General features: G+C 64.0%; 47 protein-coding genes (1 of these 47 running past the window's edge). 17 read left to right on the top strand and 30 right to left on the bottom strand.

Annotation, left to right across the window (positions count from 1 at the left end):
* Positions 1 to 22: 22 nt before the first annotated feature.
* From AC5P7A_RS16885 to AC5P7A_RS16875, 3 genes are read left to right on the top strand one after another with little or no spacing between them, the layout of a single operon-like run.
* Entirely contained in the window at positions 23 to 478 is a 456-nt protein-coding gene (locus tag AC5P7A_RS16885) for an SRPBCC family protein (RefSeq protein ID WP_111205497.1), read from the top strand.
* A 10-nt stretch (positions 479 to 488) separates the two neighbouring features.
* Positions 489 to 821, top strand: coding sequence for an ArsR/SmtB family transcription factor (locus AC5P7A_RS16880; RefSeq protein WP_014646883.1), 333 nt, complete (start codon positions 489 to 491; stop codon positions 819 to 821).
* Between the two features lie 2 nt (positions 822 to 823).
* Complete coding sequence (locus AC5P7A_RS16875) at positions 824 to 1,282, top strand: SRPBCC family protein (protein ID WP_049440748.1); 459 nt, start codon at positions 824 to 826, stop codon at positions 1,280 to 1,282.
* A 54-nt stretch (positions 1,283 to 1,336) separates the two neighbouring features.
* On the opposite strand, the gene AC5P7A_RS16870 is transcribed toward AC5P7A_RS16875, so the two are convergent.
* Positions 1,337 to 2,587, bottom strand: coding sequence for an alpha/beta hydrolase family protein (locus AC5P7A_RS16870; protein WP_495220406.1), 1,251 nt, complete (start codon positions 2,585 to 2,587; stop codon positions 1,337 to 1,339).
* A gap of 181 nt (positions 2,588 to 2,768) precedes the next feature.
* Between AC5P7A_RS16870 and AC5P7A_RS16865 the strand changes: the two genes are divergently transcribed.
* Both AC5P7A_RS16865 and AC5P7A_RS16860 read left to right on the top strand, forming a co-directional pair.
* Positions 2,769 to 3,146, top strand: a complete 378-nt coding sequence (locus AC5P7A_RS16865; protein ID WP_164110226.1) for a DUF4180 domain-containing protein — start codon at positions 2,769 to 2,771, stop codon at positions 3,144 to 3,146.
* Between the two features lie 97 nt (positions 3,147 to 3,243).
* A complete protein-coding gene (locus AC5P7A_RS16860; RefSeq protein ID WP_495220363.1) occupies positions 3,244 to 4,008 on the top strand; it encodes a COG4705 family protein in 765 nt (254 codons plus the stop codon).
* On the opposite strand, the gene AC5P7A_RS16855 is transcribed toward AC5P7A_RS16860, so the two are convergent.
* The 4 genes from AC5P7A_RS16855 to AC5P7A_RS16840 all read right to left on the bottom strand — a co-directional run bounded on the left by AC5P7A_RS16855 (position 4,005) and on the right by AC5P7A_RS16840 (position 7,435).
* Positions 4,005 to 4,787, bottom strand: a complete 783-nt coding sequence (locus tag AC5P7A_RS16855) for a 3-hydroxybutyrate dehydrogenase (RefSeq protein WP_478409577.1) — start codon at positions 4,785 to 4,787, stop codon at positions 4,005 to 4,007. The genes AC5P7A_RS16860 and AC5P7A_RS16855 overlap by 4 nt on opposite strands.
* 501 nt (positions 4,788 to 5,288) lie before the next feature.
* Complete coding sequence (locus AC5P7A_RS16850; protein WP_049440740.1) at positions 5,289 to 5,834, bottom strand: hypothetical protein; 546 nt, start codon at positions 5,832 to 5,834, stop codon at positions 5,289 to 5,291.
* A gap of 310 nt (positions 5,835 to 6,144) precedes the next feature.
* Positions 6,145 to 6,624: a hypothetical protein gene (locus AC5P7A_RS16845; RefSeq protein WP_495220362.1), complete on the bottom strand. Its 480-nt coding sequence runs from the start codon at positions 6,622 to 6,624 to the stop codon at positions 6,145 to 6,147.
* A gap of 79 nt (positions 6,625 to 6,703) precedes the next feature.
* Positions 6,704 to 7,435, bottom strand: a complete 732-nt coding sequence (locus AC5P7A_RS16840) for a hypothetical protein (RefSeq protein WP_495220405.1) — start codon at positions 7,433 to 7,435, stop codon at positions 6,704 to 6,706.
* Positions 7,436 to 8,135: 700 nt separating this feature from the next.
* Between AC5P7A_RS16840 and AC5P7A_RS16835 the strand changes: the two genes are divergently transcribed.
* A complete protein-coding gene (locus AC5P7A_RS16835) occupies positions 8,136 to 8,711 on the top strand; it encodes a 5' nucleotidase, NT5C type (RefSeq protein ID WP_495220361.1) in 576 nt (191 codons plus the stop codon).
* A 96-nt stretch (positions 8,712 to 8,807) separates the two neighbouring features.
* Here the strand turns inward: AC5P7A_RS16835 and AC5P7A_RS16830 are convergent, their stop codons facing one another.
* Positions 8,808 to 9,647: a type 1 glutamine amidotransferase domain-containing protein gene (locus AC5P7A_RS16830; RefSeq protein ID WP_495220359.1), complete on the bottom strand. Its 840-nt coding sequence runs from the start codon at positions 9,645 to 9,647 to the stop codon at positions 8,808 to 8,810.
* Between the two features lie 97 nt (positions 9,648 to 9,744).
* Between AC5P7A_RS16830 and AC5P7A_RS16825 the strand changes: the two genes are divergently transcribed.
* Both AC5P7A_RS16825 and AC5P7A_RS16820 read left to right on the top strand, forming a co-directional pair.
* Positions 9,745 to 10,662 (top strand): LysR family transcriptional regulator, encoded by a 918-nt coding sequence (locus tag AC5P7A_RS16825; RefSeq protein ID WP_495220358.1) that lies wholly within the window; start codon positions 9,745 to 9,747, stop codon positions 10,660 to 10,662.
* A 544-nt stretch (positions 10,663 to 11,206) separates the two neighbouring features.
* Positions 11,207 to 11,563 carry a hypothetical protein gene (locus AC5P7A_RS16820; RefSeq protein ID WP_414496951.1) on the top strand — a complete coding sequence of 119 codons (357 nt, stop codon included), beginning with the start codon at positions 11,207 to 11,209 and terminating at the stop codon, positions 11,561 to 11,563.
* A gap of 333 nt (positions 11,564 to 11,896) precedes the next feature.
* Here the strand turns inward: AC5P7A_RS16820 and AC5P7A_RS16815 are convergent, their stop codons facing one another.
* From AC5P7A_RS16815 to ndk, 14 genes are all read right to left on the bottom strand, one after another.
* The gene (locus AC5P7A_RS16815; protein WP_495220357.1) at positions 11,897 to 18,286 is read right to left on the bottom strand and encodes a tetratricopeptide repeat protein; all 6,390 of its coding nucleotides are present in this window, start codon (positions 18,284 to 18,286) and stop codon (positions 11,897 to 11,899) included.
* 411 nt (positions 18,287 to 18,697) lie between these two features.
* Complete coding sequence (gene guaA / locus AC5P7A_RS16810) at positions 18,698 to 20,263, bottom strand: glutamine-hydrolyzing GMP synthase (RefSeq protein WP_495220356.1); 1,566 nt, start codon at positions 20,261 to 20,263, stop codon at positions 18,698 to 18,700.
* Positions 20,260 to 20,739, bottom strand: a complete 480-nt coding sequence (locus tag AC5P7A_RS16805; RefSeq protein ID WP_346601391.1) for a hypothetical protein — start codon at positions 20,737 to 20,739, stop codon at positions 20,260 to 20,262. The genes guaA and AC5P7A_RS16805 overlap by 4 nt, the downstream gene beginning before the upstream one ends.
* A gap of 107 nt (positions 20,740 to 20,846) precedes the next feature.
* Positions 20,847 to 22,304, bottom strand: a complete 1,458-nt coding sequence (guaB, locus tag AC5P7A_RS16800; RefSeq protein WP_032958143.1) for an IMP dehydrogenase — start codon at positions 22,302 to 22,304, stop codon at positions 20,847 to 20,849.
* A 292-nt stretch (positions 22,305 to 22,596) separates the two neighbouring features.
* On the bottom strand, positions 22,597 to 23,475 hold the full coding sequence (folD, locus tag AC5P7A_RS16795) for a bifunctional methylenetetrahydrofolate dehydrogenase/methenyltetrahydrofolate cyclohydrolase FolD (protein WP_069117134.1): 879 nt from the start codon (positions 23,473 to 23,475) through the stop codon (positions 22,597 to 22,599).
* Between the two features lie 177 nt (positions 23,476 to 23,652).
* Positions 23,653 to 25,485, bottom strand: a complete 1,833-nt coding sequence (locus tag AC5P7A_RS16790; RefSeq protein ID WP_069117135.1) for a monovalent cation:proton antiporter-2 (CPA2) family protein — start codon at positions 25,483 to 25,485, stop codon at positions 23,653 to 23,655.
* A 296-nt stretch (positions 25,486 to 25,781) separates the two neighbouring features.
* Complete coding sequence (gene moeB / locus AC5P7A_RS16785) at positions 25,782 to 26,918, bottom strand: molybdopterin-synthase adenylyltransferase MoeB (RefSeq protein ID WP_495220355.1); 1,137 nt, start codon at positions 26,916 to 26,918, stop codon at positions 25,782 to 25,784.
* A 202-nt stretch (positions 26,919 to 27,120) separates the two neighbouring features.
* Positions 27,121 to 28,518: a ribosome biogenesis GTPase Der gene (gene der, locus AC5P7A_RS16780; RefSeq protein ID WP_014646861.1), complete on the bottom strand. Its 1,398-nt coding sequence runs from the start codon at positions 28,516 to 28,518 to the stop codon at positions 27,121 to 27,123.
* A 17-nt stretch (positions 28,519 to 28,535) separates the two neighbouring features.
* Positions 28,536 to 29,744, bottom strand: coding sequence for an outer membrane protein assembly factor BamB (gene bamB / locus AC5P7A_RS16775; protein WP_014036904.1), 1,209 nt, complete (start codon positions 29,742 to 29,744; stop codon positions 28,536 to 28,538).
* On the bottom strand, positions 29,744 to 30,382 hold the full coding sequence (locus AC5P7A_RS16770) for a YfgM family protein (protein ID WP_014646859.1): 639 nt from the start codon (positions 30,380 to 30,382) through the stop codon (positions 29,744 to 29,746). The genes bamB and AC5P7A_RS16770 overlap by 1 nt, the downstream gene beginning before the upstream one ends.
* Before the next feature lie 64 nt (positions 30,383 to 30,446).
* Positions 30,447 to 31,319, bottom strand: coding sequence for a RodZ domain-containing protein (locus AC5P7A_RS16765; RefSeq protein ID WP_495220354.1), 873 nt, complete (start codon positions 31,317 to 31,319; stop codon positions 30,447 to 30,449).
* An 18-nt stretch (positions 31,320 to 31,337) separates the two neighbouring features.
* Complete coding sequence (gene pilW, locus AC5P7A_RS16760) at positions 31,338 to 32,123, bottom strand: type IV pilus biogenesis/stability protein PilW (protein WP_041863329.1); 786 nt, start codon at positions 32,121 to 32,123, stop codon at positions 31,338 to 31,340.
* Positions 32,110 to 33,315 carry a dual-specificity RNA methyltransferase RlmN gene (gene rlmN / locus AC5P7A_RS16755; RefSeq protein WP_005409296.1) on the bottom strand — a complete coding sequence of 402 codons (1,206 nt, stop codon included), beginning with the start codon at positions 33,313 to 33,315 and terminating at the stop codon, positions 32,110 to 32,112. The genes pilW and rlmN overlap by 14 nt, the downstream gene beginning before the upstream one ends.
* Positions 33,316 to 33,325: 10 nt before the next feature.
* On the bottom strand, positions 33,326 to 33,751 hold the full coding sequence (gene ndk, locus AC5P7A_RS16750) for a nucleoside-diphosphate kinase (protein WP_005409295.1): 426 nt from the start codon (positions 33,749 to 33,751) through the stop codon (positions 33,326 to 33,328).
* A 361-nt stretch (positions 33,752 to 34,112) separates the two neighbouring features.
* On the opposite strand from ndk, the gene AC5P7A_RS16745 reads away from it, so the two are divergent.
* The 3 genes from AC5P7A_RS16745 (at position 34,113) to AC5P7A_RS16735 (ending at position 38,461) form a co-directional block, all read left to right on the top strand.
* A complete protein-coding gene (locus AC5P7A_RS16745; RefSeq protein WP_014646856.1) occupies positions 34,113 to 34,766 on the top strand; it encodes a TetR/AcrR family transcriptional regulator in 654 nt (217 codons plus the stop codon).
* 39 nt (positions 34,767 to 34,805) lie between these two features.
* Positions 34,806 to 37,178, top strand: a complete 2,373-nt coding sequence (locus AC5P7A_RS16740; RefSeq protein WP_049440713.1) for a 3-hydroxyacyl-CoA dehydrogenase/enoyl-CoA hydratase family protein — start codon at positions 34,806 to 34,808, stop codon at positions 37,176 to 37,178.
* A gap of 74 nt (positions 37,179 to 37,252) precedes the next feature.
* Positions 37,253 to 38,461 carry an acetyl-CoA C-acyltransferase gene (locus tag AC5P7A_RS16735; RefSeq protein ID WP_019661304.1) on the top strand — a complete coding sequence of 403 codons (1,209 nt, stop codon included), beginning with the start codon at positions 37,253 to 37,255 and terminating at the stop codon, positions 38,459 to 38,461.
* 475 nt (positions 38,462 to 38,936) lie between these two features.
* Here AC5P7A_RS16735 and galU read toward each other — a convergent pair whose 3' ends face one another.
* The 8 genes from galU to cmk form a co-directional block, all read right to left on the bottom strand.
* Complete coding sequence (gene galU / locus AC5P7A_RS16730) at positions 38,937 to 39,815, bottom strand: UTP--glucose-1-phosphate uridylyltransferase GalU (RefSeq protein ID WP_032960751.1); 879 nt, start codon at positions 39,813 to 39,815, stop codon at positions 38,937 to 38,939.
* Positions 39,812 to 41,725, bottom strand: coding sequence for a polysaccharide biosynthesis protein (locus AC5P7A_RS16725; RefSeq protein WP_014646852.1), 1,914 nt, complete (start codon positions 41,723 to 41,725; stop codon positions 39,812 to 39,814). The genes galU and AC5P7A_RS16725 overlap by 4 nt, the downstream gene beginning before the upstream one ends.
* A gap of 3 nt (positions 41,726 to 41,728) precedes the next feature.
* Positions 41,729 to 42,718: an MraY family glycosyltransferase gene (locus AC5P7A_RS16720; protein ID WP_046430191.1), complete on the bottom strand. Its 990-nt coding sequence runs from the start codon at positions 42,716 to 42,718 to the stop codon at positions 41,729 to 41,731.
* A gap of 3 nt (positions 42,719 to 42,721) precedes the next feature.
* Positions 42,722 to 43,900 (bottom strand): lipopolysaccharide assembly protein LapB, encoded by a 1,179-nt coding sequence (lapB, locus tag AC5P7A_RS16715; RefSeq protein ID WP_014646850.1) that lies wholly within the window; start codon positions 43,898 to 43,900, stop codon positions 42,722 to 42,724.
* A gap of 6 nt (positions 43,901 to 43,906) precedes the next feature.
* Positions 43,907 to 44,191 (bottom strand): LapA family protein, encoded by a 285-nt coding sequence (locus AC5P7A_RS16710; protein ID WP_014646849.1) that lies wholly within the window; start codon positions 44,189 to 44,191, stop codon positions 43,907 to 43,909.
* Positions 44,192 to 44,268: 77 nt separating this feature from the next.
* Positions 44,269 to 44,574 carry an integration host factor subunit beta gene (locus AC5P7A_RS16705; protein ID WP_005409286.1) on the bottom strand — a complete coding sequence of 102 codons (306 nt, stop codon included), beginning with the start codon at positions 44,572 to 44,574 and terminating at the stop codon, positions 44,269 to 44,271.
* Between the two features lie 87 nt (positions 44,575 to 44,661).
* Positions 44,662 to 46,347 (bottom strand): 30S ribosomal protein S1, encoded by a 1,686-nt coding sequence (gene rpsA / locus AC5P7A_RS16700; protein ID WP_005416230.1) that lies wholly within the window; start codon positions 46,345 to 46,347, stop codon positions 44,662 to 44,664.
* Between the two features lie 198 nt (positions 46,348 to 46,545).
* Complete coding sequence (cmk, locus tag AC5P7A_RS16695) at positions 46,546 to 47,223, bottom strand: (d)CMP kinase (RefSeq protein ID WP_014036894.1); 678 nt, start codon at positions 47,221 to 47,223, stop codon at positions 46,546 to 46,548.
* A gap of 197 nt (positions 47,224 to 47,420) precedes the next feature.
* On the opposite strand from cmk, the gene ykgO reads away from it, so the two are divergent.
* The 6 genes from ykgO (at position 47,421) to AC5P7A_RS16665 (ending at position 51,916) form a co-directional block, all read left to right on the top strand.
* Positions 47,421 to 47,546: a type B 50S ribosomal protein L36 gene (gene ykgO / locus AC5P7A_RS16690; protein ID WP_005409283.1), complete on the top strand. Its 126-nt coding sequence runs from the start codon at positions 47,421 to 47,423 to the stop codon at positions 47,544 to 47,546.
* Between the two features lie 175 nt (positions 47,547 to 47,721).
* Positions 47,722 to 48,021: a hypothetical protein gene (locus tag AC5P7A_RS16685; RefSeq protein ID WP_227837998.1), complete on the top strand. Its 300-nt coding sequence runs from the start codon at positions 47,722 to 47,724 to the stop codon at positions 48,019 to 48,021.
* A gap of 39 nt (positions 48,022 to 48,060) precedes the next feature.
* Positions 48,061 to 49,098 carry an agmatine deiminase family protein gene (locus AC5P7A_RS16680; RefSeq protein ID WP_014646848.1) on the top strand — a complete coding sequence of 346 codons (1,038 nt, stop codon included), beginning with the start codon at positions 48,061 to 48,063 and terminating at the stop codon, positions 49,096 to 49,098.
* A 160-nt stretch (positions 49,099 to 49,258) separates the two neighbouring features.
* Positions 49,259 to 50,146 carry a carbon-nitrogen hydrolase gene (locus tag AC5P7A_RS16675; protein ID WP_495220353.1) on the top strand — a complete coding sequence of 296 codons (888 nt, stop codon included), beginning with the start codon at positions 49,259 to 49,261 and terminating at the stop codon, positions 50,144 to 50,146.
* 14 nt (positions 50,147 to 50,160) lie between these two features.
* A complete protein-coding gene (locus AC5P7A_RS16670) occupies positions 50,161 to 50,691 on the top strand; it encodes a GNAT family N-acetyltransferase (RefSeq protein WP_069117148.1) in 531 nt (176 codons plus the stop codon).
* Between the two features lie 4 nt (positions 50,692 to 50,695).
* Positions 50,696 to 51,916, top strand: a complete 1,221-nt coding sequence (locus AC5P7A_RS16665; RefSeq protein WP_014646845.1) for a TraB/GumN family protein — start codon at positions 50,696 to 50,698, stop codon at positions 51,914 to 51,916.
* A gap of 135 nt (positions 51,917 to 52,051) precedes the next feature.
* Here AC5P7A_RS16665 and AC5P7A_RS16660 read toward each other — a convergent pair whose 3' ends face one another.
* Positions 52,052 to 55,138: an efflux RND transporter permease subunit gene (locus tag AC5P7A_RS16660; protein ID WP_495220352.1), complete on the bottom strand. Its 3,087-nt coding sequence runs from the start codon at positions 55,136 to 55,138 to the stop codon at positions 52,052 to 52,054.
* A protein-coding gene (locus AC5P7A_RS16655; protein WP_169412063.1) for an efflux RND transporter permease subunit crosses the window boundary here: on the bottom strand, positions 55,135 to 57,671 show its 3' portion. The gene runs 985 nt beyond the window's last position; 2,537 of the gene's 3,522 nt are visible here — the last part of the coding sequence; its start codon lies off the right edge, out of view; its stop codon occupies positions 55,135 to 55,137. Before AC5P7A_RS16655 ends, AC5P7A_RS16660 begins: the two co-directional genes overlap by 4 nt.

The raw sequence follows: 57,671 nt of genomic DNA, 5'->3' as shown, positions 1-57,671 counted from the left end.
GGCCCATCGCGAGGAACCTGCAATGGTGGATATCGCACACAGGGTCGGCATCAAGGCCCCCGCAAGCCAGGTGTACCAGGCGCTGGCCACCCCCGAAGGCGTGGCCGCCTGGTGGGCCGAAGACGCGCACGGCGACCGCGAAGCCGGCGGCACGGTCAAGGTCCGTTTCACCAACAACGGCCAGGAAATCGGCGCCATGGAGATGAAGCTTGAGCAGCTTGTTCGAGGCGAGCTCGTGCTGTGGCGGTTCCTCGCCGGCCCCGCCGAATGGATCGGCACCTACGCGCGCTTCGCGCTGAAGCAGGAAGGCGACTACTGCATCGTGCTGTTCACGCACGAAGGCTGGAAGGAGCGTGTCGAGTTCACCTCCCACTGCAGCACCAAGTGGGCGGTGTTCCTGATGAGCCTGAAGGCACTGCTGGAAACCGGCAAGGGCCAGCCCAACCCACACGACGTCAGGATCGACAACTGGAATTGAAGACCTCCCCATGGCGGTAGACCACCTGCGCGACGCAGACAAGGTGTTCAAGGCACTGGCCGATCCCACGCGCCGGACGCTGCTGGATCTGCTCTGCAAGGACAACGGGCAGACGCTGGGCCAGCTGTGCGAACACCTGGACATGGCCCGGCAATCGGTCACCCAGCACCTGGGCCTGCTGGAAGACGCCAACCTGATCAGCACCGTGCGCCGTGGCCGCGAGAAGCTGCACTTCATCAATCCGGTGCCGCTGCATGAAGTCTATGAGCGCTGGGTACGCAAGTTCGAGCAGCAGCGCCTGAGCCTGCTGCATGACCTGAAACGCGAACTGGAAGGAGAATGACGATGTCCGCAGAGTCAACCCGCTTCATCCACGTGATCTATATCGCGTCCACGCCACAGAAGGTGTTCGAGGCCATCACCCGCCCCGAGATCGCCAGTCGCTACTGGGGTCACGAGAACGTCTCGGACTGGAAACCGGGCTCGCGCTGGCAGCACGTGCGCGCCAACGAAACGCGCTCGGTCGAGCTGGTCGGCGAAGTGGTGGAAAGCACCCCGCCCTCGCGCTTGGTCATCACCTGGGCCGCCGCCTCGCAGGCCGACAACCCGGACGCCTACAGCCGGGTGACCTTCGAGATCGTGCCCTACCAGGACATGGTGCGGCTGACGGTTACCCATGAGGAGCTGGAACCTGGCAGCGGCATGGATACCGGCATCCGCCAGGGCTGGCCGATCGTGCTGTCGAGCCTGAAGTCGCTGCTGGAGACCGGCAAGGGGCTGGATGTGTTTGCGAAGCCGAACTGAGTCGTGCCGCAATCGGCGGCGGAGCGCCACCCGCCGCCAGCGCTCCCTGGCCGGTCAATCGCTCAATCTGCGCGAACGCCCATAACTGCCACGCACATCCTGCTTGATCCAATCGGCCAGCAGGCGCAGGTAGCCGTCGGTGATCCGCGTCGACACGCGGTTGCCCTCGGCATCGGTGCGGAACTCGACCATGCCGTGGTCGGTATCCGGGAACAGGTAGGTGTCGATCGGTTGCCCCGATGCGCGCAGGCGCCCCAGGATGCTGCGGGTGGCTGCAATCGGCGCGGCCCGGTCCTGCTCGGCCAGCACCCACAGCAACGGCACCTTCAGGCGGCGCAGCGCGGCCTCGGCGTCGTAGTCCCAGATCAGCTCCAGGTTGTCGAATCGCGCGCGACCGATCCGGCGCAGGTCAGCGTCACTCATGCGCAGCATGTCGCCGCTGTATTCGCCGCTGATGTTCTTTGCCCACGGTGCGGCACCGATCTGCGTACGCACCTTCGCCAGCGCCTCGAACCCTTCATTGAAATGCGTGCGCATCAACTGCGCGGTCGCGTCTGAAAGCTGGCCGACCTGCTTCATCGCCGCCGCATCCAGCTGCATGCGCCGTGCCTCATCGAACAACTGCTCGCGGTCCTCCTCGATGGGCGACACCACCAGCCCGAAGCCGATCGCCACGAAATCCGCCTGCGAGCGGGTCGCCGCCAGCGGCGCGATCCAGCCGCCCTGGCTGCCACCAAAGTAGCCGGCGCGGCCGAACCGGCCTCTCGCCAGTTCGCGCGCCTTGGCAAGCGCCGCCGCTGCGTCGTCGGCAAGCAGCTCGAAGTTCTGCGTGTACTCGCCTTCCGAATCGCCGGTGCCACGTTTCTGGTAAGCGAACACCGAAATACCCTGCGCCACCAGCATGCGCTGGTAGATCGCCGCCACCGCCATCGTGCGTTCCGAGCCGTGTACCAGCACCACCAACGGCCGTTTGGGGTCGGCCGGACCGGCTGGTTCGATCAGCTGCCCGACCAGCTTTGTTCCGGCACTGCTGAAGGTCGTCTCGGTATCGCGGGTCGGCAGTCGCTGCCAGCGCTGCGGCGCTCCCGCAGGCGACCTGAAGCTGACCACATCGCCGCTGCAGCTCACCGGCGCGTTGGCATCACCGGTGGCGCCACGTCGCCCGTCCAGCATCAGATAGCGCTGGCCTGTGGCCGGCGCCGCAGCGGGTGCGCCCAGCACCACCAGGTTGCCCTGCCCGTCACCGTAGGCACTGACCGTGCACAGCTCGGCGGCTGCAACCGGCAGCCCCGAACACACCAGCACCGTGCTCAACAACGAACGACTCCTCCACCCTGCCATGCCCTTCCCCGGTATCGTGAACCCGCCTCGTGCGGGCGCCCGGCGCAGCCTAGCGCGTTCGTTCGCCAGATTCATGCTGCATCTGCTTACTGTCGGCCTCTCCCATGGCCATACTGGGCGGACGATACGAACTTCAGAGCGCACGATGCACACACATGTAGAACAGATCGGCAGCACCCGCGTCCTGCGCAGCGCCGATACAGGCCCGCTGCTGGATGGCAACGCCTTGCGCGACCTGGTCGGCGATGCCCTTGGGCACCAGGCCGAGTGGATCGCCGTGCCGGTGCAGCGCCTTTCGGCAGACTTCTTCGAGCTGCGCTCCGGCATGGCCGGGCAATGGCTGCAGATGCTGGTGAACTACCGCCTGCACTTCGCCGTCCTGGGCGATGTCAGCGCCTACCGCGCACAGAGCGAATCGCTGGACGCGTGGATCACCGAATGCAACCGCGGCCGCGACGGCTGCTTCGTGGCCGGCTGGGACGCCCTGCTGGCGCGCCTTTCGGCCCCCGCCAGCGCCGGCTGAACGCCGCCCCCACGCTCACCCTCACCGAACCGGGTTCCGACCGGGCTTCGACGCCGCGCGCCGCAGCATCACCGGCGGGCTCCCCGGGCGACGTTCGATGCGTGCTTCAGACGCAGATTCCCTGCACAGCAAAGTGGCGGCGGTCACCCTCGGTTTCTGGGTGATGAAGATCGCCGCCACCACCCTCGGCGAGACTGCGGGCGATCTGCTGTCGATGACGCTCAATCTGGGCTACGTGGCCAGCTCGGCCATCCTGCTGGCGATCTTTGCCGGCCTGCTGGGCATGCAGTTGTCGGCGCGGCGCTTCCACCCAGTGCTGTTCTGGTCGGTGGTGCTGGCGACCAGCACCGCTGGCACCACCCTGTCCGACCTGATCGACCGCACGCTCGGCCTGGGCTACGCCACCGGCGCCAGTTTGCTGGCCGGCTGCCTGGCGCTGGTGCTGCTGGCTTGGCGGGTGTTGGAAAAGTCGATCTCGGTCAGCAACATCGCATCGCGCCGCGCCGAAGGCTTCTACTGGACCGCCGTGCTGTTCTCCAACACGCTCGGCACCGCGCTGGGCGACTTCCTCGCCGACGATTCCGGACTGGGCTTCACCGGTGGCGCGCTGCTGATCGGCAGCCTCATCGCGCTCACCGCACTGGCCAGCCGCATCAAGGGCATCAACCGGGTCATCCCGTTCTGGATCGCCTTCGTACTCACCCGCCCGTTTGGCGCCACTTTCGGCGACCTGCTCACCAAGCCGCTGGAAAAGGGCGGCCTGGGCTTCGGCACGGTAGGCTCGTCGCTGGTGCTGTTCACCATTCTCGCCACGCTGGTGGCATTGCCCATGCTGCAGCGTAAAGCACAGCCAGCCAGCTAGCGCGCCGTCCAGCCCCCATCCACCGGCAGCGCCGTTCCGGTGATCTGCGCCGCAGCGTCCGAGGCCAAGAACACCACCATCCCGCCCAGCTGCTCGGGCGTCACAAACTGCAACGACGGCTGCTTCTCAGCCAGCAGCTCACGCGCGGCGGTCTCCTGATCCGTGCCTTCGCGCTCGGCCAACGCGGTGATCTGCTGCTCGACCAGCGCCGTCCGCACCCAGCCCGGGCAGATCGCATTGGCGGTGATGCCCGTGCCCGCATTCTCCAGCGCGGTCACCTTGGTGAAGCCCACCACGCCATGCTTGGCCGCCACGTAGGCCGACTTGTTCACCGAGCCCACCAACCCGTGCACCGACGCAATGTTGATGATGCGGCCGGCGCCCTGCTGCTTCATGTGGGGCAAGGCCGCCGCCGTCGCATGGAACACCGCCGAGAGATTCAGCGCCAAGATCGCGTCCCACTTCTCGACGGGGAATTCCTCGATCGACGCCGTGTGCTGGATGCCGGCGTTGTTTACCAGGATGTCGATGCGGCCCATCGTTGCAACGGCGCGATCGATCATCCCGCGCACCGCCTCGCCATGGGAAAGGTCGGCGCCGTCATGCGCCACGCGCACGCCGAACTCGGCTTCCAGTTTGGAACGGATGCGTTCGATTTCCGCCGCATCGCCGAAGCCGTTCAGCACGATGTCCGCGCCTTGCCGGGCCAGCGCGGTGGCAATGCCAAGACCGATACCGCTGGTGGAGCCGGTGACCACCGCAACCTTTCCACTGAACATGGGTGAGTTTCCATTGGGCGTAGGTGGTCAGTGTAGCTTTGCCGGCGCCCCGCTTCAGCGACGCTACATTGGTCAATTAACGGTTAGAACGCGTTGGGTAGCCGCCGAGGGAAGTGTCCAGCGTTCTTTCAAAACGGACGGTACGCCTCAGAGGGGACGCATCCGTGGCCCGCTGGCGATGCTGTCCGACTCCCACAAGGGCAATGCATCCATGCTTTGCCCGGCGGATCGAACACGTCCGAAAATAGCTTCTGCGGCCGTTCTACTCCCCCCACCGCCAACCGGGCGGGGCGCCTTTCATCCAGCAGATAAGGACAAGCACCAACACCACGGCCCACGTGTAGAGCTGAAACGCGATGGGCTCGCGAAATGGAGAGAACAGAAACGGACCCGCCAGTAGCAAGCCGAATGCGACTGCGTACACAAGCCAGCCTTGCCACGCGCACGGCATCCCCCAGCCCCATCCGTACTTCTTCCTGGTAAACCAGTACTTCCTGCTGATCATTGCAGTGTTCCTCGATGGCCGCCGGTCTCACTCACCTGATCCAAGCATGCTTTGAGCTGTTCGTAAAGACGCCGGTCCAGAATCAAGTCAATATCCCCTCTGGCTGTGACGAGAACAGAGCTACGATCCGTGCGCAGCACGAAGACGTTGCGACCGTTCTGCATGCCGAACTTGCCAAGTTCAACGCCCCCGGTGCTGGTCCCAAGTTGCCGGTGAGGCAGCGTGATCCTTGAAGCATCGGAAGCGTCCTGCCACGCGACACTGGAAAGCGGGAGCTGCAGTCGGACAAACGCTGCTGACCCAATCAGCTGGCCATCTGTAATGGCGATGTACGCTGTCCGCGCTTGATATACGAGGCCAAAGGCAACTACGACAACAACGGCCAGCGCCGAGCCGAGCGCAATATTCCTGGCTGGCACCCAGCCAGAGCGGGGTGCCAGCCATACTGCGATCAGAACCACGGCTGCTGCCACGCATATGCCGAGAGGAAGCGCATAGGCATGAATCAGGGAGACGTCCAGCGTGGATCGGCACATCATCATGAACTACTCCGCAGAGATTGACCGCATGCCGTAAACGTAAGTCGTCTCGACAATTATCTCAAATGCGTCTTCGTCACAGGTACCAAGGCCCACGCTTTGCGTCGCGCGCAGGAACGAGCGGACCTCGTTCCATGTTACGGGCTTTGCGTGTTCATCGCAGATCATGCTTGCACTGCCACGCATGAGAATGCTTCGGTATCAGATACCGCGCAACAAACGCCCATTTCTCATCGATTACATCGGTCACACAGGGGCTGCGCGCTGTGATGCCATTGCAGTGACACTGTTCATACCGAACTTCAAACACGCTCTAGAAGAGGATGCCCACCCGATCAACGGTCGCCAACGGATTGGCTTTCCGCACCGCCTCCAGGAACAGCAGGAAATCCCGATTGAACAGCGTCAGGTTGTTGGTGAACATCACGCACTTTCTGCCCGATGCTTTGCTGAAGCGCACCTGCCAGACATAACGCCCGTAGATCCTGTCGGACGTTCGTGTGACTGAGGTGATCTGCGAAAGCGGAACCGCCGTGGGCACCGGCCCACGCCGCAGGTAGAAGGATTCTGTATCAAAGAAATAGTGCTCGCGATCCTCTTTTCCATCCACCATCACCAAGGTCATGGACCTGCCGGAAATCCTGCGCGGGGCATGCAAATGCAGCCCCGATTTCACGTACGAGCGAGCAGTTGCTGACATCCGCCGAAGGGTGAACCAGAGGATCACCAACGGAAGGGCCGCGAGGACAATGAAACCTACAGTCTTCAAAACAGTTTCCAGCGTGCTGGGCACACAGATCTCCAGGATGAACTTTCAGGCGATACCCAAGTAGATCCACGTCACGCGTGGATGGCTCTCCCCCAACGCCCTTTCACTTCCAGTGATCCGGCCCCAGGAACGGCAGGCTCAACACAAACACCGGAACGGCCACTGGAATCAGCGCCGCGCCGAGCACCTTGCCCGCCGCCGAACCCGCACCCGGCTTGTCCTCCCTCTCCGGCAGGATCCGCTGCGCCCGCGCATTGATCGGCTGTGCAAGCTTCCCTTTCTCCGCCAGCACCGCAGCATCCGACAACTGCACCCGTTCGCCGTCGCCCTCGAACAGCGCGCTGTAATAGCTGCCGCCCTTCCTTGAAAGATTGCAGGCGCGGTCAAACGCCAGCGCGTAGCGGGTCCGGTCCATCGGCAGGTAGTAGCGCGACCGCTCCTCCACGGCCTTGGCCTCACGCGGGGGGACCTCAATCCGCTCCAGCTTGAACTGCGCGGCCTGTTGCGCCGTCACCTGCTCCGGCCGCAGCAGCAGCGCATAGCTGCCGTGCACCTTGGCCTTGTTCGCCGGGTCGCGCCAGTCTTCATGGAAGTACATCTGCCCGCAGGCCACCGCCTCGCGCAGCGGGCTGTCCATCAGCGCGCGGTACTCGCGGAACGGAGCGGCATTGAAGCGCATCGGCTCGTCATAGCGCGGCAGCAGGTACAGCTGGCCGTCGTCGGCCACGAACGCACTGGTGATCTCGCGGCTTGAGGCGTGCTCCTCCGGGCCACTGGCACAGCCAGGCAGCAGGCCAAGGCACAGGGCGGAGAGAATGAAGAAGGACGTTCGCATGTCGTGTTGGTGGGCTTCCCTGGGAAAACGGCCCCGGCCGGAAGGACGAGGCCAGCCCATCATGGTGCCATGCCGGCCTTGCCCTGCCCAATCAAGCTGCTGGAGATCGAGCGGGTTCAAGCCGCTGGCGCTGGTCGGCGTGATATATTGAGTGCGCCTGGACATCCACGTTCAGTGACGTTCCTGGATCAGTCTGGAACGAGCGCCACAGGCATATCCCCGTTCGGCCTTTCCGTAGCGCGTTGGGATTATCCAATCACCAGCGCGCCAGATTGCTCCTTGGTTCGCGAGATGAGCCAGTGGCTGGCGCCATGCGTCTTGGGCAACGGCCAGAGCAGCCACTCGGCACGCCTTTGAAGAATCGCCGCGATATATACCGCATTTCAAGCGTGCCGATTACGGCATCTGCCGGGCGGCATCGCCGTGAGGCGATGCCCATCTCAGTTTCAATTCTGGTTGGTGGTGCCCGTATTGTGTTGTTACGGCGCGGTGCACCGTCCCGCTGCAGCAGCGCCTGATGGACTCAAGAGGCACTCTGGCGTTCCGCATTGGTGGGGTTGCAGGCCATCACTCTTTCGCCCTGGACCGACGCCAGCGGCATCGCGATTGCTGCCATGTCTGTCGCAATTGCCAAGCACTTTGCCCCGCTACTGGGGAACCGATGAAGAAGAAAGCCCACTCTTGAAAGGAGAACGCGCAAATGAACGCTGACGATGTGAAGACCATGCCGGTGATGGACCCGCCCGCCAACCAACACACAGGTGGATCGAGTGCATCCAGACGCACCATCTACGTAGATCTTGATGGTGTCATGGCCGACTTCGACGCGGCATTTCCCGCCCTGTTTGGCCTGGACCACCGCGTGCTTGCCGACGATGAAATGTGGGGGCACATCAACAACCACCCGTCATTCTTCCGCGACCTTCCGCTGATGCACGGTGCAGTGGAGTTCTTCCACAGCATCCACCACTTGAACCCGGTGATTCTCACGGCCTGCCCGAAATCGAACTATCCACTCGCTGCCATGCAGAAGCGGCAGTGGGTCCGCGAACACCTGTCAGCAACCTGCCTGGTGTTGCCTGTGCTCGGCGGCAGGCACAAGCCTCTTTTCATGCACCAGCCGGGCGATGTTCTGATCGACGATTTCGAAGCGAACTGTGATGCCTGGACAGCGGCCGGAGGCGTGGCGATCAGGCACGCCGGCGATTGGGCCGTAACGCGTCACGCGCTTTCCCAGATTGAAGATCTGTCAGGAGCAGCGCTCGCGAAGGGTTGACGCCCTCTCTGCCGACCACGTTGGCACTTCCATAGACAGGCCGAGGCGCTGGCCCCTCGGCCCACAAGGCTGGCAGCCTGCTGTGCAGACCCCGCCTTACTTCAACCGCTCCACCAACCGCTGCCCCACCTCCAGCGCCGACGCCGGGTTCTGCCCGGTAATCAGCTCCCGATCCACCACCACATGCCCCGTCCACGGCGTGGTGTTGCTGCTGAACGTCGCACCCGCCTTCTGCAACGCCGTCTGCGGGTAGAACTTCATCTCACCGCCGCCCAGCAGCGGCTTGGCCTGCGCTTCTTCCTGGTTGCTGATCACCGTCATCCGGTAGCCGCTGTAGATCCACTTCGGCGTGGCCGGCATCGCGTCCGCTTCCAGCTTTGCCACGAAACCCGCCGCATCCGGCAGCGTGGACAGCAGTGCGATCGGTCCGTGGCAGACCAGCGCGGTGGTCTTGTTGCGCTGGTGGAAGTCGGCCAGCAGCCGGCCCAGCGCCGGGCTCTTCAGCAGGTCCTGCATCGGCGCGTGGCCACCGGGAATGTAGACCGCATCGAAACGCGCGTAGCCCTGCTGCTCGATGCGCGCCAGGCTGACCACCGGCGAGGCCGTCGGCGAGGTCAGCGCCAGTTTCTCCAGCAGCTCCTTGTGCAGCGTCAGCTGCGCGGCATCGTTGCCGAAGTACGCCGGCGCCACCGAGGACGCATCGACCGTCGGCGCCCGCCCCTGCGGCGTGGCGAAGGTCACCTCGTGGCCTGCGTCCAGCAGCAGCTTGACCGGCTGCATCAGCTCGTTGAGATAGAAGCCGGTGGACAGCACCTTGCCGTCCTTCAGGTCCAGGTGGTTTTCGTCGGACAGCACCACCAGCACGTTGGCGGCATGCGCGCCGCTGGCGGCCAGGGTCAGGGCCAGCGCTGCGGCCAGCCGGGTCATCAGGTTCATGGGGTAGCTCCTATCGGGGAATGGCCGCCACTTTATTCATCGCCCCAGCGGCGATAAATTGGCTCCATCGCAAAACATCTGTTCCCCAGAGAGCCAAATGAGCCGCAAGTTCGACTACCTGGGCGATGTGGAGGTGTTCTTGGCGGTGGTCGAGCATGGCTCGTTCACCGCCGGCGCCGTGGCGCTGTCCACCACGCCCTCGGTGCTGAGTCGCGCGGTCACACGCCTGGAAGCGCGGCTGGGCCGGCAGCTGCTACAGCGGACCACCCGCCGCGTGGGCCCGACCGACGCCGGGCGGCTCTATCTGGAACAGGTGCGCACCGCCTTCGGCCTGCTGGACGACGCCGAGCGCGACGTACTGGCCCAGGACGGTGCGCTGGCCGGCCGCGTGCGCCTGAGCGTGCCCACCACCTATGGCCACTACCGGCTGCCGCCCGTGCTGGCGCGCTTTGCGCAGCAGTACCCGCAGGTGCAGGTGGAACTGAACATCACCAACCGCAACGTGGACCTGGTGGCCGAAGGCTTCGACCTGGCCATCCGCCTGGGCCAGCTGCCGGACAGCGGGCTGGTGGGGCGAAAGCTGGAAGACGCCCCGCTGCTGCTCGTGGCCGCGCCGGAGTACCTGCAGCGCCGCGGCACGCCGCAGACGCTGGACGACCTGCAGCAGCACCTGTGCCTGCCGTTCGTGATGCCGCGTACCGGGCGATTGGCGCTGTGGATCTTCCGCGACGGCGGGCGCGACGTGGACTGGCTGCCGCGCTCGTCCATCGAGACTTCTGACGATGTGCTGGGCGTGGTGTCGCTGGCCGAACAGGGCATTGGCATCTGCCAGAGCTATGAGTTCATCGTGCGGGAGCGGTTGCAGCGTGGGCAGTTGGTGGAAGTGCTGCCGCAGCTGCGAGGGAGATCGCGGCCGTTCTCGGTGATCTACGCGCCGCATCGGCGGCAGTCGGCGGCGGCGCGGGCGATGATTGAATTGCTGGTGGGGAATGCGGCTGAGGATCGCACTTGTTGAGGCCGCGAGGCGCGCTGGCGATGTCGGGTTTGAACCGCTTTTCGGGATGTGCGGCTGATCGGGCGCCGTTGCTTGGCGAGGCGAACTAAGAACTGTTGCAAAGAAGGCCGTCGCGCTATTCGCTTGTGGCGCGGGCGATTGCGCCACTTTGATTCGCTATCAGCAGAGCAGCCGCGCGAATGCGTCTGCTGGCGTCGCGTGCTGCACGAATGGTGCGTGCAACAATAGTCCTTCGCTCTCGAGTTCGCCGATTCCTTCGCGAATTTCTATTGGCATTCGAAGCGGCTGCGTAAACACCATGGCGCGCCACCGACAACGGGTGGCAGCGGGCGTCCAAACCCGAGACAGATAGTTGTTTACGCTTGCCCGTCGGCACCGTCCTTAACCGGTGCCGGCGGGCAATCCGTCGGCCTTTATGGCGGGCGGTGCGTGGGGGTCTTCGGACCCGCCGGTTATTGACAACTGTCTGTCCCGGTTTGGAACCCGCACCGTCCGCCACCCCATCGCGGTGGCGCTGTTAAGCACAGCCACGGAAGCCGACGCTATGAACGAATCCGACACCTTTTCCTCGTACACCATTGTTGAGCCCATCAACGACGACACTCTCCTGCCCGACCTGAACTCCCTGCTCGGCATCCTCAAGCGCATGCGCGGCTGCGAAGCTGCAGATGGGCATCCCTGGCCAGAAACCGATGTGTCACCCGGCCGACGTGTGAGCCTCGCCAGGAGCGAGCGCGCGATGGTGGGTGCGCTGACGGTTCTGGAGTTGCTGCACGCTGCCGACCGCTGCCGGGTGGCAGCGGAGCCGGAGCGGCATTTGGATGAAGGGGTGGTTGATGGGTTGTTTCTGGCGTGCCGAGGGTTGGTTGAGTGGGCTTGTAGGGAGGTGAGACCCGAGTAACTTCTCAGTCCTTCGCCAGATCAATTGGTTTCCCTCTGCACGCTTGCTCATCACCGCCGATCTGCATTGGGATCGACATCGACCACCAGTACATTCCCTCCGGGATGCACGTTTCCGATACAACAACCGGCCTTGGTCAAGCGAGGCCGGGCCGGACAAAAGCAGCTGCTCCTCAGAATGCTCCAAAGCCTGAGACGGGGGTTGCAAACCAGACAGGCCGAAATCCATTTGACCAAGGAAGGCGACTTCGCACATCAAAGATGTGTCCTGCGGCACGACGACCACGCAAGCTCTCGAGGTTCAGGAGCGATGCACCGACGACGACAGGATCGACTAGAGAAGTCTCCTACTCATTGCCGACAACTGGGCGTATGACTTCGACACAACCCTTCTTAAGTCTGACTGCACATCACAAATCGCTCTCACGACGTACAAGAGATAATCGGCATCTTGCGAACTTTTCACCATAGCAGTGCAATTCGAAATCACCAAGCCCACTGCAGCCGACCATCGAACACGATCGCTCTCTGCCGCGCAGGCAGTAAGCCCCGATAGGACACGAAGGGCAAATGGGAAATCAGACTGCCCCAGAACTAGCCGCTGTACTGCCTCGGAAAGCGAAACATCCCGATTCGCCGCAGCAGCGAGAGATAGAGTCATGCAAAGACTGGACAAGCCATCTCCTGCCTCACTCGCAAGATCCGTCTTATTCAACTCGCCCACCGCCTCAGTCAATCTACTCAGAAACCCATCGGGTAAACGTCCTATGCATGCAAACTGCGACGCCATAGCAACCCTGTTCATAATTGACTGATCAGCATCATTCATGTTCGTTTCGAGCAAGCGCACAAACTGCTCTGGAAGCAAGGAAATGCAATCCTCGCCCCCTTCAAGCGGCCCAGGCAGCACACTAAAGAAAAAGCTCCTAATTGACGCAAGAGATTCTGAATCATCGGCAAAAATGCGAACTGCGAGTCCGACACTCTCAAGGTCAGCTTTTCGCGGCTCCAGTGCGAACAGTACACGCCCAACAAGCTCCTGCTGAAGCTGTTTCGGATTAAGCATAAAGCCATTCCAACGAGGCTCCAAATCCAGCTCCGCAAGACATCCAATCTGAAAGATCGAGAGGCTGCCGCTAACCCATTTTGCAAAATCACTCAAATCCGCTGAAGAAGAGAGCAACACTCTCTCCACCAACCCAGCTTGAGCAATAGCTGCAAAGCGCCTCCAGAAAACAGGCACGTCCGTCCATACGCCTGACAGAATCAGTCTTGAGCAAATCATGCTTGCAAGCCCAGAAGTCACCTCCAGCCGGATTTGATCCCGCACCGCAATGACGAAGCAATCCAGTGCCGATGATGTCATTTCCAGGAGATCGGTGAAGGCATCGGGTCTTGCCGCAAGCCCCTCGATTAAACCAACTAGCGACCAAAGATCTGCACTACCCAAAAGCTGCGCTATCTCATCCTGCAGCAACCGAGCATCTGCCGTCCGAATGTATTCCGTAGGAGCCAGAGAACTGTGAGACGAGCAAATAAGTGCGCCAAGCGGATAGCCAGGAATATCGATGACATGTTTAAACTTATCGGAAAATTCTCGAATAGTTCGCTCACCGCCCCACACGCCAACTAAGCGATGGTAGTAATCTCGACTGACAGGCGCAATATCCTCACCAGAAACACTTCCATCTTTGAGCGCTTCTGAGAATCTACCCATCAACCACTTCGGGCAGTTTTGAAAATCTCGTTCAAGCATTGGCAGCTCGCCGACACGGAGCGGGCGATCCATCAACACAGTGAGCCAACTGGAAACACCCGCCAGCGAAACTCCGACTTCTTTAGCGTATCTTTCCGCATACTCAATACGAGAAGAAACATCATTCGACACGAGAGGGGAGTGCGCAACTTTAAAAACTCTATCACCTACCACGTCAATGCACTCGACAACGCCCTCGACGCCCAATCGAATTTCCCAATTATTGCCAGATTGGTCTTCAACGGCTTGCTCCTCGCCGGACGCGTAAATCCGCTGTGCTGCAGAGTACAAGTCTTCCGCCAAGAAAGATGGGCTACCAGCCAAATTAACTCCAATGACCGTGTCCTGCCTCAACCCCAGGGATTCAAGTACCTCGCAATTCTCGAGAACAGCCTCTCGGACCGAAGAGGGGAGACCGTTAATCAGGTCTTTTCGAATGATAGCGACCGCCGCTTGCCTGACTTCGTCGGTCAGCCTCAAATCGTCATCGCCACCAGTCGCGGCCGAGAGATCAAGGATATTCCGGCGCACCATTGCGCATAGACTTTCAAAAACCCTTGGCCTACCAAGAGCCATGTCAGTCAAATACTTACTCTCCAACCACGCGTTATAGGCGACACGCCGCGACTCATCCACATCCGGATTTATGACCAATCTGACAAAATGCAGAGCGTCAAAATTTATCCACCTAGTATCCTCATCACCACCCAACATTCGATCGGCATAGCCATCCAGCCTGGAGAGTCCGAGTAGCCAATCCGCCTTTACGGATATAGCAGATTCCGGGCCATCGCAATTCCAAAGATCCGTTACCGCCCTAAATACTTCCTGACCACAACTACTAATCCAATAACCCTCGTCCGGGATCCGGAGCATACTCGATGCTTGAGCGAGAAGTACATTTTCTCTAATTGCACGAGCAGCCAGCGATTCGATCAGTTCTCCAGAGTGCACACTCGATGTATCGAGCGCCGAACGCAGCTCATGAAATTTCAGCGGAATGAATATAAAGCCGGATCGGCGCAGAGTAGTTCTACCCCTCAACCACTCCCGGCCTTCAATTACGCCGGCAGCCAGCATCCAATCGATTACATCCAGAGTGCTAAATATTGGAGCGACAACTCCATCAGGATACGAAAAATTCTGATGGCGATTCATGCTCCGATCATCGAAGATAATTGCCTCTACACCCTGAGCTCTAGCGAACATCTGCGACAATAGCGAGACAGGAGTAGCCTCAAAGAGCGTTTCATGCTCCTCCCCACCCGTCTTCAAATCTCGGTCGGGCATTGGAAGAGGACGGACAATATCTCTTGCCTGCCCGTCGAAATAGAACTTCCTGATCTCCTCAACAGCCACACCCAGCTTATCATTGGTCTCCTCCAGAGAGTTCAGGGAGACTGCCTGTGCGTGCACGTCCGAATGCATAACCAAGTCGAACCTTGCATCAGACAAAGGCTTTATTAGATCCAAATACTGCAAATAGTTTATGCTAAGATCATCCAAATATATGGTTGAACCCAACGGAATTAATTCATCACCAGCCCATCCATGGTCAACACGATCGAGATAGGAAACTGCATCATCGTACTCTCTGTCAGATATACCACCATAGAAATGCAGTGATTTGACAAGCTGCGACACGCTGCGAAGAATCTGACTGAAACTCGAGACGTCTGCATTCTCCTCCAAGAGCGATCCAACGCGATGGAGCGGCGCTGGCCGAACCACGAAAGCATCCTTCCCAGCCTCTCGATCAAACTGACAAACATGAATGAGCTGCGCCAGATCGACTCCAACCTCATTCTTCACAAGCTGCGAGAATCCAGCCGTCGCATCCATTATTCTTAGCTCCTTCCGCGCAATCGCATGAAGAAGCTTGCGTGCCTCTACAATGCGACCCGGCTGATGGAACCTTACTCGAGAAGCTTCCGAAAACAGCCACACTCCTATGCTATGAGGAACATAGATCGTCTCAAAGAACTCTAATATGCGCTGCAGAAGACCCAAGCGTACCAGCGTTAAAATTGCCGTAACGTCAAGTGCAACCGACCTTATCCGGAATTCGATATCCTTCCTTGCAATTCCAGCGTACAGCGGGACAGGACTTAAGCTTCGAAATTCCGGCTCACTCTCATTCGAAATTGCTGAACCCACAATTATACTAACGAGAGGGCGATTTACCTGGGTTGCTGCCAATGCCAAGAACATTTCGCCGGACGCGACACCTTTCTCCAAGGCTTCTGACTGCTCCTTCAACCTTGGAGCGAGCTTCATAAGATCACTGAGCGTGGCGCTCTGAACCGAACTTCCCTCAGTGTCAGCAGAAGCTATACCTATATTTACCCACTCTCGAACCTCGGGGTCACGCTCCCAATTGCCCTTCACGGCAACCATGTACGCAGACCACGCTATATTTGGGTCGATAGGACTTCTTTCAGTCGCACGCCTGACCATGCGCTTAGCGAGCGCCACATTCCCGATACTTGTCGAGATGCTTGCCAATCTGATTAATTCCTTCTCAGATATGTCCGATTCCGCGAAAGAGTTTTCGAGCAGGCGCCCAACATCCTCCCACGCGCCAGAATTAATGGAAATTTGGAGACTGAAGTCCAACTTCTCCGCCCCCAGCTCCATGTAGCTTTCGGCAATATCTTCCGCATCCTTCCAACGTCCATGGCGAAGAAGTGCATCCACATACATCCTGGCGAGCACTTCGGACTGCTCCAACAAGAATTTGTGTCCGTCAAGAAACGCTAGCACACCAGCCCATTCTCCCTGGCGCCGCGCAATCCTAACATATTCTTCTGCACTTTCATGCTCACGAGTTTTTTCGTACATCTGCAGCGCGAAAGCAGCAGCGTCACGCAAGTTTCCTCGCCTTACAAGTGCACGTACAAGATTATGAAGAGATGCGGGTGTGCCATCCCTTTCGACTATCTCTCGATACTCCTGAATGGCCCCCTCATTGGATTCGCCAAGTTCTATTTCAAATCGAGTCCGCGCCGCTTCTGGCAGATTGCTTGCTTTTGCGAGCGCACTCTTCGCATCGTCGACTCTTCCTGCATGCAGGAGGCCTTGAACTTCTATATGTTCCAAGAACGCTTCGGCAAAGTGGAATGAGACTGCATTTCGAATTTCCTGCCACGAATCAATCCATTCCTCTGCAGGCATTGATATAAGCAAAGCCATCCGTGCACGAGCATCATCCAAACTGAGCGAGCCATACCGTACGAAGTTCCGATCAATTCTCTCGGAAAGCGCCCGCTTGTCGACTTCCAATCCAGCTCTTATAACTAATGGAATCCATCGAGACGCGTGATCGGACTCGAACCAAAGGCGGGATACTTCTGCTGTAGCAGAAGACTGCGCTAGCCGATCTTCCAACTTTAGCCAAAGAGCGTACTCCAATGCTAGCTCAGCCGTTTTTTCAAGTCCCCAACCCAGTGCCGCCTGTCTGAATGACTGAAAGAGATCGACAGCCCGCCGGCGTGCCTCAATAGCCGTGAGGTCATCGCGCAAAGGAACTTCATCAGCAATTGGCGGTCCGGATAATGAGGAGCCTCGCGCCACATCGGCTGTAGCCCAGGCAAGAAGAGCATTGGCTCCGCCCCACTGCAACGCAGGGTACGCATTAAGCGCCGACTCAGGGACTCGCTCGAACCAACCAATCGCCTCGCTCCATTTCTCACTGCGCAGGAGATCAAAAAGTACAATAAGCATCCCGTGGCAATCTAAATCACAAACCTGAACATCCGCTTTTATTAAATAATCCAAAGCGAATTCTGCACCTTCCTGCCGATGTATCCCGTACCGAACCGTTCCAGCTGCGTCCGAGAGATCGGATGAGATAAGTCGAAGTGCAGCATGCTTATCGGATTTTGCCAAAAGAAGCGATTGCACCAGAATCTGCTCGGGTATGACAAACAAGCGCACAGAGTCGTCTAGCATCGATGCGGCCAGAGATGAATCGATCTCAAGCAAAGCTCGAGCGCACCAGCTTAGAGCCAAAGCGCGCAATTTTTGGTCACCGATCTGGCATGCGCCACCTTCTGCGACGTCTTTACCCAGTGCTCGAGCCAAATCGTCCGCCGCCGACTCCGTTAGGAATCTGGTCTTTTGAATATAATCAATCCTATCCCGTATATCCTTGTCGACCTGACCAACCGGAGGATTCTTTGCAAATTCAGCATCACCAAGAAGGCGCTCGTACTTTCTCTTGGTGAGGGTCACGGTAGATTCTTCCCTCAGCAGATCTCGCAGACTCTTGTAACTCAGGATCCGCATCCTCGGATTAGCCGATGTTGAAGCTGACGTCACAGCGTCAATTACCGCCGGCCATAGACGACGCCCCTCTGTTGCCTCAAGCTTGCATTCTTGATAGGCAATCTCGGCAACCCGATCGCATAATTCGGACTTGAGAAAATCGCTTTCTGGAGCGCGCGTAGCCCAGGTGATACGCATTATGATCTGATTGATAACTTCTTCATCAGATCTATTGTCCAAAAAATTCTGCAGGAGGGCGCCTTTATTAGGCAGCGCCTTGAGAGATTTGATCAGCGGATCCGGCGGACGAACACCAGCCTGAACATCCCGCCAGTATTCGATTCCAGCAATGCCCTCAGGCCTCAGATCTGGACTCTTCTCAATAGCAACGCGAGAGGTCGTCAGATAAACGAACGACATTGCTCTTCCGACATTTTCCTTGAAGATCTTGAGCACTCTCTCAATATATTCCGCACCACTCACCAGAGTTAAGGATGATTCGAGGTCCTTAACCTGTGTAACCTCCACATTCTCGCAACCAGCAACTGCGTAATCTTCGGCAACTTCAACGTACAATTCCTCTCCCGCACGGAGCCTACACCAAGCAACCGCAGTGACGATGTCCTGATAATAATAGCCCCGCTTGCTTGACGTGGCCTCAGTACCAGAAATTCCATTAACCATAGAAGTCGATTTAGTCATTAGTCAATTGTCAATTACGCGAATCGATGCCAATCAATTCATTCTGCGTGATGCTCATCAGCAGATGCGCAGGAACACTCGCGTCAACCTGTCTTGAATGGAAAACCTTTGCAAAAAAAGACCGAAGCCTGAAGTTGCATCACGGATCCCAAAACTTCGGATACGCCACTCTTGAATTGCCCCCGCCTATCCTTGAAGGACTACAAACTACCATGGCGGAGTAGGCGTCGAGAACGGCCCTGCGCTAGCGCTCCCATCCGGCACCCGCCCGATTATTCTATTTCAGCATCCGGCGGGGTCTTCCGGTTAAGAGGCAGGATGCGCTCGATTGATTCGACCTCATTGGCTCTGTTCACTTCGAAAACTGATGACCAGAAAAAGGGCGCCTCTCGGCGCCCTCGTTCTCTCAACTCATTCCCACTCAATAGTCGCCGGCGGCTTCCCCGAGATGTCATAAACCACCCGCGACACCCCCCGCAACTCATTGATGATCCGGTTGCTCACCGTACCCAGGAACTCATACGGCAGATGCGCCCAATGCGCGGTCATGAAGTCGATCGTCTCCACGGCCCTTAGCGCAATCACCCACTCATAAGCCCGCGCATCACCCACCACGCCCACCGACTTCACCGGCAGGAACACGGCAAACGCCTGGCTGGTCTTGTCGTACAGGTCGGCCTTGCGCAGCTCATCAATGAAGATGGCATCGGCCTTGGCCAGCAGCTCGGCGTACTCGCGCTTCACTTCGCCGAGGATACGCACGCCCAGACCCGGGCCCGGGAACGGATGGCGGTAGACCATGGTGCGCGGCAGGCCCAGCTCCACGCCGAGGCGACGCACCTCGTCCTTGAACAGTTCGCGCAGCGGCTCCACCAGGCCCAGCTTCATGTGCTCCGGCAGGCCGCCCACGTTGTGGTGGCTCTTGATCACGTGCGCCTTGCCGGTCTTGCTGCCGGCCGACTCGATCACGTCCGGGTAGATGGTGCCCTGCGCCAGCCACTTGGCGTTCTTCAGCTTGTTCGACTCTTCATCGAAGATCTCAACGAACAGGTTGCCGATGATCTTGCGCTTGGCTTCCGGGTCGCTCACGCCTTCCAGCGCGGCGAAGTAGCGGTCGGCGGCATTCACGCGCACCACCTTTACGCCCATGTGCTCGGCAAACATCGCCATCACCTGGTCGCCTTCCTGCCAGCGCAGCAGGCCGGTATCCACGAACACGCAGGTCAGCTTGTCGCCGATGGCCTTGTGCAGCAGCGCAGCTACCACGGACGAATCGACGCCGCCGGACAGGCCCAGGATCACTTCGTCATCGCCCACTTGATCTCTTACGCGGGCGATCTGGTCGTCGATGATGTTGGCGGCGGTCCACAGGGTCTGGCAGCCGCACACATCCACCACGAAGCGGCGCAGCAGCGCCTGGCCCTGCAGGGTGTGGGTCACTTCCGGGTGGAACTGCACGCCGTACCAGCGCTTTTCTTCGTTGGCCATGGCGGCCACCGGAATGCGGTCGGTGGTGGCGGTGATGGTGAAGCCCGGCGGCGCAACGGAGACGTGGTCGCCGTGGCTCATCCAGACATTCAGCTTCGGCTCGCCGCCGTGGTCGCTCAGGCCCTTGAACAGCGCATCGGGGTTGATGACGTTCACTTCGGCGTGGCCGAATTCGCGCTGGTCCGCCGCTTCGGTGGCACCGCCCAGCTGCGCGGCCAGGGTCTGCATGCCGTAGCAGATGCCGAAGATCGGCAGGCCGCTGTCGAACACTTCCTGCGGCGCGGCCGGCGCACCCGGCAGCGTGGTCGATTCCGGGCCACCGGACAGGATGATGCCCTTGGCGCCAAACGCGGCAATCTCGGCCGGGTTGTGGTCCCAAGCCCAGATTTCGCAGTAGACGCCCAGCTCGCGGATGCGGCGGGCGATCAGCTGCGTGTACTGCGCGCCGAAATCGAGGATGAGGATCTTGTCGTTATGGATGTTGGTCATGGTGCCGTTCCAGTGGTGTTTTTCGCAGCGCCCGGCGCTTCAAGGCTCTGCGTCAGCGTGGCGATGAACGCCTCGCGTTGTTGAATATGTGAGGGATCTTCCTCGTCCCAGCGCAGCATCAGCAGGCCGTGCGGTGCGTTGGGGTTGGCGCGGTCGGCGCGCGGCAGTTCGGCGATTTCCTGCACTTCGGTGCCGGGCACGATGCGCCGTTGAAAGGCGTGCATCGGGTAACCAGATGCTTTCGCGGTACCCCAATCGGCCATCGCTGCGCTCATCCGTTTCGGCTCCAAGGGCCCCAGCTCGGCGGTGACCACAGGATCTTCAAGCCTGTCACCCAGATCGGTAACGCACCGCAGGATGACCTGCAGCGGGCGCTCGCCGGTGCCTTTCAGCAGCCAGCGCTGCTCGCCGGCGGCCTGCACCTGCCAGCCTGTCGGCAGCGAGAACGCGTTCTGGCACGCCTGTACGTCCTGCAATTGCGAAACCGCCGCGCCCGGAGACCCGGAGCGCGGCGGCGGTTCGGACAACGAACAGCCTGCCATCAGCAGGCTGCCCGTAATCGCAAGAGCAGTTCGCAAGCGCATCAGGCGCGGTAGTTCGGCGGCTCTTTGGTGATCGTCACGTCGTGGACGTGGCTCTCACGCTGGCCGGCGCCGCTGATCTTCACGAACTTGGGCTTGCTGCGCATCTCGTCGATGGTGGCGCAACCCACGTAGCCCATGGTGGCACGCAGGCCGCCCATCAGCTGGTGGATGATCCCGCCCACCGGGCCGCGGTACGGCACGCGGCCTTCGATGCCTTCCGGCACCAGCTTGTCGGCGGTGGCGGCGTCCTGGAAGTAGCGGTCCTTCGACCCCTTCTCCATGGCAGCCAGCGAGCCCATGCCGCGGTAGCTCTTGTACGAACGGCCCTGGTACAGCTCGGTCTCGCCCGGCGATTCTTCGGTACCGGCCAGCAGGCCGCCGACCATAATGGTCGAGGCACCGGCGGCCAGCGCCTTGCCGATGTCGCCCGAGTAGCGGATGCCACCGTCGGCGATCAGCGGGATGCGGTCCTGCAGCGCTTCGGCCACCAGATCAATCGCGGTCACCTGCGGCACGCCGACGCCGGCGACGACGCGGGTGGTGCAGATCGAGCCCGGGCCGATGCCGACCTTCACTGCGTCCGCGCCGCTGTCCAGCAGCGCCAGTGCGGCTTCGCCGGTGCAGATGTTGCCACCGATGACCTGCACGTTCGGGAAGTTCTTCTTGACCCAGCTGACGCGGTCCAGCACGCCCTGCGAGTGGCCGTGCGCGGTATCGACCACGATCACGTCCACGCCGGCGGCGACCAGCGCTTCCACGCGGCGATCGGTATCGCCACCCACGCCGACGGCAGCGCCGACCAGCAGGCGGGTCGACAGATCCTTGGCAGCGTTCGGGAAGTCGGTGTTCTTCTGGATGTCCTTGACGGTGATCAGGCCACGCAGTTCGAACGAATCATTGACCACCAGCACCTTTTCGATGCGGTTGCGATGCAGCAGCTGCAGCACTTCGTCAGACGCGGCGCCTTCCTTGACCGTGATCAGGCGATCCTTCTTGGTCATGATGTGGCGGACCGGATCGTCCAGCTCGGTCTCGAAGCGCATGTCGCGGTGGGTCACGATGCCGGCCAGCTGGCCGTCGCTGCCCACCACCGGCACGCCGGAGATGTTGTGCGCCTGGGTCAGGGCCAGCACGTCGCGGATGGTGGTTTCCGGGCCGACGGTGATCGGGTCGCGGATGACACCGGCCTCGAACTTCTTGACCTTGGCCACTTCCGCGGCCTGCTGTTCCAGGCTGAGATTCTTGTGGATGATGCCCATGCCGCCGAGCTGGGCCATGGCGATGGCCAGGCGGGCTTCGGTGACGGTGTCCATGGCTGCGGAGAGGATCGGAAGCTTCAGCTTCAGGTCTCGGGTCAACCGCGTTTCGAGGTTGACGTCCTTGGGCAGGATGGTCGAGTGGGCGGGGACGAGCGAGACGTCGTCGTAAGTGAGTGCTTCAGCCTGGATGCGCAGCATCGGCATACCCGAGATGTGGGGAAGCGCGACATTTTACCCCTTTTTCGCGCCGCGTGGCAGGGGGTAGATGCGACGCAGTGTCGCGCCGGCGGCGATTGGTTCAGGGCGACGGACCGGGGCCACGCGCCTCTTGGGAACCCCCACGGAACCGCCTTTGGTAGGTGCCAACCTTGGTTGGCACGATCCGTCCGGCACCGGCACCCCAGATGGGCCGATGGCCCCGATGAATGTGTGCCAACCAAGGTTGGCACCTACCAGGAGCGGGTCAACGGTCGGCACCCACCCAAAATGGTCAGCTCAGCGCTTCCGCCGCTTCCAGGGTGTTCTGCATCAGCGTGGCCACGGTCATCGGGCCCACGCCACCCGGCACCGGGGTGATCCAACTCGCCCGCTGGGCAGCCGCCTCAAACCCGACGTCGCCCACCAGGCGGCCGTCGTCCAACCGGTTGATGCCGACGTCGATCACCACCGCGCCCGGCTTCACCCACTCGCCCGGCACGATGCCCGGGCGGCCCACCGCCACCACCAGGATGTCGGCGTTGCGCACGGCCTGTTCCAGCACGTCCTTGGGGGTGAACTTGTGGCAGCTGGTCACGGTGCAGCCGGCAATCAGCAGCTCCAGGCCCATCGGGCGGCCGACGTGGTTGCTCACGCCGACGATGGTGGCGTTGCGGCCGCGTACCGGCTGGTCGGTGTGGCCCAGCAGCGTGGTGATGCCGCGCGGGGTGCACGGGCGCAGGCCGAACTCGCGCAGGGCCAGGTGGCCGACGTTTTCCGGGTGGAAGCCGTCCACGTCCTTGCGCGGGTCGATGCGCTGGATCAGCCGGCGCGCATCGGGGATGCCCGGCAGCGGCAGCTGGATCAGGATGCCGTTGATCTTCGGATCGGCGTTGAGCTGGTCGATCAGCTCGAGCAGCTCGGCCTCGGTGGTACCGGCCGGCAGATCGTAGTCGTGTGCCTCGATGCCGACCTTCTCGGCGGCACGGCGCTTGTTGCGCACGTATACGGTCGAGGCCGGGTCGCCACCGACCAGCACCACGGCCAGGCCCGGGCGGCTGCCACCGGCCGCCACGCGGGCGTCGACGCGCACCTTCAGGCTGTCGAGCAGGTCCTCGGCGATGCGGCGGCCATCAAGGATGCGGGCAGGGTGCTGGGGGGCGGAATCGGTCATCGGGAGCAGGCGTGGGGCGGCGGGGACGCTATTGTCCCTGATTCAGGCCCCCTCGCCCACCGCAGGATGGGGTCCTGACGGGGTCGGATCCCTTTGCCACAGGCAAAGGGCTCTGAGCCCAGCACGACGTAGCGGGTCAGAGCCCTTTCCGCTGGAAAGGGATTCGACCCGCAAACGTTATTCTTCCTCTTCCGGCACGTCCTGCGGGTTCAACGTCTTGCTTGCCCGCTTCGGCGCGGTGAACGGCGTCGGCGTCGGCACGCCCTGGGCTGAATTGCCGAACACCATCTTGGCGCCGGCATTCAAGCCACCACCGGCAATCTCCAGCTCGAAACGCTCGGCATCGCGACGACGGATCTGCTCGGCAATCTCCACCGCGTCGTCCTCATCCGCGCCCAGCTCCACCAGCGCGGCCTGGCCGAACAGCACCGCCGATTCAAACGTCTCGCGGATCTGGAAATCGACACCGGCATGGATCAGCCGCAGCGAATGCTCGCGGTCGAACGAGCGCACCATCAGCTTGGCCTGCGGGAACTCGTGCGACACCAGTTCGACGATGCGGTCGGCGGCCTCGGCCTTGTCCACGCACACCGCAATCGCACGCGCGGTGGCCGCGCCCGAGGCATGAAGCACGTCCAGTCGCGTACCGTCGCCGTAATAGATCTTGAAACCGAAACGCGCGGCGCTCTGGATCATCTCCACGTCGTTGTCGATGATGGTCACGTCCACATCGCGCGCCAGCAGCGACTGGCTGGCGACCTGGCCGAAGCGGCCGAAGCCGATCAGCAGCACACTACCGGACAGGCCCTCGGCCTCGTCCACGCCGTCCATGTTCACCGTCGGCTTCGGCGCGATGCGCTTGTAGACCAGCACCACCAGCGGGGTCAACGCCATCGACAACACCACCACCGCGGTGAAGTTGGCATTGATCTCCAGGTTGATCACGCCGGCTGAGGCGGCAGCGGAGAACAGCACGAAGGCGAACTCGCCACCCTGCGCCATCAGCACGCCCCGGTCCAGCGCCTGCGCGTGGTCGCTGCCCATGATGCGCGCGACCACGTAGATGCACAGCGCCTTGGCCACCATCAGCGCCAGCACCAGGCCGAGGATCAGCTGCCAGTTGCCAGCCACCACGCCCAGGTCCAGCGCCATGCCCACGCTGAGGAAGAACAGGCCCAGCAGGATGCCGCGGAACGGTTCGATGTCCGCCTCGATCTGGTGGCGGAAGGTCGACTCGCTCAGAAGCACGCCCGCGAGGAACGCGCCCATCGCCATCGACAGGCCGGACAGCTGCATCAGCAGCGCCGCGCCCAGCACCACCAGCAGCGCGGCGGCGGTCATCACCTCGCGCGCCTTCGATTCGGCCAGCACGCGGAACAGCGGATTGAGCAGGAAGCGGCCGACCAGCACCAGGCCGACGATGGCGCCGACGCCGATCGCTACCGACAGCCAGCGTGAGCCTTCGCCGTCGGCGCTGCCCGCGCTCGGACCCATCCAGGCCACCAGCGCCAGCAACGGCACGATCAGCAGGTCTTCGAACAGCAGGATGGAGACGATCTTCTGCCCCGACGGCAGCGCGATGTCACCGCGCTCGGCCAGCAGCTGCATCACCACTGCGGTGGATGTGAGCACAAAGCCGGTGGCACCGATGAAGGCCACCTGCCACGGCAACCCGAACAGCTTGGCGATGCTGGTCAGCACCAGCGCACAGGTGACGATCTGCAGCGTGCCCAGCCCGAAAATTTCCTTGCGCAGGCTCCACAGGTGCGAGGGCCGCATCTCCAGGCCGATCACGAACAGGAACATCACCACGCCGAGTTCGGCGGTATGCAGGATCGCCTGCGGGTCGGAGAACCAGCCCAGCCCGAACGGTCCGATCGCCAGGCCAGCGGCGAAGTAGCCCAGCACCGAGCCCAGGCCGGCCCGGCGGAACAAAGGCACCATCACCACCGCCGCGCCCAACAGGGCGACGACCTTGACCAGCTCGCTGGTCGCTGCTTCTACCGCCATGCGGTGCTTTCCCCAAGATCCAGAATCGCGTTCAACAATAGAGCAATGCCGATGACGGCAATAGCACGCATGTTGCGCCGGATTGTCTTGGAGATGGAACGATACCGGGAGTGACCCCCAGCATCATCCCGAAACCATGCATCCGCGTCGGTGGGTGCCAACCTTGGTTGGCACAACCACAACCTGTAGAGCCGAGCCCACGCTCGGCTGCTCTTCGTGCCGAGGCCAGAAGCAGCCGAGCATGGGCTCGGCTCTACAGTAGATCCACGCCATGCGTGGATGACGCCCGGCCGGGTTCACCCACCCCGGCAGAACGCGGCGTAATCGATATATCCCGGGAACGGCACGCCCGGCGCGCACACCGGGCAATGCGGGTCCGGCCGAATGCCGGTCTCACGGAAGCGCATGCCCAGCGCGTCGAAGCGCAGCAGGCGGCCAACCAGCGGCTCACCGATGCCCAGCAGCAGCTTCAGCACCTCGGTCGCCTGCAGCACGCCGGCCAGGCCGGGCAGCACGCCCAGCACACCCGCCTCGGAACAGTTCGGCGCGAACTCCGGCGGCGGCGGCTCGGGGAACAGGCAGCGGTAGCACGGCGCCACGCCACGCTGGCGGCCAGCGTCAAACACGCTTACCTGGCCGTCGAAGCGCTCGATGGCGGCATACACCAGCGGCGTGGCGTGCTTGATGCAGGCGTCGTTGAGCAGGTAGCGCAGCGGGAAGTTGTCCGACCCATCCAGCACCACGTCCACGCCCTCCAGCAGCGCATCCACGTTCTCGGACGTGACCCGCTCAGGCACCGCCTCGACGTCGATCGACGGGTTCAACGCCAGCAGCCGCTCGCGCGCCGAATCGACCTTGAACTGGCCGACGCTGGCTTCGGTATGCACGATCTGCCGGTGCAGGTTGCTGCGCTCCACGCGGTCATGGTCGGCGAAGCGCAGGTGCCCTACCCCGGCGGCGGCCAGGTAGAAACCAGCCGGCGCGCCCAGCCCACCCGCGCCCAGCACCAGCACGCGTGATTGCTGCAGCCGGCGCTGGCCGGCCTCGCCCACCTGCGGCAGCAGCAGGTGCCGCGAATAGCGATCAAAGAAGTCACGGTCGGCGGCGCTGGCCAGCGGCTGCACCAAGGGCAGAGACTGCTCACGCCAGGCCACGGTGCCGCCCGCCACGGAAGCGACGCGGGTGTAGCCGGCCTCCCGCAGGAACTGCGCGGCATCGGCCGAGCGCTTGCCGCTCTGGCAGATCAGCAGGATCTCCTGGTCGTGCCGCGGCAGGTGTGCGGCCGGGTCGGCATGCAGCTCGTCCTTTGCCACGCCGCGCGCGCCCTCGGCCATGCCGCCGGCCCGTTCATGCGCCTCGCGCACATCGATCAGCACCGCGCCATGGGCCAGGCGCTCGCGCGCCTGCGCGGGGGAAAGCTCTTGGATGCTCATGGCCGCATTATCGCGCACGTGGCGGCAGGCCGCCTTGACCAGCATCTGTAGAGCCGAGCCTATGCTCGGCTCTACGGGTCCACCGCAGGCCTGCGGTAGCGCCCGCCCTGCACCCGGGGTCAGATCCCTTTTCCGGAGGAAATGGGATCTGACCCCATTCTCCGCAACGAAAAAGGCGGCCCTGCGGCCGCCTTCTCGTGAATCACTTGCCCTTGACGTGCTTCATCAAGCGCCGCTTGGCCTTGACCTGCCGCTCGGTGAGGACGTTCTTCTTGCCCTCGTACGGGTTGGTACCCTCGCGGAAGATGAAGCTCACCGGCGTGCCTATCAGCTTGAAGCGCTTGCGGAAGAAGTTCTCCAGGTAGCGCTTGTACGACTCCTGCAGCTCCTTCAGGCGGGTGCCGTGCACGATGAAGGTCGGCGGGTTGGAACCGGCCGGGTGCACGTAGCGCAGCTTGGAGACGTGGCCGCGGATGGTCGGCGGCGGGTTGGTCTCGTAGGCCACTTCCAGCGCCTTGTTCACTTCGCTGGTGGTGAAGGTCTTGTTCGCCGATTCGTGCGCGCGGTGCACCGCGCGGAACAGCTCACGCAGGCCCGAACCATGCTTGGCCGAGATGCGCACCGACTCGGCCCACGGCACGAAGCCCAGCTTCAGCGACAGCATGGTTTCGGCCTGCTCACGCTGGTACTCGGTCAGGCCATCCCACTTGTTGATGGCGATCACCAGTGCGCGGCCGGCGTCGAGCACGGCACCGAGCACGGTGGCGTCCTGGTCGGTCACGCCTTCGGTGGCGTCGAGCATCAGCACGGCCACCTGGCACTGCTCGATCGACTGCATGGTCTTGACCACCGAGAACTTCTCGACGACCTCGTCCACGCGCGACCGACGGCGCAGGCCGGCGGTATCGATCAGGCGGTACTCGCGGCCATCACGCTCCAGGTCCACCGCGATCGAGTCGCGGGTGGTGCCCGGCACGTCGGAGGCGATCATGCGCTCCTCGCCGAGGATGCGGTTGACCAGGGTCGACTTGCCCACGTTCGGGCGGCCGACGAAGGCGATGCGGATGCGGTTCGGATCGTTGTCCAGCTCTTCGCCGCTGCCTTCTTCCGGCAGGCGCTGGATCACTTCGTCCAGCAGGTCGTCCAGGCCCTGGCGATGCGCGGCCGACACGGTCAGCATCTCGCCGAAGCCGTAACGGGCGAACTCCGAACGCACGGTGTCCTCGTCGGTGCCGTCGATCTTGTTGATCAGCAGCAGCGTCGGGCGCGACAGCTTGCGCAGCCAGGCCAGGATCTCGTCGTCCATCGCCGAGGTACCCTCACGGGCGTCGACCACGAACAGGATCAGGTCGGCTTCCGCCGCAGCGGCGCGGGCCTGGCGGGTGGTAGCCCCTGCCAGACCCTCTTCCTCTTCCGCGATACCGCCGGTGTCGACGACGAGGAAATGATTGTCCTCGTCCAGCCGGCAGACACCGTAGTTGCGGTCGCGGGTGACGCCGGGCTGGTCATGGACCAGCGCGTCACGGGTGCGGGTAAGCGCATTGAAAATAGTCGACTTGCCGACATTCGGCCGTCCAACCAGGGCGACCAAAGGCAGCATCGCGATTACTCCAATTTTTAATTTGCCAACCGGAAGGCGGTCAGCTTGCCATCAACGTTCTGCACCAGCAGCACCCCGTCTGCGACGACCGGCTGGGCCAGCAGGGCGTCGCCGCCACTTTTTGCCCGTGCCGCCATCGCACCATCGGACGCCTGCAACCAGTGCACGTATCCCTTGTAGTCGCCGACCACCACGTAGTCGCCGTGCAGCGCCGGGCCGGTCAGCGAACGACGGGCCAGCGCGGTCTGCGACCACATGGCCGCGCCGCTGGCCTTGTCCAGGCCGAACACGCCGCCCTTGTTGTCGGTGACGAACACATTGCCCGACGACACCGCCACGCCACCGGCACCGCCATGGTCGCGCGCCCACAGCGGGCGACCGGTCGGGCCTTCGATGGCCATGGTCTGGTTCTTGAAGCTGCTCACGTAGAGGGTGTTGCCCTCCAGCACCGGCGCGCCGTCGACGTCGGCCATGCGCTCCAGCTCGGTGCGGCCTTCGCCGTTGCCGAGGTTCTGTTCCCACAGCGTGCGGCCATCCTGCTGGGCCAGGGCCGCAACCGCGCCCTCGTCCTTGCCGATGAACAGCACGCCCGGGCCGGTCACCACCGGCGCGTTGCCACGCACGGTCAGCGCCGGCAGCTCGCTCGGGTTGAACCACTTCTGGGTGCCGTTGCCGGCATCGAAGCCGGTAACGCGGCCGTCGTTGCTGCGCACGTAGACCATGCCCTGGGCAACGGCCGGCGCGGCGATGACTTCACCCGGAACACGGGCGCGCCACTTCTCGCTGCCATCGTTGATATCCAGCGCGATGACCTGACCATCCAGCGTGCCGATCACGACCAGGTTCTCACCGACACCCGGGCCGCCGGACAGGCGCAGCTTCGCCTTCTTCTTTTCCTTCTTCGGCTCCCAGGTCCAGACCTTCTTGCCGGTCTGCAGGTCGATGGCGTGCACGCCACCGGTGATCGCGGCAGCAAACACGTGGCCGTTGGCGACCGCCGGGCCCTGGCGCACGCCGATGCGGCGCTCGCCCTTGCCGAGGTTGACCGACCAGGCCTTGCTGACCTTCAGGGTCGGCTCGAACTTGACCAGCTCAGCCGGTTCCTGTGCCTTCTTCGCGGCCGCGTCCTTGCCGGCGAACCAGCCCTTCATGGTGCTGCAGCCGGTCAGGGCCATGCCCATCAGGAGCACGGTGGCGACGCGGGTGATCATGACCTTCTGACTCATCAAACCGACTCCGCAGGGGCGGCGACGGTGCCGCCGGCGTCCATAACCTTGGTTTCCAGCAGGCGCCGCTGCGGCGCTGCCACGTCCAGCGTCTTCAGCGCCTTCTCGTACTGTGCACGGGCCTCATCACGCTTGCCCTGCGCCATCAGCGCATCGCCATGGATTTCCAGGCTGCTGCTGTCGGTCGCGCTGCCCAGCAGCTTGATGGCCTCGTCGCTCTTGCCGGTGGCCACCAGCAGGCGGGCCACACGCTGGTCGACCACGCGCTGCAGGTCACCTTCGACCTTCACATTGCGCAGGGTCGCCAGTGCCTCTTCATTCTTGCCGGCGTCGACCTGGGCCTTGGCCAGCTGCAGCGCCGCGAGGTCGCCGTAGATGCTGGACGGGCCGGCTTCGAGCGCCTTGACCGCCTTGGCGGCATCGTCAAGCTTGTTCTGCTGCAGGCCCTGCAGGGCCTTCTGGTACTCGACATTGGCCGAGGCCAGCTTGCCGCCCTGATCCTTCTGGTACCACTGCCAGCCGGCAATGGCACCGATGGCGATGACTACGCCACCGAGGATGCTGGCGCCATTCTTCCGCAGCCAGCTGCGGACGCGTTCACTTTGTTCGTGCTCGTCGAGCAGATCGTCGATCGCCATGCGTACTCTCGCCCCGCCCGTCGGGAGGGACCATTGGGATTATCGAAGGTGGTGAAACCGCGCCTCAGTGCGAAACCGGGACAACGGAGCCTTCAGAGGATACCTGAAAGCGTGCCACGTTGGCTCGCTGGTAGGGGGTCAGATCGACGATAGCGCCGTTCTGCTGAACCTGGACCGCCGAGGCGTTGCCCAGGGTCACCCGGGTCACCTGGCCCGGCGTGAAGCTGCGGGTCTCGCCGGACCTGATCAGCGCCTTCTCGACGGTGCTGCCGTCCGGCCCCCCGATGTCGACCCAGCTGTCGCCGCTGAACTGCATTTCCAGCGCGTTGCCGGCAGCCGCCGGAGCCGGCGCCGGGCGCGGCACCGGGGCCAGCGAGGCCACGTACGGGGTGGCCGCGGGCTTGCTGGCCGGGGCGGTGGCCGCTTCGGCCGGCGCGACAGTCTCGGCACCGGCCGTGGACGGGGTGACCGGCACGGCGGCCGGGATCACATCCAGCGAGGCGGTGCTCGGCGACGGGGTCGCGCTGCCGTCGAAGTGGCCACGGGTGGCGAACCACACCGGCACCGCCAGCACGGCGGTGATGCCGACATACAGCACGCGCCGGCCGAGGTTCTCGGCGATGCGGCGCGCACGCGGGGTATGGGTATGGCTGACCAGGGTGGGCGGAACCACCGGGCCGACCTGGGCCTGTTCCAGCAGCTGGCCGACATCCACGTTGAGCAGGCGCGCATAGCTACGCAGCTGGCCACGCACGAACACCGGCGCCCCCAGCTTCTGCCATTGTTCCTCTTCCAGCGACTTGACCACCTGGACCGGCATGCGCAGGCGCGAGCCGACATCTTCGAGGGTCAGTCCGGCCGCTTCGCGGGCCTGGCGCAGGCGGGTGCCGCAGCCGGCCGCAGTCTCGAGAGCGCTCACAGTCTGGTCATCAATCACAATGCATCAACCCTGGAGTTAGGAGCCCGCGTCCTGCGGAAATTCCTGTCGAATCCGCTGCAGATAACGATCAGATGCCGCCCGATCGCCCAGCTTCACTTCGATTTGAGACGCAAGTTGTAACACGGAACGCGTTGCGGGTGCAGCCGCAATCCTACGTTCGGCGAAGGCCCGGGCCTCCATGTAGCGGCCCTGGCGGTAGCTCAGCTGGGCCATCGACTCCAGCGCGACCGGGTTGGCCGGGGCCGCCACGAGCGCCGCACGCAGGTCGCGTTCGGCGCGTTCAAGCTGGCCCGCGTCCAGTGCGCAGCTGCCGGCATTGGCCTGGGCTTCTCCCGGGGTGGCATAACCCGGCGCCTGCAACGCGCGGTCGAACCAGACCAGCGATTCGGCCGGCTGGCCCTGCTGGCACAGCCAGGCACCGTAATTGTTGAGCACGTCGCCGCGCTGCGGCGCCAGTTCGGCGGCCTTGCGGAAGTTCTCACCGGCCTGGCGGGTGCGGCCACGACGGTCATCGATGCCGGCTTGGAGCACCAGCGCATCGGGCGCCTCGGGCGCCAGCTTCAGTGCTTCGCGCACCTTGCGCTCGGCGGCATCGAGATTGCCGACCTGCATGTCGCGGGTCGCCAGCGTCAACAGGTCGCGCCAGCGCACTTCGCGCCGCACGCTTTCCGGGTCACCCACCGAATAGACCGGCGCCTGGCTCGGACCGAGCTTGGCCTTGGGATGGGATTTGCAGCCGCCGACCGCAACGGCCAGCACGCCTGCGAGAAGCGCCAGCCAGAGGCGGTCAGGCCGCGGCATCGCTCCCCTTCCCCGCCTGCAGCGTCTTGTTGAACTCCGCCTGGCGGCGGGTGCGGTCCATCACCTGGCCCTTGAGCTGGCCACAGGCGGCGTCGATGTCGTCGCCACGGGTGCGGCGGACCATGGTCAGCACGTTGCTGTCGAGCAGGATCTTCTGGAAGGCGCGGATGTGCGCTTCTTCCGAACGCTCGTAGCGGGTGCCCGGGAACGGATTGAAGGGAATCAGGTTGACCTTGCCCGAATCCTTGGCCTGCACCGCGTTGTCGAACTGGCGCATCAGGCGGGCCAATTCGCGGGCATGCTCGGGCTTGTCGTTGATGCCCTTCATCAGGGTGTATTCAAAGGTGACCGACTCGCGGCGCTTGTTGGCGCGCAGGTAGCGTGCGCACGAGGCCATCAGCTCGGCGATCGGGTACTTCTTGTTGAGCGGCACCAGGGTTTCGCGCAGCGCATCGTTCGGCGCATGCAGCGACACCGCCAGCGAGACGTCGCTCTCGGCGGACAAGCGGTCGATCTGCGGCACCAGGCCGGAGGTCGACAGGGTCACGCGCTTGTTGGCCAGGCCGTAGCCCAGGTCGTCGCGCATCACGCTCATGGCGCGCACGACGTTGTCGAAATTCATCAGCGGCTCGCCCATGCCCATCATCACCACATTGGTGAGGCGGCGCATCTGGTGCGGCACGTTGCCCAGGTGGCGCGCGGCAACCCACACCTGGCCGATGATCTCGGCAGTGGTCAGGTTGCGGTTGAAGCCCTGGGTGGCGGTGGAGCAGAACGTGCAGTTCAGGCCGCAACCGACCTGCGAGGACACGCACAGCGTGCCGCGGGTCTTGTCCGGGATGTACACGGTCTCGATGGCGTTCTTGCCATCCACGCCCATCGCCAGCAGCCACTTGTGGGTGCCGTCGGCGGAGGGCTTGTCGAACACGATGTTCGGAACCAGCACCTCGGCATGGGCCTGCAGCTTGGCGCGCAGGACCTTGCCGAGGTCGGTCATTTCATCGAAATCGGTGACGTAGCGATGGTGGATCCACTTCATCACCTGATGGGCACGGAACTTCTTCTCGCCGAGAACCTCGACGAAGAACTTCTCCAGGCCCGCGCGATCGAGGTCGAGCAGGTTCTGCTTGCCAGCCGTGGGTGCCGACTTCGGCAGCGGCTGGATGGCGGGGGACTGTACGACCTCGTTCACGGCATTACTCTCAGCGCGAAACGACTTCGGTGGCGGCGAAGAAGTAGGCGATTTCAATCGCGGCATTCTCGACCGAGTCCGAGCCGTGGGCGGCGTTGGCATCGATGGATTCGGCGAAGTCGGCGCGGATGGTGCCCGGCGCGGCTTCCTTCGGGTTGGTGGCGCCCAGCAGGTCGCGGTGGGCCAGGACGGCGTTCTCGCCTTCCAGGGCCTGGATCATCACCGGGCCGGAGATCATGAACTCGACCAGCGCGTTGAAGAACGGACGCTCGCGGTGCACGGCGTAGAAGCCTTCGGCTTCACGGCGCGACAGCTGCTTGTACTTGGCGGCCACGACCTTCAGGCCGGCCTTCTCGAAGCGGGCGTAGATTTCGCCGATGACGTTCTTGGCAACGGCGTCCGGCTTGATGATCGAAAGGGTGCGCTCCAGCGCCATGGGATGTCTCCAATGGAATCGGGCCGCTGATGGCCCGAAGGGTAACATGAAAAAAACCCGCGTCGGGACGCGGGCTTAGCCTGATAAACGTAGGCGAATTGTAAAAGATAAAGCGCTGGCGTGGTAGTGCCGGTCGCCGGCCGGCAAACCCTCATGGCAGGGGTCAGATCCCCACAGGGGCTCTGACCCCATTCCGGGCCCAGTGTCGGGGTCGGAGCCCCTGCGGGGATCCGACCCCTACCCCATTCACCCACCTGAGTGAAATCTGACCGGACCGGCCGATTTTGCTGCACTGCAAAATGCCATACGCTACCGTCTGGTCCTAGTATCAAACAATCGTTTGATTAAGGTCCGCCCGCCGATGGCCAAACCCGCCCACTTCTCGACCAAGGACCGCATTCTCGGCGCGGCCGAGGAGCTGTTCGCACAGCACGGCTTCGCCGGCACTTCGCTGCGCCAGGTGACCAGCCAGGCCGACGTCAACATCGCAGCGGTCAACTACCACTTCGGCTCCAAGGAGAACCTGGTCAACGAGGTGTTCCGCCGCCGCATGGACGAGATGACCGGCGCCCGCCTGTCGCAGCTCGAACGCGCCCGCAGCGAACACCCCGGGCAGCTGCGCCCGGTGCTGGCCGCCTTCGTCGAGCCGGCATTGGCGCTGGCCCAGGACCGCCAGAACGGCGGTGCCTTCGTGCGCGTGATCGCCCGCGCCTACGCCGAGAAGAACGACAACCTGCGCAAGTTCCTGTCCGACCACTACGGCCACGTGCTGCGTGCGTTCGGCAAGGCCATCGGCGAGTGCGTACCCGACCTGAGCAAGGAAGAGCTGTACTGGCGCCTGGATTTCCTGGCCGGCTCGCTCACCTATGCCATGGCCGACTTCGGGCTGATCAAGCGTCCCGCCGGTGTCACTGAAGCGGCGCATCGTGCCCATGCCGCCCACGAACTGATCCATTTCGCCGAAGCCGGGTTCCGCGCCGCCGCTCGCGCCAGCGCCCTGCCCGCTTCCCTTTGATTCCACCCAGTAACTGCTGACCAACAAAGGCCCTACACCATGTCCAATTCCCTGCTAGTCCGCCGCGCCGCCGTGCTGGGTGCCGGCGTCATGGGTGCCCAGATCGCTGCCCACCTCACCAACGCTGGCGTCGACACCGTGCTGTTCGACCTGCCCGCCAAGGAGGGTCCGGCCGACGGCATCGTGCTGAAGGCGATCGCCAACCTGGGCAAGCTGAGCCCGGCACCGCTGGCCAGCAAGTCGCTGGCCGAAGCCATCACTCCGGCCAACTACGAGTCCGGCCTGGAGCAGCTGAAGGACTGCGACCTGATCATCGAGGCCATCGCCGAGCGCATGGACTGGAAGCAGGACCTGTACAAGAAGATCGCGCCGTTCGTGGCCGACCACGCGGTGCTGGCCTCCAACACCTCGGGCCTGGGCATCAACAAGCTGGCCGACGTGCTGCCCGAGCAGCTGCGCCACCGCTTCTGCGGCGTGCACTTCTTCAACCCGCCGCGCTACATGCACCTGGCCGAGCTGATCCCGGCCACCACCACCGACGCCGCCGTGCTGGAAGGCCTGGAAGAGTTCCTGGTCACCACCCTGGGCAAGGGCGTGGTGTACGCCAAGGACACCCCGAACTTCATCGGCAACCGCATCGGCGTGTTCTCGATCCTGTCCACCATCCACCACACCCAGCAGTTCGGCCTGGGCTTCGATGAAGTGGACGGCCTGACCGGTCCGCTGGTCGGCCGCCCGAAGTCGGCCACCTACCGCACCTCCGACGTGGTCGGCCTGGACACCATGGCCCACGTCATCAAGACCATGGGCGACACCCTGCCGAATGACCCGTGGCATGAATTCTTCAAGTCGCCGAAGTGGCTGGACGCGCTGATTTCCAAGGGCGCGCTGGGCCAGAAGACCGGTGCCGGCATCTTCCGCAAGGTCGGCAAGGACATTGTGGTGCTGGACCTGGAGAAGCAGGACTACCGTCCGGCCGATCGCGCTGCCGCGCCGGAAGTGGTCGAGATCCTGAAGATCAGGAACCCGGCCGAGAAGTTCGCCAAGCTGCGCGAGAGCCAGCACCCGCAGGCGCAGTTCCTGTGGGCGACCTTCCGCGACCTGTTCCACTACAGCGCCTACCACCTGGCCGACATCGCCGAGACCGCGCGCGACGTCGACCTGGCCATCCGCTGGGGCTACGGCTGGTCGCTGGGCCCGTTCGAGACCTGGCAGGCCGCCGGCTGGAAGCAGGTGGCGCAGTGGATCGCCGATGACATCGTCGCCGGCAAGAGCATGAGCAACGCGCCGCTGCCGGACTGGGTGTTCGATGGCCGCGATGGCGTGCACGCCGCCGAGGGCAGCTACAGCCCGTCGCGCAACGCCAAGCTGCCGCGCTCGTCGCTGCCGGTGTACCAGCGCCAGCGTTTCCCGGATCCGCTGCTGGGCGAAACGTTCGCGCCGGGCGAGACCGTGTTCGAGAACGACGGCCTGCGCATGTGGCACGACGGCGATGGCATCGCCGTGGTCAGCTTCAAGACCAAGATGAACACCGTGTCCGACCAGGTGCTGGACGGCCTGCAGGAATGCGTGAGCCGCGCCGAGAAGGACTTCCAGGGCCTGGTGATCTGGCAGCAGAAGGAACCCTTCTCCGCCGGTGCCGACCTGGCCGGCGCGCTGGGCCTGCTGCAGGCCGGCAAGGTCGACCAGTTCGAAGAAATGGTTGCCAACTTCCAGCGCACCAGCCAGCGCATCAAGTACTCGCTGGTGCCAGTGGTGGCTGCCGTGCGCGGCCTGGCCCTGGGTGGCGGCTGCGAGTTCCAGATGCACAGCGCCAAGACCGTGGCCTTCCTGGAAAGCTACATCGGCCTGGTCGAGGCCGGCGTCGGCCTGCTGCCGGCCGGTGGTGGCCTGAAGGAACTGGCCGTGCGCGCCTCGCAGGCCGCGGGCCCGGGCGGCGACGTGTTCGCCGAACTGAAGAAGACCTTCGAGACCGTGGCGATGGCCAAGGTGTCCAACTCGGCGGTCAACGCCAAGGAACTGGGCCTGCTGCGCAGCACCGACAAGGTGGTGTTCAACAGCTACGAGGCCCTGCACATCGCCAAGGCCGAAGCACGCGCCCTGGCCGAAGCGGGTTACCGCCCGCCGCTGCCGGCACGCCGCATCCAGGTGGCCGGTGACGTGGGTATCGCCACCTTCAAGATGATGCTGGTCAACATGCTGGAAGGCCGCTTCATCAGCCCGTACGACTACGAGATCGCCGAGCGCATCGCTACCGTGCTGTGCGGTGGCAAGGTCGACCGCGGCACCCTGGTCGACGAAGAGTGGCTGCTGACCCTGGAGCGCAAGCACTTCGTCGAACTGGCCCAGCAGGAAAAGACCCAGGCCCGCATCGCGCACATGCTGAAGACCGGCAAGCCGCTGCGTAACTGATCGCCCATCCCTGCTTCCGGTGGGTGCCGGCCGTTGGTCGGCACTCCGGCTAAAAAATTCAAGAGATCACTGCAATGACCAAGCAAATCCAGGACGCCTACATCGTCGCCGCCACCCGTACCCCGGTTGGCAAGGCGCCCAAGGGCATGTTCCGCAACACCCGCCCCGACGACATGCTTGCGCACGTGCTGCGCAGCGTCGTCGCCCAGGCCCCGGGCGTGGACGTCAACCGCATCGATGACGCCATCATCGGTTGCGCCATGCCGGAAGCCGAGCAGGGCATGAACGTGGCCCGCATCGGCGTGCTGCTGGCCGGCCTGCCGAACACCATCGCCGCACAGACCGTGAACCGCTTCTGCTCCTCCGGCCTGCAGGCCGTGGCGCAGGCCGCCGACGCGATCCGCCTGGGCAACGCCGACCTGATGCTGGCCGGCGGCACCGAGTCGATGTCGATGGTGCCGATGATGGGCAACAAGATCGCCATGGCGCCGAGCGTGTTCGACAACGACCACGTTGCCATCGCCTACGGCATGGGCATCACCGCCGAGAAGGTCGCCGAAGAGTGGAAGGTCTCGCGCGAAGACCAGGACGCCTTTGCCCTGGCCTCGCACCAGAAGGCCATGGCCGCGATCCAGAACGGCGAGTTCAAGGACGAGATCAGCCCGTACGAGATCGTCTCGCACCTGCCGGACCTGGCCGACGGCCAGCGCATCATCACCCGCAACAAGATCGCCGACACCGACGAAGGCCCCCGCCCGGACTCCTCGGCCGAAGGCCTGGCCAAGCTGCGCCCGGTGTTCCGCAACGGCCAGTTCGGCGGCACCGTCACCGCCGGCAACTCGTCGCAGATGAGCGACGGCGCCGGCGCCGTGCTGCTGGCCTCGGAGCAGGCGATCAAGGATTACGGCCTGACCCCGCTGGCCCGTTTCGTCAGCTTCTCGGTGGCCGGCGTGCGTCCGGAAGTGATGGGCATCGGCCCGATCGCCGCGATCCCGAAGGCACTGAAGCAGGCCGGCCTGACCCAGGACCAGCTGGACTGGATCGAGCTCAACGAAGCCTTCGCCGCGCAGTCGCTGGCGGTGATCCGTGACTGCGGCCTGGACCCGGCCAAGGTCAACCCGCTGGGCGGCGCGATTGCCTTGGGCCACCCGCTGGGTGCGACCGGCGCGATCCGTACCGCAACCCTGCTGCACGGCCTGCGTCGTCGCCAGCAGAAGTACGGCATGGTGACGATGTGCATCGGCACCGGCATGGGTGCGGCGGGTATTTTCGAGGCGCTGTAAGGTTCAAGGCGTTGCCTCGTTGGGCTTCATGGCGTGGGTCGGGTTGGCAGGGCTGCCCGGGACACGCCGTGAACCCTTCCATGGGGGCTCGATGGCGCCATCCATGGCGCCAACGGTCCCGGGCAGCCCTGCCAACCCGGCCCTTCCAGCCTCCCCGCGGCGGAGGGATGAGCAAAGGCAGGGTCAAAGGCTGGGGTCAGATCCCTTTGCTGCGCAAAGGGATCTGACCCCAACCCACGAAAAAAGGCAGCCAGTGGCTGCCTTTTTGCTTTTGCTTCTGCCTTTGATTCCGCCCTTCCCGTCCGCGCCACACGGAAACTGTCGAGAGGGGGCGGATGGCCCTCTCCAAAACCGTTGGCGCCATGGATGGCGCCATCGAGCACCATGGAAGGGCTTTGGCGTGTTTTGGAGAGGGCCATCCGCCCTCTCCCCCACGTATCAATCAAGGCGCCGCACGGAGCGCTTGATAAAACCCTTATTCCGCCAGCATCGCCGCCAGCTTCTCCCGCGCCGGGCCAGCCAGCTTCGGGTTGTCCAGCGCGAAGCGGATCGTCGCCTCCACCAGACCCAGGTGCGTGCCGCAGTCGAAGCGGGTGCCCTCGAAACGATAGGCATCGACTTCTTCGGTCTTCAGCAGCTCGGCAATCGCATCGGTCAGCTGGATCTCGCCGCCGGCACCGGTCTGGGTCTGTTCCAGCAGCTCGAAGATCTTCGGGCTGAGCACGTAACGGCCCACCACCGCCAGATCGCTCGGCGCGTCCTCCGGCTTCGGCTTCTCGACGATCTGCGAAATACGGCCCTTGCGGCCATCGAACGCGTCGGTGGCGACGATGCCGTAACTGGCGGTCTTATCGTGCGGCACGTCTTCAACCGCGATCACGCTGGCGCCACTGGCTTCGTTGAGGTCGGCCATCTGCTTCAGCGCGCCCGCACCGCGGTTCCAGATCAGGTCGTCGGGCAGCAGTACGGCAAACGGCTCGTCACCGATCACCGACCTGGCACACAGCACCGCGTGCCCGAGGCCCAGCGCCTCGGCCTGGGTCACGAAGATCGCGCGCACACCATTGGGGAGCACGTGCCGGATCAGTTCCAGCTGCTCCTGCTTGCCAGCGCGCTCAAGCTTCTGCTCCAGCTCGTACGCCTTGTCGAAATAGTCGGCAACGGCGTGCTTGTAGCGGTTGGTGATGAACACCAGCGTGTCACAGCCGGCTTCGATCGCCTCATCCACCGCGTACTGGATCAGCGGCCGATCAATGATCGGCAGCATCTCCTTCGGCACAGTCTTGGTTGCTGGCAAAAAACGCGTCCCCAATCCTGCCACCGGGAAAACTGCTTTGCGAATTCGCTTGCTCATTGGTGCCTGTTGGCCTCACGTGCCGGAAAAGGCACGACTTTAGCGGATGAAATGTAAGCATCCTGTTCGATTGGCGAGAATTCCGGCATCGTCGCAAACAGGATTTCCTGGATGCGGGCGGTGTCGTAGCTGGCAATCGCCTCGCGCAGGCGCGGAACGTTGCCCAGCACCAGGTCGCGCGAGAACGTACGCACGCCGGCTTCAAGAATCTTCGGGTGCGCGGTGGAGCGGTAATCTTCGTCCGAATAGAACAGCGTCTCGTGCAGCTTCTCGCCCGGACGCAGGCCGGTATAGATGATCTGGATGTCCTTGTACGGCTGCTTGCCGGTCAGGCGGATCATCTGTTCGGCCAGCACGCGGATCGGCACCGGCTCGCCCATGTCGAGGGTATAGATCGCACCATGCGACGCCGATGCGGCCGCCTGCAGGATCAGCTGGCAGGCCTCGGGAATGGTCATGAAGTAGCGGCTGACTTCCGGGTCGGTGACCGTGACCGGGCCACCGCGCAGGATCTGCTCGCGGAACAGCGGCACCACGCTGCCGGCCGACGCCAGCACGTTGCCGAAGCGCACCGTGACAAAACGGGTATGCGTGGACTTCTGGTCCAGGCTCTGGCAGATCATCTCGGCGTAGCGCTTGCTTGCGCCCAGCGCATTGACCGGGTCGACCGCCTTGTCGGTGGAGATGAACACGAAATGCTCCACGCGGGCTTCCAGGCAGGCGCGCGCGACGTTCTCGGTCGCCAGGATGTTGTTGCGCACTGCTTCACGCAGCTGGCGTTCCAGCACCGGTACATGCTTGTAGGCGGCCGCATGGAAAGCGGTATCGACGGGGTGCAGCGACAGCGCGTGGCGGATCACCGCTGGGTCACCGCAGTCGCCCAGCACCGCCTCGATCTCGACATCGGGGAAGCTGCGACGCAGCTCGCCCTCGATGGTCAGCAGCAGCAGCTCGCTGATCTCCAGCAGGATGATGCGACCGGCACCATGCCGCGCGCACTGGCGGCACAGCTCCGAGCCGATCGAACCACCGGCGCCGGTAACCATCACGGTGCGCCCACCCAACCAGCCGCGGATCAGGTTCCAGTCCGGCATGATCGGCTTGCGCCCCAGCAGGTCCTCGATCGCCACTTCCTTCAGCTGGCCCGGCAGCGACTGGCCCTGCAGGATGTCACTGAGCTTGGGCACGGTACGGAACGGCACGCCGGTGCTTTCGCAGATCGCGACGACGCGCTGCATGCCTGCGGCGTCCAGCGACGGCATGGCAATGACCAGCAGCTTGGCAGCGGTCTCGCGGACCACCGTTGGCGCGTCATCCAGCGTACCCAGGATCGGCAGGCCCTGCAGCTTGGCACCCCGCAGGTGCGGTGCATCGTCGAGCAGGCCGACCGGCTCGAAGTTGCCGGAGCGGCGCAGGTCGCGCACCAGGGTCTCGGCCGCCTGGCCGGCGCCGAGGATCAGCACGCGGCGGGCGCTGGAATCGGACTGCAGTGCCTGGTAGTCCTTCCAGGCGCGGTACAGCAGGCGCGGCGCGCCGAGCAGTGCCGACAGCGCGAACGGGTAGATCACCAGCACCGACATGGGTACGCCGTCGAAGCGCTTCCACATCAGCACCAGGATGATGGCCACCATGCCGATGAAGCTGGCCTTGAAGATGTTCAGCAGGTCGCTGACGCTGGCAAACCGCCACAGGCCGCGGTACAGGCCCACGCGCCAGAACACCAGGCCCTGCAGCAGCAGGACCAGGGTGGTATCGACGTTCCACAGGGGCAGCGCCGGGGCGTTGGGCAGGATCGAGTAACGCCCTGCATGGAGCAGCTGCCAGCATGCCCAGACCATGAAGAGGTCGTGGCAGACGATGGCCGAACGCGGCATCAGGCCGAGGATTCTGTCCCGCCAGGGTGAAGCCATAATTCAGGTAATTCCTTGTCGGTGGCGCATTCCATTGCGCAGGAGGAGCCAGAGGACGCTCAGCGCGATGAACCACGCGATCGCCACGACAGCCTCCCACCTCGGCTGCAAATTGGAGCAGACATTGAACACTGTAATACTGAACAGACCCAAAGCAAAGTACATCCCTGTCACCTGCGGGTGACTGGCTCCTGCCTGCACCGCGCGCTGGTAGACATGCTGGGTATGGGGTTCCATCCAGCGTTGTCCGGAAATGATGCGCGCCAGCAGTGTGAAGCCCGCGTCCACGAGGAACGGCGAAACCGGTACCAGCAGCAGGATCCAGTTGATATCGGTACGCACGCTGGCGATCGCCAGCACCACTGCGACCGCATACCCCAGCGCGCCGCTTCCAACATCGCCCATGAAGATCCGGGCGCGAGGGAAGTTGAACGGCAGGAATCCAAGGCAGGCCAGGCCCAGCGCCACGGCGGCCAGTGAATAGGGCCACGGCAGTACCGGCGCCAGCCCCAGCATCGCCACAACGGCCTGGCTGGCGGCGATGCCATTGATGCCGTCCATGAAGTTCCAGATGTTGATCAGCGACGCGGTGAACAGCAGCACCAGCACCGCCAACAGCCAGCTGCCACCATTCACCTTGACCAGGCCGGCCAACAGCGCTGCGGCGATGAAATGCACCAGCAGGCGACGCATCGCCGGCAGGGGCTTGTGGTCGTCCCACCAGCCGATACCGGCCACCAGCACCAGCCCAAGGCTGGCCACCAGCACCGTCGGCGTGCTTTCGGGCCAGGCCCAGATGGCCACGCCGGCGGTCACCAGCAGGCTGATGACGATGGCGATGCCGCCACCGCGCGGGGTGGCAACGCTATGGCTGCGACGCTCGCCCGGCTGGTCCATCAACTGCTGGCGCAGTGCATAGCCCCGCGCAGCCCAGGTCAGCAACGCACTGAGCAGGGCGAGCCCCAGCAGCGCGCCCATCACAAGCCAGGGCATGGATCAGAGCACCGCGTAGTTCAGCAGCGGCTTGACCGTCCCCCACTCCTTGCAGCTCGGGCACTGCCAGTGGTGGGTACGCGCACCGAAGCCGCAGCGCGTGCAGCGATAGGCCGGGTTGCGCACCAGCAGCTGGTCGGTGATGTGCTTGAGGTCATGCAGGGTGGCGGTGGAATCGGCTCCCTCGGCGAGGGTCAGATCGATCAGCGCGGATTCGCCACGTACCGACGGGCGATCCTTGAGCTGGCGACCGAGGTAGGCACGGGCCGGCGCCACACCTTCCTGCTCTTCCATCAACCGGGTCAGCGCCAATACCGGGGCGATGCCGCGGTAGTGCTCGGTCATCTCCGACAGGAACGCGCGTGCACCTGCCAGATCGCCGACCCTGCGATAGTTCTGCATCAGTGCCGGCAGCAGTTCCGGCAGGTATTCGGGGTCGTTGCGCGCGGCGCGCTCGAAGGCGCGCACGGCGGCCTCTGGGTTGCCCGCGTCGGTTTCCAGCCGGCCCTCGATGATGCCGGCGCGCACCGACATCGCGTCGGCCTGGTAGGCGCGGGCGATCGCTGCCCTCGCCTCTTCCAGCTTGCCGGCGCCACGGAAACGTTCGGCCAGTTCGCATTCGAACTGTCCGATCAGCTTGCCCATCGGCTCGCCGGTGACGTCCTCGAAACGGGTCGCGTTGTCGATCGCCTTTTCCCAGTCGCGCTCGGCCTGGTAGATGCCGATCAGGTGCTTGAGCGCCTGCGGTGCGCGCTGATCCAGCTGCGCCAGCTCGGTGAACACGGTCTCGGCACGGTCCAGCAGGCCGGACTTCATGTAATCCTCGCCCAGCGCCAGCAGGGCCTGCACGCGCTGTGCATCACTGAGGTCGTGGCGGTTGACCAGGCCCTGGTGCAGGCGGATGGCGCGGTCGACTTCGCCGCGGCGGCGGAACAGGTGGCCCAGCGCGACCTGGGTCTCGAAGGTTTCCTTGTCCAGCTCGGCGATGTGCAGGAACAGCTCGATGGCCTTGTCCGGCTGCTCGTTGAGCAGGTAGTTCAGGCCACGGAAATAGGTGCTCGACAGGCGGCTGACCTGGCTGTCACCGTGGCGTTGACCACCGCGCCGCCCGATCACCCACCCAGCCAGGGCGGCCAGCGGAACGAACAGGAAGAACCAGAACCACTCGGTGACGAAATCCATCTTCGATCAGCGTCCATCAAAAGATTGAGGGGAAGCAACCGGTGCCGGCGTGGCGGCAGCGGACTTGTTGGCGCGGCGCAGCTGGCTGTAGAGCGGAATGACCACGCTCACCAGCACCAGGCCAGCGCCAACGATGACGCCGATCAGCAACGCGGCAATGATGGCCACGCCGACCGAGGTCTTAAGCTGGGTGAACAGCAGGTTGATGGTCATCTCGTCCATGTTCATGGCACCGATGATCAACCCAAGAATGAGTACCGCCAGCAGGACCAGCAGACGAAAAACCTTCATGCGACAGCTCCAGTGGCAGGAGTCCGTAGCTTATCCGACTCGCGGCTGGATTCGCACGCGGTGGCGCGACGGAAGGCTCAGGCCGGATCGGCGTCCAGCGGCAGCACACTGCTGACCCGCTCGCGCAGTTCCTTGCCCGGCTTGAAATGGGGGACATGCTTGCCCGGCAGGGCAACCGATTCGCCGGTCTTCGGGTTGCGACCCAGGCGCGGCGGACGATAGTGCAGCGAGAAGCTGCCAAATCCACGGATTTCGATGCGATCCCCGGCGGACAGCGATCCGCCCATCATTTCCAGCAACGACTTCACCGCCAGATCGACATCATCGGCCTTCAGGTGCGCCTGGCGGCGCGCAAGGATTTCGATCAGTTCGGATTTGGTCATTACCGGCTCACATCAGGGGCATCTCAGCCTGAAACGGCCCGGGCAATGCCCGGGCCGTCCAGGAAACAACGAACAGCGTAAGGCCGATTACTCGGACTTGTTGCCGTTCAGCTGTGCACGCAGCAGCGCGCCCAGCTGGGTGGTGCCGCTGGAAGCCGAAGAGGACTGGTATTCCTCCAGCACTTCGCGCATTTCCGCGTCGTCCTTGGCCTTGATCGACAGCTGCAGGGTACGGCCCTTGCGGTCCATGCCCACGAACTTGGCTTCGACCTTGTCGCCGACCTTCAGGTGCTGGGTGGCGTCGTCAACGCGCTCGTTGGCGATGTCGCGGGCCGAGACGTAACCTTCGATGCCGTCAGCCAGCTCGATGATCGCGCCCTTGGCGTCGACTTCCTTCACCACGCCTTCAACCTTGGAGCCCTTCGGATTGGCAGCCATGTACTGGCCGAACGGATCCTGCTCCAGCTGCTTCACGCCCAGGGAGATGCGCTCGCGCTCCGGATCGACAGCCAGGACGACGGCGTCCAGGGTATCGCCCTTCTTGAAGTTGCGAACGACGTCTTCGCCGGTGGTGTTCCAGCTGATGTCGGACAGGTGGACCAGGCCGTCGATGCCGCCGTCCAGGCCGATGAAGATGCCGAAGTCGGTGATCGACTTGATCTGGCCCGACACCTTGTCACCCTTCTTGTGGGTGGCAGCGAAGGTTTCCCACGGATTGGCGGCAACCTGCTTCATGCCCAGCGAGATACGGCGACGCTCTTCATCGACGTCCAGCACCATCACTTCGACTTCATCACCAACCTGGACAACCTTGGACGGGTTGACGTTCTTGTTGGTCCAATCCATCTCCGAGACGTGCACCAGGCCTTCGACGCCCGGCTCGATCTCAACGAACGCACCGTAATCGGTGACGTTGGAGACCTTGCCGAAGACGCGGCTGTTGGCCGGGTAACGACGGCCGATGTTGTCCCACGGATCCTCGCCCAGCTGCTTCAGGCCCAGCGAAACGCGGTTGCGCTCGCGGTCGAACTTCAGCACGCGGACGTCCAGCTCGTCGCCGACGTTCACGACTTCCGACGGGTGACGCACGCGCTTCCACGCCATGTCGGTGATGTGCAGCAGGCCGTCGATACCGCCCAGGTCCACGAACGCGCCGTAATCGGTCAGGTTCTTGACGACACCCTTCAGGATCGCGCCTTCCTGCAGCTTGTCCATCAGCTGCTCGCGCTCTTCCGAGTGCTCGCTTTCGACGACAGCGCGGCGCGAGACCACGACGTTGTTACGCTTGCGGTCCAGCTTGATGAGCTTGAACTCGAGTTCCTTGCCTTCCAGGTAGGCCGGATCGCGCACCGGGCGCACATCGACCAGGGAACCCGGCAGGAAGGCGCGGACATCCTTGATGTCCACGGTGAAACCACCCTTGACCTTGCCGCTGATGCGGCCGGTGATGGTTTCGTTCTTTTCCAACGCTTCTTCCAGCTCGTCCCACACCATCGCGCGCTTGGCCTTCTCGCGCGACAGGACGGTTTCGCCGAAGCCGTTCTCGATCGAGTCGAGGGCGACCTTGACGATGTCGCCTTCGGCGACGTCGATTTCGCCAGCGTCGTTACGGAACTGTTCGATCGGCACGATGCCTTCGGACTTCAGGCCAGCGTTGATCACCACGACGTCGCCGCGGACTTCAACAACGGTACCGCTGACGATGGCGCCCGGCTTCAGCTTGGCCAGATTGGCCTGGCTGGCTTCAAACAGTTCGGCAAATGATTCGGTCATTAGATTTACTCTGTTGGACACATGGGTCGGTGGCGTCCCCTTCAGGGGAATGGCGACCGCCCGCCTGTTGGTCGACCCCGGAAACGCAGGTCGTGTGTAGTAGGAAAACCGCCACGCATCATTGCGCGACGGAGCTGGTACAGCACTGCTATGCGCGACCACCGCCGATGCTGCTGGCAGCGCTCCCGCGCGAACGGATCAGGCAGCCGGAACCGGAAGCAGATCCATCACTCTGGCAACGACATCATCGATGCCGATGCCTGTGGTGTCGATGAGGACAGCATCGTCTGCCGGCTTCAGGGGCGCCACGGTACGCTGGGCATCACGGGCGTCGCGGGCCATGATCTCGCGCAGGAGGTCATCAAAGTTAACAGAAACCCCCTTGTCTTTCAACTGCTTATGCCGGCGCTCGGCGCGCTCCTCGGCACTGGCGGTCAGGAAGACCTTGTAGGAGGCGTCCGGGAAGATCACCGTGCCCATGTCGCGGCCGTCGGCGACCAGGCCCGGCAGCTCCCTGAATGCGCGCTGGCGCTCCTTCAGGGCAGCGCGGACCTCGGGAATGGCGGCAATGGCCGAGGCCAGCGCACCGGTGGTCTCCAGGCGCAGCTCGTCGGTGGCATCGGTGCCGTTGACCATGACCCGCATGGCATCGCCCTGCTCGACAAACTGAACGTGGGTATCGAAGGTGCAACGCACCAGCGCCGAGGCGTCGGAGGTATCGATGTCGGCCCAGCTTGCGGCCACGCCCACCGCCCGGTACAGCGCGCCCGAATCCAGGTAATGCCAGCCCATCCGGCGCGCGATGATGCGGCTGATGGTACCCTTGCCGGCCCCGGATGGGCCGTCGATGGTCAGGACGGGAGCGAGTGGATTCATGGGGGTCCCAGAGCGTGTGAAGAGGCCATTCTAGCCCCTGCCAGACGCCCCCAGCGGGATCTTTTGTGCAACCACTTGAAACCACGAGGAAAAGCCCGGTAGAATGGCGGGCTTGAACGAGCGTCAACTGCCGATTGTCTTTCGCATATCGCGGCCACGCTCCACCCGAACAACTACTGTTTACGCCGAGGTATGCCATGAAAGTCCTGTCCTCCCTGAAGTCGGCGAAGGCCCGTCACCGTGACTGCAAGGTCGTGCGTCGTCGTGGCAAGATCTTCGTCATCTGCAAGTCGAACCCGCGTTTCAAGGCGCGTCAGCGCTAAGCCTCACAGCCTTCCGGCTGCGGCTGGCCCTACGCGGGGCCGACCCGATGCAAGAAACCGCCTTCGGGCGGTTTTTTGTTTATGCGGCTTTTTCCTGCCGTTTTTGCTGTAATCGCCTTTCTTGACCACTGGGGAGTAGATCGAGATGAAGCGTTACCTGTCCGCCCTGGCCGTGATGGCCACCCTGGCCGCCGCCACACCGGCACTGGCCGATACCCTGCTTGTCGACCGCGCCCGCGAGAAGCCGGCCGGTGCCCTGCCCGTGCGCGGCCAGAGCATGCAGCAGGTGCAGGCGCAGTTCGGCGCGCCCAGCGAGCAGCTGCAGCCGCGTGGCGGGCAGAAGCGGCAATGGCCGACCATCAACCGCTGGGTGTACCCGCAGTTCACCGTCTACTTCGAGAAGCAGAAGGTGATCGACGTGGTGGCCAACCAGGCGGACCCGAACGAAATCGGCCCGAAACCGCCGATCCGTTGATCCCATTACCCGCCGTGGGCGGGCCTGTGTAGCGAGACCATGAACCAGACCCTTCGTTTTCCTGCCGAATGGGAAGCCCAGAGCGGCGTCCTGATTGCCTGGCCCACCGCCGATACCGACTGGGCCGACCGCCTGGGCCAGGTGGAAGAGACCTACATCGCCCTAGTCGCGGCCATCACCCGCTTCCAGCCGGTGCTGATCTGCGTGGCCGACGACGATGTGGAGACCTACGCCGAGATGCGACTGCGCTCCAACCGCATCGACATGGACAAGGTCCACTTCACCACGGCGGCCTACGACGATACCTGGCTGCGCGACTCCGGCCCGATCACCCTGCGCCGTGCCGACGGCGGCTTCCAGCTGCTGGATTTCCGCTTCACCGGCTGGGGCGGCAAGTTCGACGCCACCCTGGATGACCAGCTGGTGGGCGTGCTCGACCAGGCCGGCGTATTCAACGATGCGCCGGTCCGCAGCATTCCGTTCGCGCTGGAAGGCGGCGGCATCGAGACCGACGGTGAAGGCACCCTGCTGACCACCTGGAAGTGCCTGCACGAGCGCCACCCGGACCGCGACCGCGCCAGCCTGAGCGCCGACCTGGCCGACTGGCTGCAGCAGGACCGCGTGCTGTGGCTGGACCACGGCTACCTGGAAGGCGACGACACCGACGCGCACATCGATACCCTCGCCCGCTTCGCCTCCGCTGACAGCATCGTCTACCAGGCCTGCGACGACGAGAGCGACTCGCATTACGCCGAACTGCAGGCGATGGGCAATGAGCTGGCCGCGCTACGCACCAGGGATGGCCAGCCGTACCGCCTGTTCCCGCTGCCGTGGGCCCGGCCGGTGATCGACGAAGGCCGTCGCCTGGCTGCCTCGTACGCCAACTACCTGATCGTCAATGGCGCGGTGCTGATGCCGGCCTATGGCGACCCGGCCGATGACCTGGCCCGCGACGTGCTGGCACAGGCGCACCCGGGCCGAGAGATCGTGCAGGTGCCCTGCCGCTCGCTGATCTGGCAGAACGGCAGCCTGCACTGCATCACCATGCAGCTGCCGGCTGGGCTGTTGAAGGCGTAACGGTCGTGCCGGCCGCTGGCCGGCAACCCTGCAATGCCTGATGGATCCACGGGATTGCCGGCCAGCGGCCGGCACTACCCGCTGCGCCATTCAGCGCGCGACACGCCGTCGCCGCCCATCCGCGCTAACATGCTGGTTTTCCCCCGCAGGAACGCCCCGCATGAACTCGCGCAGCCCCCTTACCGTCGCCCTGATCCAGGAGCGCAACCACGGTGATGCCGCCGCCAACCTGGCGGTGATCGAAGCACGCGTGGCCGAGGCGGCTGCGCAGGGTGCCAAGCTGGTGCTGCTGCAGGAACTGCATAACGGCCCGTACTTCTGCCAGCACGAATCGGTGGACGAGTTCGACCTGGCCGAGCCGATTCCGGGCCCGAGCACCGAGCGCCTTGGCGCGCTGGCGAAGAAGCATGGCGTGGTGCTGGTCGGCTCGCTGTTCGAGCGCCGCGCTGCCGGGCTGTACCACAACACCGCCGTGGTGTTCGAGAAGGACGGTACGCTGCTCGGCAAGTACCGCAAGATGCATATCCCGGACGACCCGGGCTTCTACGAGAAGTTCTACTTCACCCCGGGCGACATCGGCTTCACGCCGATCGATACCTCGGTGGGCCGCCTGGGCGTGCTGGTGTGCTGGGACCAGTGGTACCCGGAAGCGGCGCGCCTGATGGCGCTGGCCGGCGCCGAGCTGTTGCTGTATCCGACTGCGATCGGCTGGGATCCGGACGACGTGCAGGACGAGAAGACCCGCCAGCGCGACGCCTGGGTGCTGAGCCATCGCGGCCATGCCGTGGCCAACGGCCTGCCGGTGCTGAGCTGCAACCGCGTCGGCCACGAGGCTTCGCCGCTGGGCGCGTCGGGCATCCAGTTCTGGGGCAACAGCCACGTGCTCGGCCCGCAGGGTGAGTTCCTGGCCGAGGCCGGCACCGAGGCCACCGTGCTGCTGTGCAACGTCGACCTGCAGCGCAGCGAGCACGTGCGCCGCATCTGGCCGTTCCTGCGTGATCGCCGCATCGATGCCTACGGCGACCTGCTCAAGCGCTACATCGACTGAGCCGGAGCCCGCGCATGGCCGTCCTCATCCGTGATGCCGGCCCGGCCGACATCGACGCGATCACCGCGATCTATGCGGTGGAAGTGACTGACTTCGTCAACACCTACGAGTACGACATTCCGGACGCGACCGAGATGCTGCGCCGCATGCGCGACATCGTCGATCGCGGCTTCCCCTACCTGGTCGCCGAGATCGACGGCCAGGTCGCCGGCTATGCCTACGCCAATACCTACCGCACCCGCGTCGCCTACCAGTGGACCGTTGAGAACTCGGTCTACGTCGATGCCCGCTTCCAGGGCCAGGGCGTCGGCACCGGCCTGCTGCAGGCGTTGATCAACGCCTGCATCGCACGTGGCTACCGGCAGATGGTGGCGGTGATCGGCGAGCCGACCAACACTGCTTCAATCAAGCTGCACGAACGCTTCGGCTTCGAACTGGTGGGCGTGTTCCGTGGCCTCGGCCGCAAGCATGGCCGCTGGCTGGACACCGTGCAGATGCAGCGCGCGCTCGGCGATGGCGCCGACACCGCACCTTCCAATGAATGAACCCATGACCGAAACCCTTCCCGAGACCGGTGACGACCTGTTCGCCGGCCAGCCGGTGCGCGTCGTCGAACGCGACGGCGTGCGCTACACCCTGCTGGGCACCGCCCACGTCTCCCGCGCCAGCGTCGAGGCCGTGGAAAAAGCCATCGACAGCGGCCGCTTCGATGCGGTTGCCGTCGAGCTGGACCCGCAGCGCCTGCAGGCGCTGAGCGACCCGGACACGCTGGCCAAGCTCGACCTGGTCGAGGTGATCCGCAAGGGCCGCGTCGCCCTGTTCGCCGCCAACCTGGCCCTGTCCGCCTACCAGCGCCGCCTGGCCGAACAGCTCGACATCGAGCCGGGCGCGGAACTGAAACGCGCGGTGGAACTGGCGCGCGAACGCGACCTGCCGGTGCACCTGATCGACCGCGAGGTCGGCCTGACCTTCCGCCGGGCGTCGCAGCGGCTTGGGTTCTTCGGCAAGCTGAAGCTGGTTGCCGGGCTGGGCGCCGGCCTGTTCTCGTCCGAGGAAGTGGGCGAGAACGAGATCGAAAAGCTCAAGCAGGGCGACATGCTGGAATCGAGCTTCGGTGAGTTCGCCAGCGAGAGCCCGGCGCTGTACGAAACCATCATCGGCGAGCGCGACCGCTACATGGCCACGCGCCTGCGCGAGGAGCACACCCCGCAGCAGCGTGAAGTGCTGGCGGTGGTCGGTGCCGGTCACTTGGCCGGGCTGGCGCGCTACCTGGAAACCGATACCGAGGCACCGGCGCCGCTGCGCGCCGAGCTGGAGGCGGTGCCGAAGAAGCGCAACATCCCGTGGTTCACGCTCGGCATCCTGGCGATCGTGGCGACCGGCATCGGTGTGGGCTTCTACCGCGGCGGCCTGGGCGTGGGCACCGAGCTGCTGGCGACCTGGGCAATGTATACCGGCGGACTGGCGGGCCTGGGCTGCCTGCTGGCAGGCGGTCACCCGCTGAGCATTCTCACCGCGATCGCGGTGGCCCCGTTCAAGCCGTTCCGCCTGAGCATCCCGACCGGCGCATTCTCGGCGCTGGTGGAAGCGCGCCTGCGCAAGCCGGCCTACGAGGACTTCCTGAAGCTGCGCGACGATGCGCAGAGCCTGAAGGGCTGGTACCGCAATCGCGTTACCCGCGTGGTGCTGACCTTCATGCTGACCAACATCGGCAGCATGCTCGGCCTGTGGCTGACCACCTTCAAGGTGTGGGGCAAGGTGGCGGGGTAAGCCTCTCAACCGGCCACAGAATCTGTAGCGCCCGAGCCCATGCTCGGGCGACGCCGCGACGCGGCGAGCAGAAAAAAAGGGGGAGACCGCCCCACTACGACCGGCCTCCCCCACACCACAACACGTTGGCGCGCATTACAGCCGGGCAGCGCCCGGCTCCATCCTCTCCAGCCCGCGTGCACGGCGGATCAACCGCGTCACGGCATTGCGCAGGTCATCGAGCACCGCATAGATCGTCGGCAGGAACAGCAGGCTGACCACCGTCGAGAACGCCAGGCCGCCCGCAATCGCGCGCGCCATCGGCGAATACTCCGGGCCATTGCCGAACATCTGCGTATCGGTCAGCGAGATCGGGATCATCGCCAGGATCGCCGTGCCCATGGTCATCATGATCGGGCGCAGGCGTTCGCGTGAGCCTTCCACCAGCGCCTGGGTGCGGCCCATGCCGCTGCGCCGCAGGTTGTTGATGTGCTCGATCATCACGATGCCGTTGTTCACCACCACGCCCATCAGCACCAGGATGCCGATGAAGGACATGATCCCGAACGAGGTGCCGGTGATCCAGAACAGCCAGAACACGCCGAAGATCGAGAACAGCACGCCGCTCATGATCGCCGCCGGGAACAGCAGCGACTCGAACACCGCCGCCATCACCACGTAGATCATCACCAGTGCGATCAGCAGGTTGAACACCATCTGCTGCATGGCCTCGTCGTCGTTGCCGTAGTCGCCGCCGTCGAAGGTGAAGCCATAGCCGGCCGGGAAGTTCATCGGCTTGAGCACGGCTTCGATCGCCTTGCGCCCGTCCGGCGCGGTGACCTGCTCGGCCAGGTTGGCCTTGATGGTCAACGTGGTCTGGCGGTTGGTGCGGCCGATCTGGGTGGCCGACGAACCAACGTCCACGGTGACCAGGCTCAGCAGCGGCACGCTGCGGCCATCGCCGGTGCGCACGCTGAAACCGGCCAGGTCTTCCGGGCTGCTCTGCTCGGCGCCGGCAAAGCGCACCCACACCGGCACTTCGTTGTCACCGCGGCGGAACTCGCGCATCGGCGCGCCGCGCAGCGCCAGGCCGACGAAGCTGGCCACCTGCTCGGCATTGAAGCCGAACGCTGCGGCACGCTCGCGGTCGACGCGCACCTTCAGCTCGCCGCCCTTCTCGCCGTTGTCGATGCGCACGTCACGCAGCTCGGCACGCTGCGCCAGCAACGGCACCACTTCCTGGCCGATCTCCTGCAGCATCGAGCTGGAATCACCCACCAGCTGCACCTGCACGCCCTGGTTGCTGCCGCCACCGCCATCGCCGCCCTGGTTGCCGACGAAGTAATCGGTGCGTGCCGACTTCGGCAGGCCCTTGCGCAGTTCCTCCTGCAGCGGCTTGATGTCCTTGGCGTATTTTTCGTCCAGGGTGACCACCGTGGAGCTGCCTTCCTGCTCGCTGTACCACGAATACACCTGCTTCACGTGCAGGCGCTCGCGGTTCTGGTCGATCCAGTTCTCCACCCGCGCCACTTCCTCGGACATCTGGCGGTAGGTGTAGGCGCCCTTCCACATGTAGCCGATGAAGATGTCCTTGCCACCCTCACCACCGAACATGTCGACCTTGGTCAGCTTCATCGGCACCAGGCTGACCAGCACCACGAGCAGGATGCCGAGCAGGCTCCAACCGCGGTGATGCAGTGACCAGTCCAGCAGCTGCGCATAGCGTCGCTGCAGGCGCGCGATCAGGCCGGTCTGCGAGTGCACCAGCTTGGGCGTGGCCATGCGCGCGGACAGCATCGGGATCAGGCTGACCGCCACCAGCCACGAGGCCAGCAGCGAGACCGAGATGGTGATCGCGATCTGCGCCATGAAGATGCTGATGTTGTTGGTCTCGCCGAACAGGTTCGGCACGAACACGATGCAGTGGCACAGCGTGCCGGCGCTGAGCGCGATGGCCACGTTGCGGGTGCCGATGATCGAGGCCAGCCGTGGCTGCCCCGGCATGCGCTCGCGCTCCTGGTAGATGCTCTCCACCACCACCACCGCGTTGTCGACCAGCATGCCGACGGCCAGCAGCAGGCCCATCATGGTCAGGATGTTGAGTGTCACCCCGACGAAGTACATGAAGCCGAGGGTGATGGTGAAGCAGATCGGAATGGCCAGGGTCACCATCAGCGTCGACGGCCAATGGCGCAGGAAGAAGAACAGCACGGTGACCGACAGGATCAGGCCGACCGCGCCGGCCTCGGCCAGCTCCAGCAGCGAGGACGTCACTGCCTTGCCCTGGTTGTCGATCACCTTGATCTGCACGTCGCGCATCGACGGCTGCGCGCGGATCGCCTCGACCTCGGCCAGTGCCGCACGCGAAACGTCCACCAGGTTGGCGCTGCGTTCCTTGAAGATGTCCAGGCCCACCGCCGGGTTGCCGTCCAGGCGGCGCCCGTAGTTCATCCGCGCCGGCTTCAGGCGCACGTCGGCGATGTCGCCCAGGCGCAGGCCCTTGGCGTTGATCACCAGGTCGCGCATCTCCTGAAGGTCGGTGATCTCGCCTACCGGCTGCACGCGCACGCGTTGGCCGTTGTCATCGATCTGCCCGGCCGAGATCGAGAAGTTCAGCGTGCGCAGGCGCTCGCTCAGCTCGTTGATGCTCAACCCATGCGCGTTGAGCCGGTTCGGATCGATGGCGATCTCCACCTCGTTCGGCGGCGCACCGGTGATATCGACGCGGGCCACACCGGGAATACGCTCGATGCGCCGCTTGAACTCACGATCGAGCATGTCATAGGCGGTGGTCAGGTCGGTGGTGCTGGCCAGCCGCACCTTCAGCACGGGCTGGTCGCTGCTGGACCACTTGAACACGTTGTAGCGCTGCAGGTCGTCGGGCAGGTCGCTGCGGATCGCGTCGATACGCTCGCGCGCGTCCGACGCGGCAATGGCGATGTCGCGGTCCCAGTCGCTGAACTCGATGTAGATCAGCGCCGCCTCGGAGGTGGCCGACGAGCGCATGCGCTTGATGCCGGTCATCGTCGCCAGCGATTCCTCGACTGGACGGATGATGGTCCGTTCCACTTCTTCCGGGGTCGAGCCGGTGTAGGGAATCTGCACGAACAGGAACGGCGCGGAGATGTCCGGCAACGCCTCCAGCGGCAGCCGGAACGAAGCGATCAGGCCGATCACCACCAGCGACACGAAGCACATGATGGTGGTGACCGGACGGCGGATGGAGAACTCGGCAACACTCATGCCGGTTCCTCCACACCCGCTGTGCCGCCCTCGTCGCCATGCAGGCCCTCACCGGCGTGCTTGCGGCCGCGCTCACGGTAGTAGGCGTCGCCGCGACGATCCATCAGGTCGTACACCACCGGGATCACCAGCAGCGTCAGCAGCGTCGACACCAGCAGGCCACCGATCACGGTGATCGCCATCGGTGCACGCACTTCGGCGCCCTCGCCCATCGCCACCGCCAGCGGCAGGAAGCCGAACAGCGTGCACAGCGTGGTCATGATGATCGGCCGCAGGCGCGAGCGCGCACCTTCCACCAGCGCCTCATGCTTGGCCACGCCGGCCTCGCGCAGCTGGTTGACCTTGTCGATCAGGATGATCGCGTTCTTGGTGACCAGGCCGACCAGCAGGATCAGGCCGATGAACACCACCACCGAGATGGGCTTTCCGGTCAGCATCAGCGCCAGGATCGCGCCGACCAGCGCCAGCGGGATGGTGAACAGGATCACGAACGGGTGCAGCAGGGATTCGAACTGCGAGGCCATCACCAGGTAGACCAGGAAGATCGCCAGGCCGAAGGCGAAGATCAGCGACTTCGCCGCCTGCGCCAGTTCCTCGCCCTGGCCGCCGATGTGCAGGCCGACGCCCGCGCCCAGCGGCTGCTCGGCCACCATCTGCTGCACTTCGCGCATGGCGGCGCCGAGGTCGATGTCGCGCAGGTTGGCCGATACCACCGCGACCCGGGTCTGGTCGGCACGATGGATCTCGCTGGGGCCGGTGGTGGCGACCACGTCGGCCACCGCGTCCAGGGTCACCGGGCGGGTGCTGCCCGGATTGACGATCAGCCGGCGGATGCTCTCCACGCTGGCGCGGTCACCTTCCTGGGCGCGCACCAGCACGTCGATCTTGCGGTCACGGAAGCTGTAGCGGGTGGCGACGTCGCCACGCACCTTCTTCACCACCACGTCGGCGATCTGGCGGGTGGTCAGGCCCAGCGCACCGGCGCGCTCCTGGTCGAAGCGGATCTGGATTTCCGGGAAGCCCTCTTCCACCGTCGACTTCACGTCGGCGTAGTGGGCGTTGCCGCGCAGCATCGCCGCCAGGCGCTGGCCGGCCACTTCCAGGGTCGCCATGTCCTGCCCGCGCAGTTCGATTTCCAGCGGCGTGGAAAAGCTGAACAACGCCGGCCGCGCGAAGTCGACCTGGGCACCCGGGTGCTGGCTCATGGTGCCGCGCAGGCGCTCGGTGATCGCCGCTTCAGTGTGCGCATTGCCGCCACCTTCCATCACCACGGTCAGCTTGCCGATGTTCTCGCCACTTTCGGTCGGGCTGGCATCCAGCCGGGTGCCGCTGCCACTGACGCCATACAGCGAGGCCACGCCTTCGCCCTTGCCATGCGCCAACTGCAGCTCGCGCACCAGTGCATCAGTCTGCTTCAGCGGCGTGCCGGCCGGCAGCTTCACCGTCATTTCGAAACGGTCCTGCGCCAGCTGCGGGATCAGGTCGGCGCCAAGCATCGGCACCAGCGCCATGGTCGCCACGAAAATGATGGCTGCCACGCCCAGCACCTTGCCGGGATGCGCCAGCGCACTCGGCAGCAGGCGCAGGTAGCCTCGCTCGGCGCCTGCATAGGGCTTCATCGCCAGGTCGCTGGCCTTGCGCATCACCGGGCCGACCACCGCCACCACGCCGCGCCACAGGCGCACCACGAGCCAGGCCAGCGCATAGAAGCTCCAGCGCACGCTGGCGAGCAGGCCACGGCGGCCCAGTGCAACCGGCTTCTGCCAACGCTTCTGCGGCTGCCATGCTGCGTTCGGCGCCTCTTCCGGGAACGCCAGCGGCGGCCGCCCCTTCAGCGAGCTCAGCATCGGGATCAGGGTCATCGACACCAGCAGCGAGATCGCGATGGCGATCGCCACGGTCAGCGCCTGGTCGCGGAACAGCTGCCCGGCGATGCCATCGACGAACACCAGCGGCAGGAACACCGCGATGGTGGTCAGGGTCGAGGCGACCACGGCCATGCTCACTTCACGGGTGCCGGCGATCGCCGCCTGCAGGATGCCCAGGCCACGCTCACGGGCCTTGGCGATGCTCTCCAGCACCACGATCGAGTCATCCACCACCAGGCCGGTGGCCAATGCCAGGCCACCCAGCGACATCACGTTCAAGCTCAGGCCGAGCTGGCCCATGAAGAAGAACGTGGCGATGATCGAGACCGGCAACGACAGGCTGATCACGAACGTACTCCAGCCATCGCGCAGGAACAGGAAGATGATCAGGATCGCCAGCAGGCCGCCGATCACGGCATCCTTCTTGACGTCGGCGATGGCGTGCTCGATGAAGCGCGACTGGTCCTCGATGGTGGTCAGCTGGACATCGGACGGGAACGTGCCCTTGATCTGCTCCAGGCGCTTTCGCAGCGCTTCAGCGGTGGACACGGTGTTGGCGTCGCCTTCCTTGTAGATGGCCAGCTCGACCGACTCCTTGCCGCCCAGGCGGATGATCGCTTCGCGCTCCTTGTAGCCCTGGCGCACGGTGGCCACGTCCTTCAGGC

It is taken from the genome of Stenotrophomonas sp. YJH_SMC_65, from assembly GCF_059369475.1.
The sequence above is the reverse complement of the archived record's forward strand: the minus strand, read 5'-3'. Positions and strand labels throughout refer to the sequence as shown.

Coding starts and splice junctions, on each gene's coding strand:
- AC5P7A_RS16885 (WP_111205497.1), top strand. CDS start 23: ATGGTGGATATCGCACACAGGGTCGGCATCAAGGCCCCCGCAAGCCAG.
- AC5P7A_RS16880 (WP_014646883.1), top strand. CDS start 489: ATGGCGGTAGACCACCTGCGCGACGCAGACAAGGTGTTCAAGGCACTG.
- AC5P7A_RS16875 (WP_049440748.1), top strand. CDS start 824: ATGTCCGCAGAGTCAACCCGCTTCATCCACGTGATCTATATCGCGTCC.
- AC5P7A_RS16865 (WP_164110226.1), top strand. CDS start 2,769: ATGCACACACATGTAGAACAGATCGGCAGCACCCGCGTCCTGCGCAGC.
- AC5P7A_RS16860 (WP_495220363.1), top strand. CDS start 3,244: ATGCGTGCTTCAGACGCAGATTCCCTGCACAGCAAAGTGGCGGCGGTC.
- AC5P7A_RS16855 (WP_478409577.1), bottom strand. CDS start 4,787: ATGTTCAGTGGAAAGGTTGCGGTGGTCACCGGCTCCACCAGCGGTATC.
- AC5P7A_RS16850 (WP_049440740.1), bottom strand. CDS start 5,834: ATGATGATGTGCCGATCCACGCTGGACGTCTCCCTGATTCATGCCTAT.
- AC5P7A_RS16840 (WP_495220405.1), bottom strand. CDS start 7,435: ATGCGAACGTCCTTCTTCATTCTCTCCGCCCTGTGCCTTGGCCTGCTG.
- AC5P7A_RS16835 (WP_495220361.1), top strand. CDS start 8,136: ATGAACGCTGACGATGTGAAGACCATGCCGGTGATGGACCCGCCCGCC.
- AC5P7A_RS16830 (WP_495220359.1), bottom strand. CDS start 9,647: ATGAACCTGATGACCCGGCTGGCCGCAGCGCTGGCCCTGACCCTGGCC.
- AC5P7A_RS16825 (WP_495220358.1), top strand. CDS start 9,745: ATGAGCCGCAAGTTCGACTACCTGGGCGATGTGGAGGTGTTCTTGGCG.
- AC5P7A_RS16820 (WP_414496951.1), top strand. CDS start 11,207: ATGAACGAATCCGACACCTTTTCCTCGTACACCATTGTTGAGCCCATC.
- AC5P7A_RS16815 (WP_495220357.1), bottom strand. CDS start 18,286: ATGACTAAATCGACTTCTATGGTTAATGGAATTTCTGGTACTGAGGCC.
- guaA (WP_495220356.1), bottom strand. CDS start 20,263: ATGACCAACATCCATAACGACAAGATCCTCATCCTCGATTTCGGCGCG.
- guaB (WP_032958143.1), bottom strand. CDS start 22,304: ATGCTGCGCATCCAGGCTGAAGCACTCACTTACGACGACGTCTCGCTC.
- folD (WP_069117134.1), bottom strand. CDS start 23,475: ATGACCGATTCCGCCCCCCAGCACCCTGCCCGCATCCTTGATGGCCGC.
- AC5P7A_RS16790 (WP_069117135.1), bottom strand. CDS start 25,485: ATGGCGGTAGAAGCAGCGACCAGCGAGCTGGTCAAGGTCGTCGCCCTG.
- moeB (WP_495220355.1), bottom strand. CDS start 26,918: ATGAGCATCCAAGAGCTTTCCCCCGCGCAGGCGCGCGAGCGCCTGGCC.
- der (WP_014646861.1), bottom strand. CDS start 28,518: ATGCTGCCTTTGGTCGCCCTGGTTGGACGGCCGAATGTCGGCAAGTCG.
- bamB (WP_014036904.1), bottom strand. CDS start 29,744: ATGAGTCAGAAGGTCATGATCACCCGCGTCGCCACCGTGCTCCTGATG.
- AC5P7A_RS16770 (WP_014646859.1), bottom strand. CDS start 30,382: ATGGCGATCGACGATCTGCTCGACGAGCACGAACAAAGTGAACGCGTC.
- pilW (WP_041863329.1), bottom strand. CDS start 32,123: ATGCCGCGGCCTGACCGCCTCTGGCTGGCGCTTCTCGCAGGCGTGCTG.
- ndk (WP_005409295.1), bottom strand. CDS start 33,751: ATGGCGCTGGAGCGCACCCTTTCGATCATCAAGCCGGACGCCGTTGCC.
- AC5P7A_RS16745 (WP_014646856.1), top strand. CDS start 34,113: ATGGCCAAACCCGCCCACTTCTCGACCAAGGACCGCATTCTCGGCGCG.
- AC5P7A_RS16740 (WP_049440713.1), top strand. CDS start 34,806: ATGTCCAATTCCCTGCTAGTCCGCCGCGCCGCCGTGCTGGGTGCCGGC.
- AC5P7A_RS16735 (WP_019661304.1), top strand. CDS start 37,253: ATGACCAAGCAAATCCAGGACGCCTACATCGTCGCCGCCACCCGTACC.
- galU (WP_032960751.1), bottom strand. CDS start 39,815: ATGAGCAAGCGAATTCGCAAAGCAGTTTTCCCGGTGGCAGGATTGGGG.
- AC5P7A_RS16725 (WP_014646852.1), bottom strand. CDS start 41,725: ATGGCTTCACCCTGGCGGGACAGAATCCTCGGCCTGATGCCGCGTTCG.
- AC5P7A_RS16720 (WP_046430191.1), bottom strand. CDS start 42,718: ATGCCCTGGCTTGTGATGGGCGCGCTGCTGGGGCTCGCCCTGCTCAGT.
- lapB (WP_014646850.1), bottom strand. CDS start 43,900: ATGGATTTCGTCACCGAGTGGTTCTGGTTCTTCCTGTTCGTTCCGCTG.
- AC5P7A_RS16710 (WP_014646849.1), bottom strand. CDS start 44,191: ATGAAGGTTTTTCGTCTGCTGGTCCTGCTGGCGGTACTCATTCTTGGG.
- AC5P7A_RS16705 (WP_005409286.1), bottom strand. CDS start 44,574: ATGACCAAATCCGAACTGATCGAAATCCTTGCGCGCCGCCAGGCGCAC.
- rpsA (WP_005416230.1), bottom strand. CDS start 46,347: ATGACCGAATCATTTGCCGAACTGTTTGAAGCCAGCCAGGCCAATCTG.
- cmk (WP_014036894.1), bottom strand. CDS start 47,223: ATGAATCCACTCGCTCCCGTCCTGACCATCGACGGCCCATCCGGGGCC.
- ykgO (WP_005409283.1), top strand. CDS start 47,421: ATGAAAGTCCTGTCCTCCCTGAAGTCGGCGAAGGCCCGTCACCGTGAC.
- AC5P7A_RS16685 (WP_227837998.1), top strand. CDS start 47,722: ATGGCCACCCTGGCCGCCGCCACACCGGCACTGGCCGATACCCTGCTT.
- AC5P7A_RS16680 (WP_014646848.1), top strand. CDS start 48,061: ATGAACCAGACCCTTCGTTTTCCTGCCGAATGGGAAGCCCAGAGCGGC.
- AC5P7A_RS16675 (WP_495220353.1), top strand. CDS start 49,259: ATGAACTCGCGCAGCCCCCTTACCGTCGCCCTGATCCAGGAGCGCAAC.
- AC5P7A_RS16670 (WP_069117148.1), top strand. CDS start 50,161: ATGGCCGTCCTCATCCGTGATGCCGGCCCGGCCGACATCGACGCGATC.
- AC5P7A_RS16665 (WP_014646845.1), top strand. CDS start 50,696: ATGACCGAAACCCTTCCCGAGACCGGTGACGACCTGTTCGCCGGCCAG.
- AC5P7A_RS16660 (WP_495220352.1), bottom strand. CDS start 55,138: ATGAGTGTTGCCGAGTTCTCCATCCGCCGTCCGGTCACCACCATCATG.